The sequence below is a fragment of the Flavobacterium chilense genome (genome assembly GCF_001602525.1).
Taxonomy (GTDB): Bacteria; Bacteroidota; Bacteroidia; order Flavobacteriales; family Flavobacteriaceae; genus Flavobacterium; species Flavobacterium chilense.
Map to the genome: position 1 here is coordinate 1 of NZ_LSYT01000015.1, position 57,671 is coordinate 57,671.

The 57,671-nt window shown below is 34.0% G+C and carries 36 protein-coding genes; 17 read left to right on the forward strand and 19 right to left on the reverse strand.

Translation table 11 applies throughout. The features are described from left to right. Positions 1-384: 384 nt before the first annotated feature. Positions 385-1,407, reverse strand: a complete 1,023-nt coding sequence (locus tag A4F88_RS24120; protein ID WP_068845598.1) for an LLM class flavin-dependent oxidoreductase — start codon at positions 1,405-1,407, stop codon at positions 385-387. A gap of 289 nt (positions 1,408-1,696) precedes the next feature. On the opposite strand from A4F88_RS24120, the gene A4F88_RS24125 reads away from it, so the two are divergent. Both A4F88_RS24125 and A4F88_RS24130 read left to right on the forward strand, forming a co-directional pair. Then, the gene (locus A4F88_RS24125) at positions 1,697-1,990 is read left to right on the forward strand and encodes a hypothetical protein (RefSeq protein ID WP_068845599.1); all 294 of its coding nucleotides are present in this window, start codon (positions 1,697-1,699) and stop codon (positions 1,988-1,990) included. A 200-nt stretch (positions 1,991-2,190) separates the two neighbouring features. Beyond that, positions 2,191-2,655 carry a hypothetical protein gene (locus tag A4F88_RS24130; RefSeq protein ID WP_068845600.1) on the forward strand — a complete coding sequence of 155 codons (465 nt, stop codon included), beginning with the start codon at positions 2,191-2,193 and terminating at the stop codon, positions 2,653-2,655. Between the two features lie 83 nt (positions 2,656-2,738). Here the strand turns inward: A4F88_RS24130 and A4F88_RS24135 are convergent, their stop codons facing one another. The 3 genes from A4F88_RS24135 to A4F88_RS24145 form a co-directional block, all read right to left on the reverse strand. Then, positions 2,739-3,701: a CorA family divalent cation transporter gene (locus A4F88_RS24135; protein WP_082815845.1), complete on the reverse strand. Its 963-nt coding sequence runs from the start codon at positions 3,699-3,701 to the stop codon at positions 2,739-2,741. Positions 3,702-3,828: 127 nt separating this feature from the next. Next, positions 3,829-4,815: a YheT family hydrolase gene (locus A4F88_RS24140; RefSeq protein WP_068845605.1), complete on the reverse strand. Its 987-nt coding sequence runs from the start codon at positions 4,813-4,815 to the stop codon at positions 3,829-3,831. 165 nt (positions 4,816-4,980) lie between these two features. Continuing rightward, the gene (locus A4F88_RS24145) at positions 4,981-6,162 is read right to left on the reverse strand and encodes an aspartyl protease family protein (protein ID WP_068845607.1); all 1,182 of its coding nucleotides are present in this window, start codon (positions 6,160-6,162) and stop codon (positions 4,981-4,983) included. A 379-nt stretch (positions 6,163-6,541) separates the two neighbouring features. On the opposite strand from A4F88_RS24145, the gene A4F88_RS24150 reads away from it, so the two are divergent. Both A4F88_RS24150 and A4F88_RS24155 read left to right on the forward strand, forming a co-directional pair. Next, positions 6,542-9,859: a TonB-dependent receptor gene (locus A4F88_RS24150; protein ID WP_068845609.1), complete on the forward strand. Its 3,318-nt coding sequence runs from the start codon at positions 6,542-6,544 to the stop codon at positions 9,857-9,859. Between the two features lie 165 nt (positions 9,860-10,024). Beyond that, entirely contained in the window at positions 10,025-10,927 is a 903-nt protein-coding gene (locus tag A4F88_RS24155; protein WP_068845611.1) for an AraC family transcriptional regulator, read from the forward strand. Positions 10,928-11,182: 255 nt separating this feature from the next. Here the strand turns inward: A4F88_RS24155 and A4F88_RS24165 are convergent, their stop codons facing one another. The 9 genes from A4F88_RS24165 to A4F88_RS24210 all read right to left on the reverse strand — a co-directional run bounded on the left by A4F88_RS24165 (position 11,183) and on the right by A4F88_RS24210 (position 28,200). Next, positions 11,183-12,532 carry a S41 family peptidase gene (locus tag A4F88_RS24165; protein ID WP_068845617.1) on the reverse strand — a complete coding sequence of 450 codons (1,350 nt, stop codon included), beginning with the start codon at positions 12,530-12,532 and terminating at the stop codon, positions 11,183-11,185. 44 nt (positions 12,533-12,576) lie between these two features. Then, positions 12,577-13,347, reverse strand: coding sequence for a hypothetical protein (locus A4F88_RS24170; protein ID WP_068845619.1), 771 nt, complete (start codon positions 13,345-13,347; stop codon positions 12,577-12,579). A 58-nt stretch (positions 13,348-13,405) separates the two neighbouring features. After that, entirely contained in the window at positions 13,406-14,257 is an 852-nt protein-coding gene (locus tag A4F88_RS24175; protein ID WP_068845621.1) for a T9SS type A sorting domain-containing protein, read from the reverse strand. Positions 14,258-14,435: 178 nt separating this feature from the next. Further along, the gene (locus A4F88_RS24180; RefSeq protein ID WP_068845622.1) at positions 14,436-15,737 is read right to left on the reverse strand and encodes a hypothetical protein; all 1,302 of its coding nucleotides are present in this window, start codon (positions 15,735-15,737) and stop codon (positions 14,436-14,438) included. A 488-nt stretch (positions 15,738-16,225) separates the two neighbouring features. Beyond that, positions 16,226-19,459, reverse strand: a complete 3,234-nt coding sequence (locus tag A4F88_RS24190) for a carboxypeptidase regulatory-like domain-containing protein (protein ID WP_082815846.1) — start codon at positions 19,457-19,459, stop codon at positions 16,226-16,228. Between the two features lie 86 nt (positions 19,460-19,545). Further along, on the reverse strand, positions 19,546-20,391 hold the full coding sequence (locus A4F88_RS24195; RefSeq protein ID WP_068845628.1) for a FecR family protein: 846 nt from the start codon (positions 20,389-20,391) through the stop codon (positions 19,546-19,548). Between the two features lie 243 nt (positions 20,392-20,634). Further along, a complete protein-coding gene (locus A4F88_RS24200; protein WP_068845630.1) occupies positions 20,635-21,228 on the reverse strand; it encodes an RNA polymerase sigma factor in 594 nt (197 codons plus the stop codon). 252 nt (positions 21,229-21,480) lie between these two features. Next, on the reverse strand, positions 21,481-22,503 hold the full coding sequence (locus tag A4F88_RS24205; RefSeq protein ID WP_068845718.1) for an META domain-containing protein: 1,023 nt from the start codon (positions 22,501-22,503) through the stop codon (positions 21,481-21,483). 393 nt (positions 22,504-22,896) lie between these two features. Continuing rightward, positions 22,897-28,200, reverse strand: a complete 5,304-nt coding sequence (locus A4F88_RS24210; protein WP_082815847.1) for a zinc-dependent metalloprotease — start codon at positions 28,198-28,200, stop codon at positions 22,897-22,899. 649 nt (positions 28,201-28,849) lie between these two features. Between A4F88_RS24210 and A4F88_RS24215 the strand changes: the two genes are divergently transcribed. The 3 genes from A4F88_RS24215 (at position 28,850) to A4F88_RS24225 (ending at position 33,421) form a co-directional block, all read left to right on the forward strand. After that, complete coding sequence (locus A4F88_RS24215) at positions 28,850-30,037, forward strand: FAD-dependent oxidoreductase (protein WP_068845720.1); 1,188 nt, start codon at positions 28,850-28,852, stop codon at positions 30,035-30,037. A gap of 13 nt (positions 30,038-30,050) precedes the next feature. Further along, entirely contained in the window at positions 30,051-31,808 is a 1,758-nt protein-coding gene (locus A4F88_RS24220) for a flavin monoamine oxidase family protein (RefSeq protein ID WP_068845637.1), read from the forward strand. A gap of 71 nt (positions 31,809-31,879) precedes the next feature. Beyond that, positions 31,880-33,421 carry a peroxidase, FMP-type gene (locus A4F88_RS24225; RefSeq protein WP_068845638.1) on the forward strand — a complete coding sequence of 514 codons (1,542 nt, stop codon included), beginning with the start codon at positions 31,880-31,882 and terminating at the stop codon, positions 33,419-33,421. 87 nt (positions 33,422-33,508) lie between these two features. On the opposite strand, the gene A4F88_RS24230 is transcribed toward A4F88_RS24225, so the two are convergent. Together A4F88_RS24230 and A4F88_RS24235 are read right to left on the reverse strand one after the other, a co-directional pair. Then, a complete protein-coding gene (locus A4F88_RS24230) occupies positions 33,509-34,198 on the reverse strand; it encodes an SIMPL domain-containing protein (RefSeq protein ID WP_068845721.1) in 690 nt (229 codons plus the stop codon). 52 nt (positions 34,199-34,250) lie between these two features. Next, positions 34,251-34,889: a rhomboid family intramembrane serine protease gene (locus A4F88_RS24235; protein WP_068845639.1), complete on the reverse strand. Its 639-nt coding sequence runs from the start codon at positions 34,887-34,889 to the stop codon at positions 34,251-34,253. Between the two features lie 112 nt (positions 34,890-35,001). Between A4F88_RS24235 and A4F88_RS24240 the strand changes: the two genes are divergently transcribed. Continuing rightward, positions 35,002-35,886 (forward strand): lysophospholipid acyltransferase family protein, encoded by an 885-nt coding sequence (locus tag A4F88_RS24240; protein WP_068845643.1) that lies wholly within the window; start codon positions 35,002-35,004, stop codon positions 35,884-35,886. 63 nt (positions 35,887-35,949) lie between these two features. Here A4F88_RS24240 and glmM read toward each other — a convergent pair whose 3' ends face one another. Continuing rightward, positions 35,950-37,338, reverse strand: coding sequence for a phosphoglucosamine mutase (gene glmM, locus A4F88_RS24245; RefSeq protein ID WP_068845645.1), 1,389 nt, complete (start codon positions 37,336-37,338; stop codon positions 35,950-35,952). 206 nt (positions 37,339-37,544) lie between these two features. Between glmM and A4F88_RS24250 the strand changes: the two genes are divergently transcribed. The 8 genes from A4F88_RS24250 to A4F88_RS24285 all read left to right on the forward strand — a co-directional run bounded on the left by A4F88_RS24250 (position 37,545) and on the right by A4F88_RS24285 (position 52,598). After that, a complete protein-coding gene (locus tag A4F88_RS24250; RefSeq protein WP_068845647.1) occupies positions 37,545-38,129 on the forward strand; it encodes an acyl carrier protein phosphodiesterase in 585 nt (194 codons plus the stop codon). Positions 38,130-38,171: 42 nt separating this feature from the next. Next, positions 38,172-39,857 carry a gamma-glutamyltransferase gene (ggt, locus tag A4F88_RS24255; protein WP_068845649.1) on the forward strand — a complete coding sequence of 562 codons (1,686 nt, stop codon included), beginning with the start codon at positions 38,172-38,174 and terminating at the stop codon, positions 39,855-39,857. Positions 39,858-39,944: 87 nt separating this feature from the next. Further along, a complete protein-coding gene (locus A4F88_RS24260; protein ID WP_068845650.1) occupies positions 39,945-41,729 on the forward strand; it encodes a chloride channel protein in 1,785 nt (594 codons plus the stop codon). Positions 41,730-41,792: 63 nt separating this feature from the next. Next, the gene (locus tag A4F88_RS24265; RefSeq protein ID WP_068845652.1) at positions 41,793-42,746 is read left to right on the forward strand and encodes a Fic family protein; all 954 of its coding nucleotides are present in this window, start codon (positions 41,793-41,795) and stop codon (positions 42,744-42,746) included. A 101-nt stretch (positions 42,747-42,847) separates the two neighbouring features. Continuing rightward, positions 42,848-45,679 carry an excinuclease ABC subunit UvrA gene (gene uvrA, locus A4F88_RS24270; protein ID WP_068845658.1) on the forward strand — a complete coding sequence of 944 codons (2,832 nt, stop codon included), beginning with the start codon at positions 42,848-42,850 and terminating at the stop codon, positions 45,677-45,679. A 537-nt stretch (positions 45,680-46,216) separates the two neighbouring features. Beyond that, positions 46,217-46,945: an LOG family protein gene (locus A4F88_RS24275; RefSeq protein WP_068845660.1), complete on the forward strand. Its 729-nt coding sequence runs from the start codon at positions 46,217-46,219 to the stop codon at positions 46,943-46,945. A gap of 302 nt (positions 46,946-47,247) precedes the next feature. After that, the gene (locus tag A4F88_RS24280) at positions 47,248-49,998 is read left to right on the forward strand and encodes a gluzincin family metallopeptidase (protein ID WP_068845723.1); all 2,751 of its coding nucleotides are present in this window, start codon (positions 47,248-47,250) and stop codon (positions 49,996-49,998) included. Between the two features lie 188 nt (positions 49,999-50,186). After that, positions 50,187-52,598 (forward strand): alpha-ketoacid dehydrogenase subunit alpha/beta, encoded by a 2,412-nt coding sequence (locus tag A4F88_RS24285; protein WP_068845662.1) that lies wholly within the window; start codon positions 50,187-50,189, stop codon positions 52,596-52,598. Positions 52,599-52,769: 171 nt separating this feature from the next. Here A4F88_RS24285 and kdsB read toward each other — a convergent pair whose 3' ends face one another. Further along, complete coding sequence (gene kdsB / locus A4F88_RS24290) at positions 52,770-53,504, reverse strand: 3-deoxy-manno-octulosonate cytidylyltransferase (RefSeq protein ID WP_068845664.1); 735 nt, start codon at positions 53,502-53,504, stop codon at positions 52,770-52,772. A gap of 132 nt (positions 53,505-53,636) precedes the next feature. Here kdsB and A4F88_RS24295 point away from each other — a divergent pair, with 132 nt between their 5' ends. Beyond that, positions 53,637-54,977, forward strand: a complete 1,341-nt coding sequence (locus A4F88_RS24295) for an outer membrane protein assembly factor BamB family protein (protein WP_068845666.1) — start codon at positions 53,637-53,639, stop codon at positions 54,975-54,977. 113 nt (positions 54,978-55,090) lie between these two features. Here A4F88_RS24295 and ygiD read toward each other — a convergent pair whose 3' ends face one another. Both ygiD and A4F88_RS24305 read right to left on the reverse strand, forming a co-directional pair. Continuing rightward, on the reverse strand, positions 55,091-55,921 hold the full coding sequence (gene ygiD / locus A4F88_RS24300; protein ID WP_068845667.1) for a 4,5-DOPA-extradiol-dioxygenase: 831 nt from the start codon (positions 55,919-55,921) through the stop codon (positions 55,091-55,093). A 104-nt stretch (positions 55,922-56,025) separates the two neighbouring features. Continuing rightward, positions 56,026-57,435, reverse strand: a complete 1,410-nt coding sequence (locus A4F88_RS24305) for an ATP-dependent DNA helicase (RefSeq protein WP_068845668.1) — start codon at positions 57,433-57,435, stop codon at positions 56,026-56,028. Positions 57,436-57,671 lie beyond the last annotated feature (236 nt).

Here is a 57,671-nt window from a genome sequence, read left to right on the forward strand (position 1 = left end):
GATTTACTCTAATTTCATCACAGTAAAACCTGCCAGTTTTAGCAACTTTGCATCTTTTTAGCACTCTTTATCCAGATCTTTATACCTTACATAAGGAAGACTCGTCACCCTTTTTAGATGATTGAAAGAATAAAGCAACCACAGAGGGTGCTTTTCGCTATTTCTACTCGTTTAAATTAAACATCTAAGTCCGTTTGTTCATTTATACTCCTTATATATAGTGATTATAAAAACCTATAACTTAAGTCCGATAGCTGTAAAAATCTTTTTAGCCTCTGGTTCAGTATTAAAAACCCAAGAAAGGTAAAAAAATAAACATACTTATTAAAAAAGAATAAAGCCAGCAAAAATTTATACTGGCTTTATTCTTTGTTTTGAAAAAATTTAACGCCAGCCTAATTCCGGGGCGATGTATTTTAGTATAGACGATAGTATATGTACATTATAGTCTACGCCCAATGTGTTAGGTATTGTTAACAGCAAGGTATCTGCTTCCTGAATTGCTTCATCCTGGGCTAACTCTGCGATGAGCTTATCCGGTTCGGCGGCATAACTCTTTCCGAAGATTGCCCGTTTATCACTTTCTATATTACCAAAGCTATCAGAACCTTTACCCTGATCTCCAAAATAATATTTATCCTGATCTGTGATGAGTGCAAAAATTGAACGGCTAACAGAAACTCTTGGCTCGCGCTGATGTCCGGCTTTTTTCCAGGCTTCTTTATATAACCTGATCTGTTCGGCTTGTTGAATATGAAAAGGTTTTCCATTTTCATCATACTTCAGGGTAGAACTTTGCAGGTGCATTCCGTTTTCGGCCGCCCAAACAGCAGTAGCATTAGATGCCGCTCCCCACCAGATTCGTTCTCTTAGTCCTTCAGAATGTGGTTCCAGACGTAATAAGCCCGGTGGATTTGGAAACATAGGATATGGATTAGGCTCTGCAAATCCAACGCCATTTAACTTATCCAGAAATTCTAAAGCTTTTTTACGTCCCATATCAGCATCTGTTTCACCTTCTTTAGGTTCATACCCAAAAGAGCGCCAGCCGTCAATAACCTGCTCCGGTGATCCTCTGCTGATACCTAATTGTAAACGTCCTCCCGAAATTAAATCCGCAGAACTGGCATCTTCCACCATATACAATGGGTTTTCATACCGCATATCGATAACACCTGTCCCAATTTCTATCTGGCTCGTTTTTGCACCAATCGCCGAGAGTAAAGGAAAAGGCGATGCCAGCTGTCTTGCAAAATGATGAACTCTGAAATAAGCACCATCCAAGCCAATTTCCTCTGCAGCAACAGCCAAATCAATAGACTGAAGCAATGTATCGCTTGCTGTACGAGCTTTATAGGAAGGATGATCGGCCCAGTGTCCAAACGATAAAAATCCTATTTTCTTCATAGATAGCATTGTTAATATTTACAATTTCAAATATACGCATCATTATCGAGTGGGTTTATACTCTTTATTATAGAAAGTGTTAATCATTTGCTAAGTTTTATCTTTTCAGGTTTGCTTATAAGCTAAGTTTTCATAATCTAAATAAAATTAATTTAACTTACTGTAATATGGCAATTTAACAATGCTCGGCTAAAATTATATAACTTATCTCATCACCTAAAGTGTAATTTTAAGATAACCTAATTATAACATTAGGCATCGTTAATTTATTAATTTAATTTGATTAAATATGAGATCCGAAAATTACTTATACACACCTGAGGAATCTGTAGATGGTTTAACTTCTTACGAGGAGCAACTTTCATTAAATTATGATGATTATCTGGATGGCAGTTTTCAGGCTGCATTAAAAGCGAGCAGACATTATGACTTAGAACTTGGAGGACTGGAAGATGATCTTGAGGATGATTTCGAATCAGAGTACGATGAAAATGATTGGGAAGAAGAGTCTTCACACAAAGACTATGCAGGAGAATATGATAAAAATGAAGAGCAACCAGGTGCTTTTATAATACTTGACTAAAACTACACAAGCAAATCTTTTTAAAGCCAATGAGATATTCTTTGGCTTTTTACTTTAATATATGTACTTTTTAGGTGAAAGCTTTTCTTGAAAAGAATGAAACAGAAAAAAATTGTAACTAATTATATGTAGCCAAAACTGATCTGTAACTAATATCCTCAAAAATGAACTAAATTTGAGATACCTTTAAAAATACATTTATGAAAAATTTTTTAATGCTTTTAATATCCGTTTTCTTTTTTGCATGTCTACAAAAAGAAAATAGGAATACTTCGCCTGAAGGGTCAAAACCGATTCTCGCAAATAAAGACAAAGAAGAAAACAAACAAACCGGAGATACTATTTATATGAATGCAACAGATAAAAATGGTGTCTTTACAGCTGAAGGTGTTTTAGATTCTATTCATCCAAAAATATATGTCAAATTTAGAAATGAAAATTTAGGTGAATTAAAAGCAGTAATTCTACCTGTTGGTGGCAAAGGAAATATTCGCTTTAACCAAATTATTTTTCCCGATAAAACCTCTGATGGGCCTTTTGGAATGGATTTAAAAATTCAACTAACACAAAAAGGAGATCATATTATTGTAATTGGACATTCGCTAATGGCTGATAATCCTTTTTGGGGTAAATTTAAAGTGCAGTTTGAGAATAAAAAAGATTAATTTATAATGTAACAGAATTATTCTCTTAAAATTCTATTCTGATTTAAGAAAGTTACTAGCAGTCCTAATTCTTTACACCTGTTTTAATTCAGCCATTTTTTACGCTTAAACCAAATTAACGGAGCAACGAAACAGATTAATATTAATACTATTGCGTAAAAATATCCATACTCCCACTCTAATTCAGGCATATTCTTAAAGTTCATGCCATAAATTCCTGCAACCAGCATTGGTAGTGAAATGCACATTGTTATAATAGTTAATGTTTTAAAAATACGATTCTGCTCCAGGTCAATTTTTGTAGAGATATAATCTTTTAAATCATCTAAGCGTTCAAAATTATTTTGAACATATTCATTAATCACGGTTAAATCGCTTAATTCTAATAAAATCGTCTCTTTAATTTCAGCACTAAGTTTTGTGCTTTTTCTAAGCAAATGTAAAATCCTCCTAAATTCGTTCAGAGATTCCTTTACAAGAAGGTTGTTAAACTTGAGGGCTGTTATTTCATTTAAACCATGTTCAGAAAAATTGTTTTCTTTCTGTAAACCGGAGTAAATTGTTTTAATATTCTTTGCGATAACTTCTGTTAAGTCTGCAAAATAATCAGGGACTATTCCAATCATCATTAAAAGAAAAGTATCAATCGTAAATGGCAGGTTTTTAATTTTATCAAAATGTTCCTGTTTTTTATTTTCAGGTATGAACTTTTCAAAATTAATATCCATGAAAGAAAACATGATTTTCTCTTTTAAAATAAATGAAACAATTACTTCTTCAATTTTATTCTGAGTTGTAAAATATGGAAATGAAAAATTAAATGCTAATTGATTTTCTTTCTCCAGATAATGAGAACTCAATTCTATATCCTCGCTATTATTTAATATTGTTGTATCAATATCAAAAAGCCTTTCAAAAGTTGTAACATCTTCTTTTTTATAATTGATAATCTGTACACTGTTAATGTAGCTCAAATCTTTAGGAATCTGGTCAATACTTTTTACTTTAACGATGTTTTTATCTTTATCTAAAAGTTCGATTATCATGAATTGTTATTTTGTTTTCGGTTGTACTTTCCTGCCAACTTAACCTTATTATACATTTAATAAATACAGCAGTTACCTCTAAGATAACTCCATTCTCTGAAACTAACAAAATAACCTTCTTAATTTATTATTCAGCCTTGATAATCTTCTCTAAAGTGTTGCAGGATTTAAAAAACTCATAAGCTCTTTTCTCTGCGTAGGAATATGTTGAATTACGGAGAGGAAAAGCACAATGTCCTCCATATTTTGGAGTTTCGAGATAAACATATGCACTGTCTTTTGCTATAGCTCTGGGATAACATCTTTCTCCCAAAAAAGGATCATCGAGAGAATTAATAATTAAAACCGGGGTGGTAATATTTTTAAGGGAAAATTCCGGGGAAACACGTTGATAATAGTCATCACGACTCGCGAATCCGTGTAGTGGAGCTGTAAAATAATGGTCAACTTCATCAAAAGAAGAAATTTTATCAATCTGATCACGGTTTATAAAATCAGGAAACTGTGCCGCTTTGTATTTGAGTTTTCTTTTAATATCAATTGTAAAATTCTTTAAGTAAACTCTGTTAAAACCTTGTTTGAGTACAGCTGCACTTGTTGCAATATGTGTGGGTACTGAAATCGAAACTGCTCCTTTTATACGCTCATCGATTTTGGTCCAGCCAAAATAATTGAGAAGCTGAACACCTCCCATGGAATATCCGATTAAATAAACTTCTTCGAATCCTTTTTGTAAAACAAACTGTACTACCTCGTCAAGGTCATCGACTGCACCATGGTGATAAAGTCTCGGAAGTCGGTTCATTTCTCCTCCACAGGTACGATTGTTCCAGGCAAAAACTGAAAAACCTTTCTGCTGAAAATAGGCTGCACAACTATTATTGTACGTTCTGCGGGAATCTCCTTCTAAACCATGACATAAAATAACTGCTTTTTTAGAGTCATTTATTATAAAATCGATATTGATAAAATCTCCATCATTCAATTCACGTTTTTCCCTTGTATATCCGGGCGCGTCAAATTTTTTAAACAAAGCAGCATAAATGGTAGAAATATGCCTATTGCGATGAATAATAGAAGGAAAATTATATTCTGATTGTTCAATTATCGGCATGACAAAAAGTTTTTACGGTGCGTACTACAAATCTAAGAAATCAATCAATAGATTACTTAAAACCGGCTTTTTATTTCATTTTCAGGAATAACGACTTAAAAGAGGTATGCTGAAAAGTTAAGCCCTCTTATCTTAAAACGATTTGTAACTGTAGTAACAACGCTATTATTGTGCTTTTATTTCGACAGTCTTATTACTTCCTAAATTGTCTGTAAAGCTTATTTTTACAATGTCACCCTGAAGATAATCAGACAAGAATAGCTTGCACAATAAATCCATTTGGTTATTTGACAAATCAAAATCGTTAATTTTCGTGATCAAATATCCGTTTTGTAAACCTAATTTTTCGGCATCAGTATTTTTGTAAACTGCGGAAATGGTGTAAGCTCCATTAATCAATTGTGTGTCAAAACCAAAAAATGGAGGTGACTGATAGGTTTGAGATGCTGAATAAGGCTTAAAGTAAAAACTTTGCTCTAAATAATCTATAGTAATAATTCCGTATTTTGCCAATCCCATACCCATCGCATTTTTATTTTTATGCTCTGATACAGATGTTACAATATCTTTGATAACGGCATTGCCAAAAAGAACAATTTTTACTTCAACCCTGTTTTCTGTACCTGTTTTTCCGGCTCCATGCAATCCGGAAGATGTAGAGCCATAACCTTCGTTTATTACCTTCGCAATACCTTTTGAATTTAATTTTTTATATCCCTCTGCTGATAACAAAAGAAACTTATCTGAACCACTGTCAAATAAAGCCGTTAGATCATCATACTGACCAAAATCCGGTTTTATAAACGGCCTGCTGTTTTCATCCAGTTTTATTTTAGATTTAAAAGCAGTATTCAAATCTAATTTTGATGCTTTGTCAGTCAGAATAATAATCTTTTTGTTAAGATCAATTTGAACAACACAATGTTTTAATATCGTACTGCCAATTATGCCATCAATATTAAAACAATCTAACATTCCTGTTTTTTTACTATCAAAAACAATGGCAACACCATCCTTAAAAGAAACCTTTCCTATACTCAAAGCCGGAACCTTTACGATCTCCTGCTGTACAGTTTTCCCTCCAACATCTGTAACGTTAACAGATCCAAATGTAGTAGCATTTATAGCTTGCTTTAAGTTATTAGAAATAAGAAACGGAGCTCCTGTATCGAACAGGAAACGTTTTGGTTCATTGTTTATTACAACTTTCACAATTACTTTTCCGCGGATATATTCAAAAGGAATCGTATCACAAAAATTACTAACTGTTATTTCACTCTTATTTATGTTTTGACTAAATACCCCAAAAGGAATTAATAAAAAAACCAGAAAATAGAATTTTATCATTGTAACTTATTTATAAATTGAATGTTACACAAACTTACACAATAACAATGTTACGCTATTATTAAATATATTTTATTTGAATCCGCATTCAAATAACGAACAATCCAGTTTTACCATTTATCTATAAAAGCTTACAAATAAAATTGATGCTTGAAAATAGATCAAATTAATTTGCTTTTTATAAAATAACCATATCAAAAAAGTTACTGTGCAAAATCATTTTTAATTAACCAGAGTTATAAGCTATTTATTATTTTAACTGAAAGTGAAAACGTCGCAACCCAACGTAAACTTGACTTAAGGCCTGTCTTTATTAACACTTCCTTAACACTATCGCTTCTGAATGTTATAGTTTTGCCAAAAACAAAAAACTATATAAATGAAAAAAATTATTTTTATTTTGATTATTTTTCTATCAGCCTTAGGCCATGCTCAGGTTACGAGCTCAGCTATGTCAGGAACTGTTAGATCAAACAAGGGAGAAGCGCTTCCGGGAGCAACTGTGGAAATCGTTCACAAACCAACCGGAACAAAGTATTTCTCTACTACAGATTTCGACGGTGGATATGCTGCGCAAGGATTAAGACCAGGAGGTCCTTATACTTTAAAAGTAACTTATGTTGGCTTTAAAACAACTGAAATTACTGACATTAACGTTGGTTTAGGAAACAACCTTACTGTAAACGTTAAAATCGAGGAAGAATCAAATGCTCTTCAGGAAGTTGTGGTTACAACAAAATCAAACGGAAATTTCAACAAAGGGAAAACTGGTGCATCACAGCAGTTTACAAATAGAGAAATTTCAGCAGTTCCGGTATTAGGAGCCCGTTCTGTAAACTCTATTACAAAGTACAATGCTAATGCTGGAGCAAATGGAACTTTTGGTGGTCAGGATTCAAGATTAAACAATTTTACAATTGACGGTTCTGTTTTCAACAACGGATTTGGTCTTGGAAATGAGTCTCAGGCTGGAGGAAGAACCGGATCAACGGCTATTTCATTGGATGCAATTGAGCAATTACAAGTAAGTATAGCTCCTTATGATATTCGTCAGTCCGGATTTTTAGGATCTGGAATTAATGCGGTTACAAGAAGTGGAACAAACGAAATCGAAGGTTCTGTTTATAACTCTTTCAGAAGTAATAAATCAAGTTTTATAGGAACTCATGCTGGTGCTGTAGATATCGTACCTGGAAAATTTAACGAAAAAGTATGGGGAGCCCGTGTTGGAGCACCAATCATAAAAGATAAATTATTCTTCTTTGGTAACTTTGAGACTATCGATAACGTAAGCCCTGCTACGACCTGGACTTCTACAGGATCTCCGCAAGGAGGAGCACAAATTTCTGCACCAACTTATACTGAAATGCAAACGCTTTCTAACTATATGAAAGATAAGTTTGGATACATTACAGGTCCCTGGGAAAATTATGATGCTACTAAAACATCTAAAAAATTCTTAACCAGAATTGACTGGAATATTAACGACAATCACAAACTTACTGCTCGTTATGTATTTCACAATTCATCTTCAGACGAGTTAACTTCTAACTCAAACTCATTAGGTTTTGGTAACAGAAGAACCAGTTCTTTGGCAATGTCTTTCAAAAATAGTGGTTATACGATCTTAGATAATACAAGATCTATCGTTGTTGAATTGAACAGTAAACTGAGCAACTCATGGTATAATAACTTTATTGCTGGTTACGACAAACAAATTGAAGACAGAGGTTTACAAGGTGGTGGATTATTCCCAACTATTGATATCAAAAATGGTTCAGCTACTTACATTTCTGTTGGTTTGGATCCTTTTACACAAGGTAACAAGCTTTCGTATTCTACATTACACTTTACAGATAACTTAACTAAAACTATCGGAAAACATTCTCTTGTTTTAGGTGCTAACTTTGAATATTTCAAATCAAGCAACTTGTTCTTCTCAGGATCAAACGGAGTTTATGTATTCAACTCTTTAGCAGATTTTTATGCTGCTGCAGATCAGTCAGTAGCTAATGGTGGTAAACCATCAACTGCAACTGCTACTTCTCCGGCTCGTTTTCAATATAGATATTCAGCTTTGCCGGGTGGTGAAGAACCATTACAGGTTTTAAAGTCTAACAAACTTGATTTATACGCTCAGGACGAATTAAAACTAAGCGACAACTTTAAACTTACAGTGGGTCTTAGAGCATCAAGAGTATGGTTTGCTGATACTGCTTTAGAAAACCCAACTGTTACTGCTATGACTTTTGCTAACGGCGAAAAATTCAATACTGGTAAAATGCCGGATGCACAATATTTATTTGAACCTAGAGTTGGTTTCAATTTAGATTTGAACGGAAATGCTTCAACAATTTTACGTGGAGGTTCTGGTATCTTTACAGGTAGAGCTCCGTCTGTATTTTTATCAAACCAAATTGGAAACAATGGTGTATTAACTGGTTTCGTAGATGTAAGTGGGGCTGCTTTGGCTGCCGGAGGATATGGTTTTACACCTAAACCTGCAGATTATTTTACTCCTGCAACACCAACTTTACCTACTACTTTTGACTTAGCTTTTACAGATCAAAAATTCAAATATCCGCAAGTATGGAAAACGACTATGGCAGTTGATCAAAAACTTCCATTTGGTTTCACCGGTACAGTTGAAGGGATAATTCAAAAGAACATCAATGCAATAAGCTATTATAATGCGAACTTTGCCAATCCTGTTGGAACTTTTGCAGGAACTGATAACAGACCAAGATATTCTCGTACTGACGTAGGAACAAGAGTAAACAATAACGTTTCAAATGCAATTGTTTTAACAAATTCTGACAAAGGATACTTCTACTCTACTACATTTAAATTAGAATATCCTTACCAAAACGGTCTTTGGGGATCATTTGCTTATACGCACTCTGAGGCTGCTGATTTAATTTCTGCAGGTTCTATTGCTTCAGGATCATGGACAGGTGCAAGATCTGTAAACGGAAACAATGATTTGGATGTTTCTATCTCAAACAACAATACACCTCATCGTTTAGTGGGAGTTATTGGATACAAAATCGAATACGGAAAAGGTTTGTTAGGTGGTTCAACATCTATCAACTTAGGATATATTGGAGAAGTTGCAAATCCTTTTACTTACGCTTATAGCGGAGATATGAATGGAGACAGAGTAAGTGGTAATGATTTAATTTATGTACCAAAAAGTGCAAGTGAACTTCGTTTTACACCTCTTGTTGTTTCCAGTACTGTTGGTGGTGTTACAACATCAAGAACTTATACTGAAGCTGAGCAAAGAACTGCATTTGATGCTTATATCGATCAGGATAAATATCTTCGTACAAGAAGAGGTCAGTATGCTGAAAGAAATGGTGCTATTTTACCAATGTTACACAGATTAGATTTATCTATCTCACAAGATCTTAACATTAAAATTGGTGGTAAAAAGAACAGTTTCCAATTTAGAGCTGATATCTTAAACTTTACAAACATGTTAAACAAAAATTGGGGAGTTACACAAAGAGCAACTAATCCAAATGTCTTGGCATTCTCTTCGGCATCGACAGGTAATGTTCCTTTTTACACTTTGGCAACACAAACAGATGCGGTTGGAAACAGATTCTTAATTAAAGATACTTTCCAGAAAAACGCTTCTACATTTGATGTTTGGCAGGCACAATTTACAATTAGATACATCTTTGGTAAATAATTTAGTTTCTGGCTAAAACCAAATAAATAATTAAAAACGGCATTGACTTTTAAGTTTAATGCCGTTTTTTTATTTTTTAATTTTACAGCTAATTTACAGTTGCTCTAAGCATAAGTCTTATTATATTGAGCCTCTTAAATACCAATACTCTGATGTCTGAAAAATATGAAAGAAGATTACATTAAACGAATTAACAACATATTACTATATATTGATGAGAATTTAGATCAGGAACTGAATCTGGAAACCATTGCCAAAATTGGATATTATTCTCCATTTCATTTACATCGGATTTTTAAAGCAATTACCAACGAAACTTTAAATGAATACATTACCCGTAAAAGAATTGAAAAAACAGCATTAATACTTTTGCACAAAAGAGAAATAACAATCTCTGAGCTTTCTTTACAATATGGATTTAATAGTAATTCTTCCTTTACCCGAACTTTTAATAAATTTTACGGCATAAGCCCTACTGAATTCAGAAAGAATAATCCAAACAAGTTTAGCAAGATTAGTAAAGCAGATAGCAAGAATGGACAAGGCTCTGCATCCTTTGACGAATATATTTGCAACATCAATAATCATAAAAACTGGATTAAAATGAAAGCAAAAATTGAAATCAAAGAAATGCCAAAATTAGATCTCGCTTATATAACCCAAATTGGCCACAAGGGAATGCAAAATGCTTATGAGAAATTAATTAAATGGGCAGTGACTAAAAGACTTTTAGAAAATAAAGACTTAAAAGTAGTTACCATTTATCATGACAGTTTTAAAGTTACAGAACCTGACAAAGTTAGAATGAGTGCCTGTATTTCACTAAAGGAAAAAGTCGACATAAGCGGTGAAATTGGGTTAACAACAATTGAAAAGGGCAAATGTATTGTGGGACATTTTGAAATTGGAATACATGAATTTGAGAAATCATGGAGTGGCCTTTTTATTTGGATGAATGAAAACGGGTATACAAAAGCTGACCGAAATCCTTATGAAATTTATTATAACAATTTTAATGAACATCCGGAAAAAATTTGCATTGTAGATTTATGTATTCCAATAGAATAACAAGAAACTCTATGATATTTAAAGAAATAATAGTGTCAATAATTGCTGCTGCAATACTTTCAATATTAATGACAGGGCTAACATTTACGATCACTAGAAAGTATAACTATAAAGAAAAACCGGAAATTAATTCAACCCAAACAACAACGTATACAATAAGATTCTAAGAGTGATTTGTAGACATAAAAAAAGAGTACAATTAAGCACATCGTGTTTAATTATACTCTTTTTATCCAAAAAACAGTCTGAACCAGACTATAGATCAATTAGTAAAAAAGGATCGGTATCAATATAATTTTTGTTTAAAACCAGTTTTTTAATAGTCGGAATATCTTTTTGTTTAGAGCTAATATTTCCATTCAACGCCTGACTCAGCAACATTTCTCTTGCATCTCCTAAAGGAAAAATCTCCATTTCCTGCAGCTCATTCGATTCAACAGTTGGTTTTATACCTGCGGCATAATTTCCTTCATCATGAACATTAAAGAGTTTATAAATAACCGGATACAAAACCCAGCCCTGTTCACCTGAAATTCTATCATCTTCTATGGCAAAACCAGCAACATCTTTACCAACTGTTTTGTCGCCAATAACGATAACTTTCATATAAGGCTTCAAATTATTTATGATTATTTCAGAGGCTGATGCGGTATGATTGCCACTTAAAACATATAATTCCTGGATTGGTGGATGAACTGTTCGTAATGCATCAAAATTGGTCTGAGTTTCATTCATTTCCAAAGCCTCTTTAAACGTCTTCGTTACCAGTCCGCCATTTTTATTTCCTTTAAATTTAATAAAGACATCATTTGGTTTAATATTCGGGGCCAGAATAATACTTAAAGCTGCCGCAGAGGATACATCTCCTCCTCCATTGTACCGTAAATCAACAATTACTTTGGCAACCGACTGATTTTGAAATTCTTTAAAAACAGAAAGAAAAGAAGCTGCCAGACCAATATCAAAATGAGGAATTTCGATATAGCCCACTTTTTGATTATTGTATGAAATGATATTATGTTTTATTGATTTCGAAAAGGTGAAACCACGTGACACTTCTGTTTCTTTAAAAGCTGAGAATCCTGAAACTGAAGAATATTGTGCTAATTGTAATCGTATTTTATCTGAATTATTAAGATTAGCATATAGGTTTTCAAAATTTTGACTGTTTAACAATACACCGTTTATGGCCTTGATAAACTTTCCTCTTTTTAAACCGGAACGTTCTGCTGGCGAATCAGACAAAACATATAAAACAACACCGTAAGTTTGATTTTCAAATTCAACAAAAGAAATATCAAAGCCATAATTACTCCTTATGCTTTTAGGAAATGTTTCGGGTAATGCTACATTCACTGCATATGAAAAACGATCTTCTTTTTGCAATAATGTTTTAAAATAATCTTTAGCATTCAAGGACAAATCAGTATCCTCTGGCAAATTTTCATTCCAGAGATAATACTTTTTCATTTGCTCCAATATCCAGCTGTTTGCATATTGATTTGTTCCTTTTTCATACACTACCGGAGTATCTTCAGTCTGGCAGGATTGAAAAAAAAGAATACTGAGAAAAAAAACAGTAAAGAAAAAGTGGTGTTTTTTCATTTTTTGTATTTACACATTAAAAAACTAATTCCGGATAAGACTTTTTAAAAAGTAAAATAATCGGTCAAATTAATATTACCTTCTACACCTGAAAAAACATTTCCAGTTGCTTTTTCATCCAGAACAATAAGCTTTGATTTGTTATTTTGTAAAACCATTTGAAAGGTCACTTTTTTATCAGAAACGTACGAATCAGTAGTTCCGTGTTTTACAATTTCTACATTGACAATAGGCGGTGAACTAAACGGAAGTTCTAAATAAGAACTAAAAGTACGATTCGTAATGTTTTGAGATATTCCCAATACATCTCCGTTTGTTTTTTTAATTATAGCATCCAGAGATCCTGTGTAACCGCTTTTTGAATATAAATTGACTGATGGAAATATAAACCTGAATCCTACACGGTTGGTTGCTGATAATTTTCCGGGTTTCGATGATAATACATTCCCAATCCATACATTTTCTTTTGTGTAAAAGGAAAGTGTGTCAAGCGGTTTAGCATTTGTAAAATTATAGGATTGCAGCACCTCTTTGGTCTTTTTATTAATAACATCTATTTTTTTTGAACTGTTATCATAAAATACAAACTCGTAATTGTTCTCTATTTTTTTCACAAAAGCATTACGCTTGTCTATAACAAGTAATTTGCCATTTAATGAAATCTGGATTGAATCCTGTAATGCATTGTATCCTTTTATCACAACTTTACCTGCCTTTTGTGGTTGATAAACCGGAATTAAATCATCATTGGCACAGGCTGTAGAAATAACAGCAATAATCAAAAAAAGAATTCCTATTTTAATTGTCTTTGACATGGATTGTAAATACTAAATTATTTAAAATGGTTTTGACGTTTATATCCTGACCGATATATTATTTTTTAATGAATTTTATTTTTTCTGTCAATTTTCCATTTTCTATGACAAGAAAATAAACTCCTGACTGTAAATTATCAACAGCAATACCAGCCTCATTGTATTTTGATTCTTTAACTAATAATCCTACTGTATTGTATACTTTTAGCTTTAGATCTTCAGCGATTACCGCATCACTTAATTGCAGGTTTAAATAATTTTCGACCGGATTTTGTTTTAAAAATGTTTTGTTTTTTCCTGCAATATCATCAATACCTAAGGATGTAGCTGTAATTGAAACTTTATCTATTTCGTACCCTACATTGAGTGTATTAGAATTTAAAAAAGCAAAATATACTTTAGATTTTCCTGCAAACTGAGAAATATCCAGCACATAATCCTTAAACAAAACATCCAGAAGATTATCATTTGTTCTAATCATATTTAAGGCTCCAATCTGGGTAAAAGAAGCTATATCTGTATTCGTTGTAGAGGCATATACATATAAATTATCAGTTTCATCAAATATTGCTTTTTGCGCATTTACAATTAGTTGTATGCTTCCTCCGTAAAATGACAAATCCATTTCTGGCGTGATAGCCCAGTTTTTTTGTTCAACTCCAAGAGGTGAACCACTCGCCATATCAATATTGTAAGTTCCTAAAATTTTGTAAGTTCCATCAGCTACTGCTCCATTTCCGTCGATCTGAATGTTGGTACGTGTAATCCAGTTTACGGCATCGCCATCTGCATCAACCAAGGTCCAGTCTGATACATCTGCGTCATCAAAATCATCTTCCCAAATTGTAAATTGTGCTGATGCAATTCCGGAAATAAGCATAAATGCCAATACAAGTAATTTTTTTTTCATTTTTTAATGTTTAAAAGAGACTGTCTAAAGAGTGAGAACAGAAGCATACTTTGTTATCATAATGGTGAGCCACAACAGAGCAGATAAAAAGTATACAGAGCTGTTCTACTCTTCAAAAAAAAAACATATAAACACACTCTTTAGACAGTCTTTGTTATTTATTTAATTTATAATGCTATTAGAAATTATTAAATTTTGTCCAAGTATTTGTCCAGTTAGCTTCTGTTTTGAATGCTCCTGTAGCTCCTGTAAAATCTAATGTTCCGTTGTTAAAGAATGGCTGAGCCAAACTCCATGGTGTTGCAGGGTTTGCAGTAGATGTTCCGTTTCCGAAACCTAAAGCTGTACCAGCTGGCAATACTGTATTTGTAAATCCGTGAACAGAGATTGCACTCCATGTAGAATTAGCAGGTAATGAAGGGCTTTCCCATCTAATTCCTGTTACGTATCCTGTTACTGTTACATTGTTAAGGCTAATTTGACCTAATCTGCGTACGTGGATCGCATTTTCGTAAAGAGCAGCATCTGTAGGAGAACTATTTCCAATGATTGATAATTGAGAAATTACCGGTCTTGTAATAATTGCTGTACTTGTTCCTGTAGCGTTGTTGTCTAATTCGATACCATTTGAGTCAGGGCTTGTTCCGCTTAAACTGTGTGAAGAGTTTCTGTCAGCTATCGCAATTGCTTTAGTGATAGAACCTGTGTAACCAAAGTCAAAATCAAAATTATCATCGTCTGGTGCAAAAGAAACTAAGTGACTTGCGTTTACAGTTCCTCCAAAAAATTCAAATGAATCGTCTCTTCCGTAAGAAACCTGTACGTGATCGATTGTAGTACCACTACCAACTCCACCTAATGTTAAACCATTGATTTCAACACCTGTATCAGCATCTAAAATACGTCCTGCAAACTCGATACGAACATAATTCAAAGAACCTCCGTTGTGTAGATTGTTTGTACCTCCGTAATAAAAATCAGAAACATTAGGCTGATCTCCCAAACCTTCAATAACGTTTGTAACAAGACCTGTATTAACCTGTGCGTCTCCCAAGATTACTAAACCTCCAAAATCCCCAGGTGTAGCACCAGTTGCGCTGTTTCCGTCTAAAAGGTTGTAACTTGTAAAAATAATAGGAGATTCTGCAGTTCCTTGAGCATCAATCTGACCTGTTTTAGTAATTACTAATACTCCTGTAGCAACTCCAGGAGCTAAAGGTTTTGCTTTAATAAATGTACCTGGTTCGATTGTTAATTTAGCACCAATTACACGTACTACACCACTAATTTCCCAAACTCTGTCGTTTGTCCAGGTCGTATTAGTTGTAATGTTTCCGCTTACTGTTTGTACCGGGGTTGGGTAACCAGCATAGTCTGCACTCGCAGATTTCATTGCAAAAGATGAATCCGCTACAGCGTCATCATTTTGGCATGAGTTAAAGAACATAATTGCAATCGCTAACAAAAAAACTTTTTTCATGATTATTGAATTTTGATTACCTTTGCTGCTAATTTTCACATTAAGAGGTCGTTGGGAGGAGCAGCAAATTTTCTTCCCTCTGACCTTTCCTTTTGGTAAATCTTTTAATAAGCTTTCCGTTTTTACCTCCGGAAGACTATCCCTATCAATTTATCTTTCACTTTTAGGGGCATTGGTGAAAGCATCATTTTCTTTTAAAATCCAAACAAACAAAGCCGAAATTATTTTGGAACGTGAAAATCATTTTTACCATTTTAGTCTTTATATACCTGGATTTTTTTTGCAGATTTCTGACGTGTTAATTCTTTCAGTTTATGTGCTTCAGTTTTTCAAAGAATGAGTTTTAAACAGATCTGTTTAAGAGCAAGAATATTCTCTTATTTATATACATTAGATTTCAGAAGACAGAAAAATCACTTTGTTTTTTATTCTTAACAGTTTCTTAATTTTCATAACATCTTTTGTTAAAACAAAGCGGGAATATGAGGTTAGAATGAATAATTCAGGGACAAATTAATGCTTCTGCCATTCCATGCTTTAAAGATATTGCGGTCAATATCTTCATCGTATTTTTTTGTTGCTCCTGCTCCAAGCGCTTTTTGATCTCTTGGATTGGAACCGTATACATAATCTACATCTTTAGAGTAGCTATTGGCATTATTGTAGGTTTCCATGGCAGTATCAAAAAGGTTTTTTAATCCTAGTTTTACTTCCAGATTTTTTTCTTTAAAAAATTTATAACTAACCTGTGCATCGGTTACGGCATAAGGCTTGCGGATTTCTTCGGCCTGATAATCAAATCCTACCAAAATATACTGGTCTCCTGTAGCATTGTGCCTAATACTAAAACCAAGTCTTTCTCCAATATAATCTAAACCTAAGTTGTAATTATAAGGTGCCTGACCATACAAAGGTCTATTGGCCTCATAAAGTCCTCCGGTACCGTCAATATTGACATAACCTGTAACTTTGGTTTTGTTGAATGCGGCATTTGCGCATAAAAAAATTTGTTTTAAAATATCGCCTTCACCCAAAAAGGATAAGTTTTTATACAACTCCATTTCGACTCCAAAAAGTTTAGCACTATCAGAGTTCATGTTATAAATGGTACGGGAACCTCCGTCGTTTCCAATTTGTGTAACTCCTTCAATAGGATGTTTTATATCTTTGTGGTAAACTCCAAACGAAATAATCTCACCTTGTGACGGAAACCATTCTGTTTTAAAATCATAACTATCTACTAAAGTTGAGACAATTCCGCCTGTATAATTCAGCACTTTTGCATTTCGGACAGGATCATAATAAGGCATGTTTATTCGCTCTGCAAACTGAGGCCTTAAAACTGATTTATTATATCCCAATCTGATATTCATACTATTTACAGGACTTACAGTTAAGTTTACTGAAGGAAGATATTGCCAGATATCATCGTCTTTTTGTACAGTTTCAAAATCTGCTGCATTATCAGACTGACTTGCAATTTGAGTGTATACATAGCTTTCTGCACGAAGTCCCCATACCAGTCTTACATATTGGGTAATTTTGTTATCAAGCATTAAAAAAGGAGAATGAATTTTTACATCTCCAATATATTCATTTCCATATGTTGTAATTCTGTTCCAGCCAAAGCCTCCCCATTTATAATAACTTCCGTCCAGTAACTGAGAAATGGGAAAATCAATAATGGCTCGTTCTGTTCCTTGTCCTACAACTACCAAAGCAGATGTTTCCTGTTGATTGGTTGCTTTTTTATATGTACCAAAATATCCTGCCTTTACATTATTTTTAAATGATTCTCCAAAATTAAAAGCATAATTAAAATTGATTCCTACGTTATAATCTTTTTCGCTGTTGGTAAAATTTGATCTCTTGAATGCATCAGGACTGGCATTGTATATTTGCTGATAAAGTTGTGTATCCTCTCCTACTTTTCTTCTAAAACTGGTTAAGAAAGTAGCATCTTTTGTATCTTTTGAAGTATTGTTGTAAGCTCCAAACCAATTGATTTCGAAGTTTTCAAAACGGTGGTTTCCTTCTATTTTATTTTGAATGAAATTCTGGTAAACAGGATAATCTGTTTCTTTGGTAAATGGCAATAAAGTTCCGTTTACAATTCCCTCAACATCGCCTGCATAAAAATCCCAACCTGTAGTAGTGGTTAGCTGATTATCGTACATGTGCATATAAGTATTGCGAATGGTGATTTTATGTTTTCCTAATTGTATACCTGCATTGAACATTCCTCCCAAAGTAGAATTAAAATCATAAGAAGCCCCGGAATTTTTAAATCCATATTTTTTAAAAGTAGAATAACCTCCTTGTTTTTCAGGTAAAAACTCAGAATTGTGCATGTAATTTCCTCTTTCAGTATGGTCAATCTGTAATTGATCCTGCGTATTTTTGAAAATTGCTGAACCAACGAAACCAAATTTGTTGTTATTTTTTAACTCATATACTTGTCCTATAGCAAATTGCAAAGAAGTACCGGGAGCGGCATAAGTTTTATAGGTAGTAAAATTATCCTGTGTAAATCTTTTTGATTGTTCTAAAAATGGTCCTGATTCTGCCTGAGTAGTTGGTATGGCAATATTTACTAAACCTGAAGGATAATCTCTTGTTCCATCATCAAAACCTATATAATCGTTTGAGCCTTCCTGTTTTGTCAGCCGGTCTTTAAAGGTAGATCTGCTGTTGTATGATGTTCCAATAGAAAACGTCATGAAATTTTTCTTTGGAATGTCTTTCGTTTTTATTTCAACATAACCTCCGGCAAAATTAGCATTCATATCCGGTGTGGCATTTTTGCTTACTACGACACTTTCAACCATTGCAGTAGGGATAATATCAAAATTAAACTGCTGTTGATTGGGATCTGTACTTGGCAGATTAATACCGTCCATTACGGCCTGGTTCCACCTCTCACCCATAGAACGTACTACTACATATTTGTCGTCAATTGTGGTAACTCCTGTAATACGTTTTAGTGTACTTCCTACGTCTTTGTCCGGAGTTCTGGCGATTTGTTCTGCTGAGATACCATCTGAAAACTGAGCTGCTTTTTTTTGCTGTAATAACATTCCTTCTGTAGAAGCGGTTGCTTTTTGATAAGTTTGTGTGACTACAACTTCATTCAAAGATTCTGCATCATCTTTTAGCACCACATTCAGTACAACATCAGCGGCATCTGACAGTTTTATGTCTGTAATTTTTTGGGTTTGAAAAGACACATAACTCACTTCAAGAGAATATGTTCCTGTTTCCAGACTAAAGGAGTAATTTCCATCAAAATCTGAAACACCTGTACTCGCTGTTTCTAGTACCTTAACTGAAGCTCCGGGAAGTGCAAGACCATTTTTATCTACTACTTTTCCCGAAATACTCCCCAATTTTTTTGTCGCAGAAGTTTTTTTATTGACGGCAATATTAGTGTTGTTTCTTCTGAAATTTAAGTTTGTAATTGCCTGAAGTTCTTTTAAAACCTCATCTATCGTACTATTTTCTTTTTTTAGAGTAATCAGCGGCTTACTTAAATCCATATCTTTTTGATAGATAAACCGATACGGGGTTCTGGATTCTAAATTATCAAAAACTTCTTGTGGAGATGCATTTCTAAAATCTACAGATACAGTGCCGGACTGGGCATAAGTACTGGTAATTCCGAAGAAAATGCTAAAAAACAGAATTTGTACGGCAATAGGAAATTGCCTAAAATAATCATTCATAATAAATAATTTGTTTTTGGTTGTATGTATTTATATTTCACTGGATTATTATGGATATCAGGTTTAACAGACCTATTTCTCCAAACCTATCTGCTTACTACATAGGTATCGTTACCAATAGGCTTTATGGTAATTTCTAAAGCAAAAGCAATAGTTTGTAATATTTCTGAGATACTTTGTCTGGTATCCAGTGTGCCTTGTACCTGAAGTAGTTTTAAATCTTCCTGACTGTATTGCAGTGTAAAAGCGTGATCTGTTTTGAGTTTCCCAATAACCGCCTCAAATGTGAGGCCGTCAACATCAATAAGTGCTTTTTTCCATTCCGGTTCAAGGATTTGTGTTTTACGTTTTACAACTATATCCTGTCTTGGCACAAATACTGCAGCAAATCCTCTTTCTAAAAAAACAGCATTTTGTTTACTCTCTACTTTTACTTTACCGGTTCTCACATTTACCTCAGCAATATTACCATACGCTTTAACATCAAATGAGGTTCCTAAAACTGTGGTTTTTATATTTCCGGAATGAATAACAAAAGGACGTGTGGTATCTCTGGCTACTTCAAAAAAAGCTTCTCCTTTTAATTTTACAATTCGTTCCTTAGAACCAAACTTTTCAGGATATTCAATTTGGGTATTTTCGTTTACCCATACCCGGGTTCCGTCAGACAAACGAAGTAAGCGGATGTCCTGTGGAAATGTCTGTGTGATCATTTCCGGTATTTTAGGAGAATTAAATTCAGAATAAAGTTGATATCCGCCAAGAGAAATAAGAAGCACGGCACAGGCAGCAATTAATCTTCTGTAAATATTTTTGCGTTTATTAATTGTAGCCGAAGAAATAGTATTCCACATTCTTAACTTTACTTCTTCAGGAAAAATTCCTTTTTGTGGCAACGCATCCCATTCTTCTTTTAATTTATTCAATTTCATTTTATAAGAGTAAAAATTAATATTTCAAGAAAATTCTAAAAATATCCTATCTGCCTACATTAGACAGCCTTACTCCAAAAAATCACGGGCAATTTCACTCTTAATAATTTAGTAATATAAAAGAAGATCAATATTTTTATTAAGCCTTTATAATTCAGTGTTTTATAAAATAACACCTAAAATCAGGTTACATTTATTTTACATTGAAGACACATTCATCCCCAAAAGCATTTTTATGAATTATTAAAATTCATGAAAAGAATTTATGGATTGATAATGATTAATAAAAACCAATGCAAACCAATATAGTTCATGATTTTTGACTGAATTTTTCTTGAGATACTGCAATGTTTTTGAAATTTGATTGGCTACAGCAGTCTGAGACATTCCCATCTCTTCAGCGATTTCTTTGTAGCTCATTTCGTCAAATTTATGAAGTGTAAAAATCTTTCTTCTTCTCTCGGGAATTTGTTGTAATAAATGCTCTATTTTCTCCAGCTTTGAAGAGATATTTATTTCTGTTTCTTCCGGACTATCCAGTTCTTTGATTAATTGTGAATCTTCAATCGAAAAAATCCTGTTTTGCTTTTTATACCATTTAGAGATTTCCTGTTTGCAGCTTTTAAATAAAACAGAATCGAGTTCTACCGAAGGGTCAATTTTTTTACGATATTTCCAAAGATGTATAAAAACATTTTGTGTTATATCTTCGGCATCTGTTTGTTGTGCTGCATACTTTTTTACAAAACAAAATACTTTAAAATGATATAATTCGTAGATATCCTTAAAACATGAATCATCACCATCCCTTAATCTTGTAATTAAAATAGTACTCATAGTGTAATTTTACATTGGAAAAGAATACTTACAAAATTACCTTAAACCAAGTTCCTTTATTTTACTGCTATGTTCATTTAATGATTTATTAATATTGTGAATGCAGCTCATTACTTAAAAATAAATTTAAATGATCATTATTATTAAATGAATAATTATTACTAATTGTTTACAGATCAATTAACAGACATTCCTAAATACAAAAAGCCCGACAATTATTGCCGGGCTTTGTTATTATCCTCTATCAAAGATTTACTTTGTAATTCCAAACATCATTACCAGTTTATCATTAAGATAAAAATTCAGGGTTTGATCTGCTACATCAAAACGCAGGTCTTTGTTGTTCAAAAATGATACTATTTTTTGCTCTGTTTTATTCGCTTCTTCGCCAATACATGCCATTGCTGTTGTTCTTATGTTACTAAAACTAATATGGTCATTACTACTTTCATAAGTTCCTGAAAAACCATTACAACCTGTATTTCCGCTCACTAGTTTTTTTGCCGGATCAAATTTAATAGCTGCACGCCCATAATCCTGTCCAACATTTTCAAGCATAATTAGTTTCCAGTTATTCTTGGCTATATAACTCCAAAGTTGATTTTGTGTTGGTATAGCAAATTCCATAACAACTTTGTTCTTTAAATTTTTAAACTGTACTTTATTGTTTTTCTTTACAATTTTAAATTTTTTATTTTTTATTGCATCGGTAAAATCCTGTTCTAATTTCATACTCGCAGGATCACAAGCCATTAAAGTTCCAAAAGGAGAATCGGTTTTGATCTGATTTTTTGCAGAAAGCTTTGTATATTTTACATTAAAGTTATTACAGCCATTTTTACCGCTTATAGTATTGTTTTCTTCATTTATTGTAATGTATACTTTACCTGTACTTATTTTTTTGCCGTTTAACTGAGTTAAAACCATTTTTGTATTGTAAAGTCCTTTTTCTTCTTTTACGGCTGTTTTTGAAATAATACTTTTCAATTTATACTCGTATGAAGAAGCATCCGCAGGAATATTTCCTTGTCTTTTTGTTCTGACAACCATGATTTCATATCGGTTTCCTTTTTCAAAATTAAAACCCTGGATGTGATCGTAAAAAAGCTGCCACTCTTTATCATTGCCATATTTTACCTGCAAACATTCCATAGGTCCAACACCCTGGCATGGCACTTTATTTTCTTTTACAAACATTTTTAAATTTTCCTGACCATATGTAAATGTTGATAATAATACTACCACAAAAACATACATACTTTTAAATCTTTTCATTATTTTAATTTTTAGAATACTTATATGCATTCTGATTATTCATGATTTTTTGCAGGCATTAATTGTGCCATTTTAAAAAAAAGTACCTTTTTAACTTTTTTTTATTATCCGTCAATTGTTATTTTTTAATAGTAAAATTAATCAAAACAAAGAACATAAAACAATAACATACAACAAGTTAATACTTTTTATTTTATTTCATTATTGAATACTTTTTAATTTTTTGTCTTAACTTTTTCTTAGGGATGTTCTCAATATTCATTTCGCCTTGTCCCTGTCATGTTGATTCGATTCGAAACACTATAATACTTATCAGAAAATCTCTAGTTGATAAACTAAAAAGAGGCTGTTAATTAAAACAGCCTCTCAAAGAAATAGTTTACTATTTAAGATTTATTTTTTCACAATCTTTTTAATAACCTGCTCTTTACCATCTACAGTTATTTTTAGGAAGTACAACCCTGATGCAAAATTACTGCCATCAACAGTTATTGTATCGTTACTATTATCATATAACTTAGCAAAAACATTTTGTCCCAGACTGTTATAAATTAAAACAGCTACTTTATTTCCTGAAAATGAATCTGATTGAATATTTATTATCTCACCAAACGGATTTGGATAATTGGTATAGGTTACTGCTGTTCCAAAATCGATTCTACCCAAATTCGAAAACGTAAAAGGATTAACAGTATCAGGTGTTGTAATTAAAACTTCGGGTTCTGTATTATAAGCATATCTGATTACGGCAAAACTTTTTCCATCAGTACTTACTGCTGCTTCAAAATAGCCATAATATACCTGCCCGTTTTTAGCAAACTTAAATCCAATGAATCCCGTTTTTCCATTCCAGTTACTGTAAGCAGCATTACTCATAATGGCCGCTCCTGACAGATCCCAATTATTGGTTCCTCCAATCATTTGGCTGGTTCCGATATAACTAATGACGCTTTTTCCGGTTTCACTAACTAAACCATTATTGCTTAAAAATTTCACCCCATTTGCATCATGAGACAATGTAAACTCAGTATCATTTCCATCTACATCTGCAGTAATGTTGAATGAACCTGAAGGATTAGTTGCTGATACTATAATCGGACTTGGTAAATCAACTTTAACTACATTATAAACATTTATAAAAGTAAAATCAGTTGTAAATGATTTGTTTTCTAAAACTGCTGTACCTCCAGTAATAGCAGGGTTTAAAAAGGTAATTGTTGCAGTAGTCGCATTTACTGCTTCGTTAGCAATAGCTTTACCAATGTAACTTACCTGAGCAGTTGTATTGTTTAGAATACTAATATTCGCTGTTAAACCTGCCGGTAAACCTGTTACTGTAAAATCTGTACCTTCAACCAGACTTCCTGCACTTTTTGAAAAAGTTCCGCCATTTGTGGTCAATTGTACCGCAATAGTAGTGCTAAAAGTTCCATCATTAGTAAGCTTATCTTCGGTAATTCCAGCTGGTGTATTGGTCATTTTAACTAAACTTAACTGAGCTGGTGTTGTAATAGAAGCATTAGGAGCGGTATTGTAAGCATATTTTGCTATCGAATAACTCTGACCATCTGTACTTACAACTGCCTCAAAATAACCATAATAAGGAGCTCCGTTTTTAATATATTTAAAACCTATAAAACCGGTTTTTCCATCCCAAACGGTATAAGAACTACTTCTTAAAGTAGGCACTCTTGTTCCGTCCCAATTATTTGATCCGTTAATTGTCACGTTGTACCCCAGATAAGAAATATTGTTGATTCCAGGCTCGCAAACCAACTCCTTATTATAGGTTTCTAATTTTAAGTCACTGCCTGCAACATACAATCCGTAATCAGCATTGTCTGCATCTGCCGTAGTTCTGAAAAAATTCCATGTAGTACCTGTAACAGATACTGTTAAGGGAGCAGGTAAATCAACATAAATAATTTTGTAACTATCTATAAAAGTAAAGTCAGTCGTAAAATGGTCTACATCCAATTTGGCAATTCCGCCAGTAATAGCAGGATTTAGGAACGTAACTGTTGCTGTAACTGCATTTGCTGCTTCATTTAATGCTGCTTTACCGGAATATCTTACTTCGGCCGTTGTACTGCTTAATATATTTATGCCTGCAGTTAAACCTGCCGGTAATCCTGTCACTGTAAAATCTGTACCTTCGATAAGGCTTCCTGTGCTTTTTGCAAAAGTTCCGCCATTGATTTTTAGTTGTACAGCCGTACTAAACGTTCCGTCATTACTCACAGCATCTTCTGAAATACTGGCTGGCGTATTAGAAATATGGGCAAATAAAGCCGGAGTAGTAATAGCCCCTTCGGGCGCCGTATTATAAGCATATTTTGCTATCGAATAACTTTGACCATCTGCACTTACAACTGCTTCAAAATAACCATAATAAGTATGTCCGCCTTTTGTGTATTTAAAACCTATATAACCGGTTTTTCCATCCCAGGCGGTATAAGAACTGCTTCTTAAAGTAGGAACTCTTGTTCCGTCCCAATTACTTGTTCCATCAATTGTAGTATTATAACCAAGGTAGGAAATGTTATTAATTCCGGATTCGCAAACTAAATCTTTACCATAGTTTTCTAATTTTAACTCACTGCCTGAAACAAACAATCCGTAACTGGTATGATCTGCATCTGCTGTAATATTAAACGGACTCCATGTAGCACCTGTCGTAGAAACGGTTAAAGGAGCAGGTAAATCAACATAAATAATTTTGTAAGCATTTTTGAAAACAAATTTCGTCGTAAAATAATCTGTATCCAGAATAGCTGTTCCTCCTGTAATAGCAGGATTCAGAAAAGTAATTGTTGCTGTACTTGTATTTGCAGCCTCATTTGCAGTTGCTTTACCTGTATAACTTAGCTCAGCGGTTGTATTGTTTAATACGGCAATATTAGCTGCTAAACCTGCCGGTAATCCTGTTATTTTAAAATCTGTTCCTTCTGTTAAATTCCCTGAACTTTTTGTAAAAGTACCTCCGTTTGTAGTCAGCTGGATTGTAATTTTGGTATCAAAACTTCCGTCATTACTTAGTTCATTTTCATTGATTTCATCTGGTGTATTCGCTAAATGTACTGAAAGATCTACCGGAATATCTTCAGTATTTATACCTGCATTAGGTTCTGTATTATAAGCATACTCCAATAAAGTATATGCTGTTCCTTTGGCATTTACTTTTACTTTAAACCAGCCATAACATGGTTCATCAGCAATTGTAAATTTAAAACCAATATATCCTGTTTTTCCATCCCAGGATTTATAATTTGTATCTCTTAAATTGTGCAGATTAGGATAACTACCTCCTGCAATAAAATTACTATTACCATCAATAAGCTGGTTTGCTCCAATTAAAGAAATATTTAAAGAATTCCCCTCGCACACAATAGATTTAGTATATGTTTCTAATTTAAGGTCACCTTTATCTACAAAAACTCCATAATCCTGCTGGTCTGCATCTGCAGTAATTCTGAAAAATTTCCAGGTATTTGTGGCATCTGCTGTATAATTTAAATCTTTTACATGCACAATTGCATAAGGATCTCTGAAATTAATTTTAATAACAGCACCTGAACCGGATAAACCTGCTATTCCACCTGTAATGGCCGGATCTAAAAATGTAACCACTACTGAAGTACTTTGATCTTTTGAATGTGCTGTCGCATTTCCTGTAAAAGCTAATTGCACCTCGGTATTACTAATTACATTTAATTTAGCAGCTAGTCCTGCCGGAACACCTGTAATGGTATAATCTGTTCCCGGAGTCAATGTGCCTGAACTTTTAACAAAAGTTCCATTGTTAGTCGTTAGTTTAAAAGAAGAAGACTGAGTGATGCTTCCGTTATTCGCAGCTGCTTCTGAAAGGGCAACAGGAGAAACGCTTAACGCAATTTTATCTGTCATTACTGTATAGATTGCAGCTCCGGGCTGGGTATTATAAGCATATTCTACAATGCTATATCCTGCACCATCTGCATCAACAACTGCTTTGAACCAACCATAACATTTTTCTTCATCAATAGTATATTCAAAACCAAAATAATCGGTTTTGCCATCCCAGGCAGTATAAGACGGAGTTCTAAGATCTAATTGATTAGGATATGCACCCGGTGCCGTAAAATTGCTGCTTGCATTAATTGCAGTATTAAAACCAAGCGGCGTAATATTATTTGTACCGGCATTGGTAATCAATCTTTTTCCGTAAGTTTCTACTTTTAAATGATTGGCTGCAAAACGCCATGCGCCATATTTTGCATCGTCTCCTTTTTCAATCGCAAGATATTTCCAGGTAGAAGTTGGCGTAACTGTTGCGTCAGCAAGATCAACAAAGAAAATTCCGTAAGGGTCTCTAAATTTAAAATTCCAGCTCAAACCATCACAAAGCATACTGCTTACTCCACCTGTTATTGCAGGAGCTAACAAGGTAATTCCGCCAACAGAGTTATTACTTGCATTATGGTTTGTGGCTGTTCCGTTTATAGTAACAGTAGCCTGAGTGCTGGAATTAACTACAATTGCTGCATTTAAACCCGCTGGCAAATTAGCACTAAAATCAACTCCTGATGTTAATGTTCCTGTCGAATTAGCAAAAGTTGCCCCGTTTAATGTAATGATGGTACTACCCGATATCGTTCCGTTATTCGCAATGCCTTCTTTAAAACTGGTAACATCTGAGGTTAAACTGCTTCCTGTAGAATTTACTCCGGTATTAATTAAATTTTGCGCTGCCCAGAGTGTTTTTCTTGCAGGATGCTGTAAAGCAGCAAGCATTCTTAATACTTGCCCTTGTGTAAACATTTTACTGCATCCTTGTGCAGCATTGTACCCCATGTAGTTTTCTATATTTACTTTGTCGCCATCACAGTTGGTTCCCGGAGTACAGCCCAGAGAATGTTTTCCATCTTCAATTGGGGTATCATCGACCTCATCTGTTCCTGTACAGCCACCATCAAAAGTATGAATCAGGTTCAGGAAATGCCCAAATTCATGAGTAAGTACTGAGGCAAATTCTTTATCTGTATTTTCTCCCAGATAAGCTCCATTGTAAACACATCTCGCCAAATTATTGTCAGACATCCATGAATCCGGATACCAGCAAACACCTGAATTATTTGTTACTCCATCTGCATACAATTCATTTTGAATGTATACGTTCATGTATTTGTAATTGTCCCATGCATCTTCCTGAATTTGAGAATCGTAACCACTTCCGTTACCATATCCGTTTTTTTTCTTTTCAAAAATTACTCCAGTCGTACATTTTCCATTAGGATCTATCTGTGCCAGTTTAAATTCAATATTTAAAGTTCCTCTTCTTGCCTGAAAAAAAGGTTCTACAGTATTAAAGTCATCATTTAAACCCTGAAAATCTTCATTGAGATGCATTAATGCTTTTTGTATTTTCTCCAGAGTGACCGTTTTACCATTAAACGATGTTCCATAAACGTGAAAAACAACAGGAATTACATAAGTGGTATTGGCAGTTGTCTTTTTTGATTTGAGTTTTTTGGCATATTCTTTACTAAAAAGATTAAACTCTTTTTGTTCTTTTAAAGAATTTGGATGATTCTTTAATTGCAATTCATTGACCTCTCTTGTCCTGCAACTATGCGAAGGCTCAATTAAGTCTTGTGCTCTAATTCCCTGAAGAGTCCAAAGACAGCACAATACTAGTAATAGTAATTGTTTTTTCATTAATAATTGTTTTGGTTAATTTTTTGGTTAATTCTCAGTATTTGCTAGAAATCAGATAGTTGTTGTTTTGTAAATTAAGTTTTACAATTATTTTTTCCTCTTCAATTTCTAACTCAACTTTTCAAATCTAACTTTAACCCAATTATTATTTTTATCTTATATTATTACTAAATGATACTATATTGATGCTTTTTGAGGTGATTTTACATTTTAACACGACTTCTCTTCGATTTGATAATTGATAATAAAAAAACAATTCGTTTTTTTATTCAAAAAACAAATAAAATTCTTAAAAAATTAAATTATAGTAAATTGTTTAACTATTTTTAAATATTATACATTTTTTATTCGCTAATTATTACAAGTTTCCTAAACTGCATAAGTACATCTGAGCTTGTTCATCACTTGTAAAAATTCTTATTCTGAAACAGCCTGAAAAGGATTATAAAAATGTGCAAATGCCACTGGGTTTTGCACATTCTTTTTGCCTCAATTATTTCGTCCTGTATATCATTTGTCTTATGACCAATAATCTCCGCTTTGTGTCATTTTTTTATAATTGATTTTCTATCTCCAGTAATTTAGACTCATGGCAAAGCTTCTGTATTGCTATAAATACATGTCCAAAATCTACTATAAAAACAAAACTATGCACACAGAAAACTACGATGTAATTGTTATTGGCGGAGGACCAATAGGTCTGGCAACTGCCTATCATCTTGGCAAACGAAAAGCAAAAACTTTAGTATTGGAGCAATATACGTTTGTGAATCAGCTAGGAAGTTCTGCCGGAGTTTCACGACAGTTTAGAATTCCATATCCACAGGAATATATGGTACAAATGGCATTAGATGCACAGCCTTATTGGGATGCACTGGAAAAAGAAACGGATACTGCCTTGCTCGACAAAGTAGGTACGCTCTGGTTTGGAGATCCGGCTGTACATTCTACCGAAGGAAATATTGCCGAAGCCGAACAAGCCCTGAAGGAATTAGGAGTTCCTTATACCACACTGATAGCAAAAGAAATCGAAGAAAAATACCATTTTAAAAACTTACCCGAAACCTACACCGGATTATTTCAGGCAGATGGTGCCAGTATCAATTTTAAAGCAACAAATGAAACGCTTTTAAATTTGTGCCAAAAAGAAGAAACCGTTCAGTTAGAAGAGAATTCTCCTGTAATTGCAATCAATCAGGTGGGAGAACTTTTTGAACTTACTACTCCAAACGGAATTTATATCGCTAAAAAACTGGCTATTATTCCTGGTCCTTATATCAATAGTGTTATCAACCTGCTGGATTTTAAAATAGAAGCTACGTATTGGAATATGTCTTCAGCATATTTCAAAAAAACCGATCCTACAATTCAATACCCAACCTGGTTTGTATTTCAAAATGCAATAGGCGAAAATGGAAATCAGTTTTATGGTTTCCCTTCAGTTGATTGGGATCATCCGGAATACATTCGGGTAGCACCTGATTTTGTTATAAGTCCTTTAGAAGAACCAAGTGACCGAACCTTGATTCCTAATTCGCAAGAACTGGGCTATACTTCTGATTGGGTAAAAGACCACATGACAGGATTGAGTACAGAACCAGAATATACTTCTACATGTTTGATTGCTTTGAGTAAAATTGCGAATAAAGAACTACTAATTGATTTTGCTCCAAGCTATGTACCCAATCATAAAAACATTGTGTTATACGCAACCGGATGGGCAGCAAAATTTACTCCGTTTTTAGGAAAAGTTATGTCTGATCTTGCTTTAGACGGACATACTGATTTTGATATTACTCCTTTTCAATTAGGATACAAATACTTTAAAGCAATTTAAAAACCCCAATGTTATGAATAAAGATACTCCATTAAATTCAGGAATGAAACCTGATTTAAAAATCGAAACCGCCATTATTGGTGCCGGAACTTCCGGATTATATACTGCTTATCGTCTGGTAACCGATAAAAGATACACCGCTGATCAGGTACAAATTTTTGACATGAGCAATAAATTAGGCGGAAGACTTGAATCCGTTATTATGCCGGGAATGGATTTCTGGGGCGAATTAGGAGGCATGCGCTATCTTACCTCTCAGGAAATTGTAACCACATTAATTGAAGGATATGTATCTCCGGAAGATCCAAAGAAACGTATTCCTATTTTAAAGGATGTGATGACACCTGTACCTTTTCCAATGGGCGAATCGTCAAAATTATTAATGTACCTTCGAAAAGAACGCTTTAAACAAGATGCCTGGAACGAAGCTCAAAAAGTAAATAAAAAACTGCCCACCCGATATTACCTGAACGATAATGATTTTGGCTTTAGTTCTGATCAGCTTTTTAATAAAATTATTTACGATGTTTTAATGGCAGATTCCTGGGTGGCTAAAACATATAGCAAAAAAATCAAGAAAGGACCTTCTATTTATGATTATTCTTTTGAGTTAGACAGCAGAGACTGGGATGATATCAAACCTAAACTAATCTACAATTTCCCTCATTCTCCTTACCACAATCGTAAAGTAAATGATTTAGGTTTCTGGAACTTAATCAAAGATCAGGTTTCTCAGGAAGGATATGAATTTTTGGCAAATGCCGGAGGTTATTATTCAAATACAATCAATTGGAATTCAGCCGAAGCATTTCCATACATGGTAGGCGATTTTTCTGCCGGAACAATTTATAAAACGATCGAAGAAGGGTACGACAGTATTGCTTATGCTGTTGCCAATTCTTATATGGAACATGAAGGCGCCTGTATCTGGTCCGAAAATAAACTGGTGACTTTTACAAAAGAACATTCTGTAAAAACACATAAATACCAACTGACTTTTCTAAACCTGAAAACCAACAGTAAATGGCATGTATATACAAATTCAATTGTGTTGGCTATGCCGAGAAAATCTTTGGAACTTTTAGATCAGAACAATTTCTTTTTCGACATTAATGAAAATTCAGTTCTAAATGAAAACATCCGTTCAGTCATTATGGAACCTGCTTTTAAGATCTTAATGGGCTTTACTTATCCTTGGTGGAAAGAATTAGGAATTGACTCTGGACATTCTATTACGGATTTACCAATGAGACAATGTTACTACTTTGGAACAGATGAAAAAACTAAAAACTCCATGTTATTAGGAAGCTATGGCGATATGGAAACAGAAACATTCTGGAAAGCCCTTTCTGATGACAAAATACTTTTTGAAGTAAAAGCAGCCAATTCAGCCTCCCTAAAAGAACTCCACGAGTTAAATGATGTTCAGGCTACTAAACTGATGGTAGGCGAATTAATGAATCAGCTTCGTGAATTGCACGGCCCTGATGTAACAATACCGGAACCTTATGTAACTTATTTTAAAGACTGGACAGATGAACCTTTTGGCGCAGGTTATCATGCCTGGAAAGCCGGATTTTCAGTTAAACATGTGATGCCTTATATGAGAAAACCGGTACACGGGGAACAAATTCATATTTGTGGCGAAGCTTATTCTGACCAGCAAGGATGGGTTGAAGGCGCTTTTTGTGAAGCAGAAAAAATGCTTCAGGAATATTTTGGACTCGACCGTCCGTTCTGGCTGCCTGAAGATTATTATTTAGGATGGTAAATCCAGATCCTGTCAAAAAAGAACAAATCAACCCTTTTAATACAAAGATTAATTAACTACAAAAAACGATCATGTTAAAACGTAACAACCCCGATGAGATCAGTTTATCTCAAATCGCCGAAAATTTCAATGCAGGTAACAAAGAATTCTCACTTGAAACTACAGAAGATAACAAAGGTATATTAGAGAATTTGATGTCAGGCTATTCAAAAGTTCTAATCGAAAGCCCAATCAGACCCTTTAATGAAGATAATCTGCAAAGCATTGTAAACAATGTAGATTATGGTATTTTAAGAGCGTTAGAAGGAACCTGGGTTAGCTACAATCATAACGGGCAAAATAATCGGGAATTAATTGGTAGCGGTGTGCATACCACTATTATGCCATCGCCAGGTACAAATGCAGGGAGCATTCCAGGAAAGTATAGTTTTGAATGTGAAGAGTACATAGAAAAACTAACCTTCAATTTAGTACCCGGTGGAGTTCGCAATCGCGGTGGTGCAAACGAACAATTTTGTGGTGCGATTAAATACGATCAAAGTATTAAAAGTGTAAATACGATTACAGGTGAATCTACTTTAAAATACACCCCAATTCACGAAGAAAACGGAATGTACTTATGGCTAAGTGATGTATTTAATTATGCCGCCACTAAAAAAACAATAGAAGAAGATCGTGGTATACATGCTATCTCACCAACTGATCCTAATAAAGATTTATACAAAAGCGGATATCAGGATGAAACTCTTTTTTTGATCGTAAACGATCAGGGACAAAAAGAATATGTAACACTCGAAAATTTAAATGGCAGACCCTATTCTGAAATTATTGCTTCTAAAGAACTTAAACCCGGAGCCGGCCAAACAGGACCTTATTTTATTCCGGATTACTCTATCTCACGAAGCGGTGTAATTCCGCATGGAAGTACTATAACCTTATTAGGAGATCTGAAACCAAGTGGTAGAAATTATTTAATTCCGGGTGCTCCGCAATTTCCTGAAGGTAATGCTGCCTGGGAATATGATCATCTTTCGATTTCGAAAACTATGGGAGGAGCCGGTGCCAGCGAAGATGATCCTATAAATCTGGATCAGGCGCCACCTGACTGGGTATTCGAAAAACTTAATGGTGAAAATGATCGTCAGGAAAATAAAATCTATACTCAACGTATACTGGCTCATCCGCTGTATCCTTATTCTGTAAGACCTGATTTACGTCTTCGTGATTCCATCAAAGGAGAAATAATAAAAAATTATGTACTTATTGAGATGTCGTCTAAAAATAAAACGGGTGCTCAGGGAGGTATATTAAATGTGCCGTTTGTGAATCGTTTTGTTCCTACGGTTGAGATGAATATGAAAATGTGGATTGAAACTGTTGTCGAAGACGAAAAAGAAATTCTTCAGCTGCAATACGAACAAATTATATTTTTCGAATTTGATTTTGGCGATGATGGAGGTACTACAAGCTGGCCACACATACAGGTCAATACACTTCGCAAAATCGAAGATGTTTCTCCTGATCAGAAACGTTTATTTGAAGAGCAATTTCCAGGTTCCAATAAATTTGAAAATTCAGCGTCGGCTTCAGGATGTCCTTATCATAAAGAATAATTTTTAAGTCGCTACAGAACAAAAAAAAGCAAATCCCAATTTTAAAATTGGGATTTGCTTTTTATAATTTGATATTTGATATCTCGTTTATTCTAAAATAAAACTCACGCTAACGTTTGCAGTAATTTCGATTTCTCCAATTGCCAAAGTTTCATTTGTTGCTCCGGCGTTGCTATCCATTGCCATAGATTTCATAGCATACATTGGTTGTGGACGATAAACCTGAGTGTTATCAGAAATAGTATAAGCTTTACCAACTTTTTGTCCTAAAACTGAAACATAATCTTCTGCTTTTAATTTAGCATCTTTAATGGCTAATTTTCGAGCGTCTGATTCCAGTTGCGCTAATTTAGATGTTTCAAAAGAAACTCTGTCTATGCGGTTAATTCCTTGTTGAACCAAACCTTCCATCAATTCGTCGTATTTAGTTAAATCTCTTAATACGATTTCTACTGTTTGAGTAGCGTTATAGCTAGTTTTCTTTTTTTCGTAATCGTATTGCGGATTCAAAGCTACTTGTTTGGTTTTGTAATCAGCAGTTGGAACATTTGATTTTTTGATGAATTTTAAAATGGCATCGATCTTTTCGTCATTTTGCTTTTTGACATCTTTAGCATTATTCCCTTTTGTTTCAACCGTAGCTGAAATACAAACCTGATCAGGTGCTACTTTTACTTTTCCTTCCCCATTTACATTGATTTGAGGTATTTGCTTGTTTTCCTGGCCGTAAGACATAGTCATAAACATGATTGTTAAAAATAATACTACTTTCTTCATTTTTGTTATATTTAAGTTATTCGGTAAAGGTCTTCCAAAAGTTGTGCCACTGTTACAATTTGCCCAATTTAGCCATAATAAAAAGTACAAAAATTGGAATTGCCAGCAAAATAACCATCAAACTATGATCTACAAATAAGGATGGATCTTTTATTAAAGTTATCAAATATCCGCCTATAGCGCCTCCAAAATGTGCTGTATGCCCAATATTATCATTTTTGGCTTTCATACCGTAAATTGAATACAGTAAATATAAAATTCCGAATAAATATGCCGGCATCGGAATGACAAAAAAGATTCCCAATGTCATGTCCGGCTGCAATAATATTGCCGAATATAAAACTCCCGTTACAGCACCCGAAGCTCCCACGGCTCTATAACTATAATCGTTCTTATGAAAAACCATTGTAAGTAAACTTCCAAAAATCAAACTTCCAAAGTAAATCAAACCAAAAGAAATACTGCCCAGCCATTGTATTACTACTGGTCCAAAAAACCATAGTGTAAGCATATTAAATGCCAGGTGCATCATATCGGCATGTAAAAAACCTGACGAAAGCATTCTGATTTGCTCTCCCGAACGAATACTTCCAACATGAAATTCGTATTTTCTAAAAAAAGAAAGATCGTTAAAACCTTTGTAACTAATCAATACATTCGCAACTATAATCCCGATTAAAATGGTATTCATAAAAAACTTTTAATTTGAATTGTAAATATAGTCATTCTTAAACATATGTTAGCGTAAGACCAAAATATCCATGGCTAATCATTTTTACTTTATATTTGCATAAAAAAATTACATGCAATTTCTTGTTTATATATTGGCCTACCCTTTACTCTGGCTGATCTCTATACTTCCTTTTCGATTATTTTACATGTTATCTGATTTTGTATATTTTATTGTATACTACATTATCAGATACAGAAGAAAAGTAGTTCGTGACAATCTTACTCTTACTTTACCGCATTTAAGTAAAGAAGAACTAAAAAAAATCGAGAAAAAGTTTTACAGCCATATGTGCGATATGTTTCTGGAAACCATCAAAACGATGAGTATTTCGCCTGAAGAAATGGACAAAAGATTTCGCATTACCAATCTTGAACTTGTTAATGATTATGCTAAAAAAGGCAAAAGCGTTATTCTTGTAGCATCACATTATGCAAGTTACGAATGGCTTCTGACAATTAATCCAAAACTGGCTTTTAAAGGAATTGCTGTTTACAAAAAGGTGGCAAATCCTTATTTTGACAAACTGGTACGTAAAATACGTTCAAAGTACAATACTGAAATGATCGAAACCAGACTGGCAATTCCAACTATGGCAAAAAACCAACGTAACGGCATATTAAGTATGTATGGCTTAGCAAGCGATCAGTCGCCTAAACTGGACCGAATTTTTCATTCGCTAAAATTTATGGGAGTTGAAGTTCCTGTACATACTGGTGCCGAAATGCTGGCTAAAAAATACGACTTAAGCGTTATTTTTGTAAAAGTAGAAAAAGTAGCAAGAGGATATTATGAAGCAACCTTTATTTCTCTTGCAGATAATCCGAAAGATTACGAAAACTTTGATATTACAGAAAAGTACCTGAGAGAAGTTGAAAAACAAATTTACAAAGCTCCTGAATACTATTTATGGACACATAAAAGATGGAAACATCGTGTTGAAAATGTGCCTTCATAAATAAAAAATACCTCTTTCAAAATTCAATGAAAGAGGTATTTTTTTATGCTTTAATTACTAAAATTAAATTCCGGCAATTGCTTTTATTTCATCAATAATTCGAAGAGCCAAAACATCTGCTTTTTCCTGAGAAGGTGCTTCAGTATAAATTCTGATAATTGGTTCTGTATTTGATTTTCTTAAATGTACCCATTCTGTAGCAAAATCAATTTTTACACCATCGATTGTTGTAATATCTTCATTTTTATATTTTTCTGTCATCGCAACCAAAATCGCATCAACATCAATTTGAGGTGTCAATTCGATTTTATTTTTACTCATATAATATTCCGGATAAGAAGCTCTCAATGCCGAAACAGATACTTTTTTATTCGCTAAATGAGTCAGGAATAAAGCTACACCAACCAAACTATCTCTTCCGTAGTGAGATTCCGGATAAATGATTCCTCCATTACCTTCACCACCAATAATAGCGTTGTTTTTTTTCATTAACTCTACTACATTCACTTCTCCTACTGCACTGGCTTCATATTTTCCGCCGTGAGCAACTGTTACATCACGTAAAGCACGAGAAGATGACATATTAGAAACTGTATTTCCGGGAGTTTTGCTTAAAACATAATCAGCACAAGCTACCAATGTATACTCTTCACCAAACATTTCTCCGTCTTCGCTGATAAAAGCCAGACGATCAACATCCGGATCAACCACAACGCCCAAATGCGCTTTTTCTTTTACTACTAATTCTGAAATATCAGTTAAGTGTTCTTTTAAAGGTTCCGGGTTGTGAGGGAAATGTCCGTTTGGTTCGCAATACAATTTCACTACTTCAACACCCATTAATTCTAATAATTTCGGAATAATAACGCCTCCAGAAGAGTTTACACCATCAACCACTACTTTAAATTTTGCCGCTTTTACTGCTTCAACATCCACTAAAGGTAAATTTAAAACCTCGTCAATATGAATATCCATATAAGCATCATTTACTGTGATTTCGCCTAAGTTATCCACATTAGAGAAATCGAAAGCTTCAGCCTCGGCAATTTCAAGAATTTTCGCCCCTTCGTCTCCACTTAAAAATTCTCCTTTTGCATTTAGTAATTTTAAAGCATTCCATTGTTTTGGATTATGAGAAGCAGTCAAAATAATTCCACCATCAGCTTTTTCTAACGGAACTGCCACTTCTACAGTTGGTGTTGTCGAAAGTCCAAGATCAATTACATTAATTCCAAGACCTATTAAAGTATTTACAACCAAATTATGAATCATTGGTCCTGAAATTCTCGCGTCACGGCCAATTACAACTGTTAGTTTTTCTTTTGAAGTATTGTTTTTCAGAAAAGTACCATATGCTGATGCGAATTTTACAGCATCAACAGGAGTCAGGTTATCTCCTACTTTTCCACCAATTGTTCCTCGGATACCTGAAATCGATTTTATTAAAGTCATTTTTGTGAGTTATGGTTATTTTTATTACAAATATAAAAAAGTTGATGAGTTACTAAGAGCCTAAGTTGCTAAGATTTCAAAATAATCTTAAATTTTAGGAGATTACTATAAAGTAAATCACAAAAATGATTTAAAAAGTTTTTATACATTTACAAGAACAAACTTAGTTTACAGGCATCTGAGAACCTTAGTAACTCCAAAAACAAATGAATTTCCTAGCCCACATATATCTTTCCGGCGAAAATGATTTGATCAAAATTGGCAATTTTATGGCCGATGGAATTCGCGGAAAACAATTTCAGCATTTTCCTGAGGACGTTCAAAAAGGCATTCTTTTGCATCGTTCCATAGACACCTACACAGACTCGCATGATATTTTTAGACAAAGCACCAAACGATTGCATGAAAAATACCATCACTATTCCGGTGTTATTGTAGATATTGTTTATGATCATTTTTTAGCCAAAAACTGGACAAAATATTCAGATGAAAAACTGGAAGATTTTATCAATAGATTTTATAATTCATTACATGAAAATTACGACATCCTAACTGAAAAAACACAAGGTTTAATGCCTTATATGATCGAAAGAAACTGGCTTTTGAGTTATCAGACTGTTGAAGGAATTCATCAAATCCTGACACAAATGGACAGAAGATCAAAAAATCAGTCGAAAATGCAATTTGCCAGCGAAGAGCTAAAAGAATTCTATTCAGAATTTGAACAGGAATTCACTCTGTTTTTTGAGGATATTAAAACACATTCAAAGCAAAAATTACTTTCACTTTAATAATATAAAAAAAAGTATTACACTAAAAAACTATTACGACATATGAAAAAAACAGCACTTTTATTCACCTTCATATACATTACCTGCACCGCGCAACAACAACCTGTTACACCAACAGGATTAGTTGCCACAAAAGCTATGGTCGTTTCGGCACGTGCAGAAGCTTCAAAAATTGGAGTCGAGATCATGAAAAAAGGCGGAAATGCTTTTGATGCTATGGTGGGTACTGAATTAGCATTGGCAGTTGCATATCCATATGCAGGGAATATTGGTGGTGGAGGTTTTATGGTGTACCGAAAAGCCAATGGCGAAGTAGGCTCATTAGATTATCGCGAAAAGGCTCCATTGGCAGCAACAAAAAATATGTTTCTGGATAAAGACGGAAATGTAATAAAAGGTAAAAGTACCGAAACTGCTTTAGCAATTGGTGTTCCGGGAACTGTTGCCGGGGTTTTTGCTGTTCATAAAAAATTAGGCTCTTTGCCAATGTCGGAAATTTTAAAACCTGTAATTGCACTTGCCGAAAAAGGTGTGATTGTAACTCAAAAACAACAAAAACAGCTGGAAGCTTACCATGATGCTATTGTAAAGGTAAACGGTCCGAATACTTTAATGGCTGGAAAGTTTAAAGAAAATGATACGATTAAATATACAGCTTTGGCCAGTACTTTAAAACGCATTTTAAAGAACGGAAAAGATGAGTTTTATAAAGGTAAAACAGCTAAAGTTCTGGTAGAATATCTTCAGAAAAAGGGCGGTATTATTACTCTTAAAGATCTCTCAAGTTACGAAGCACAATGGAGAAAACCGTTACAGTTTAATTATAAAGAATTAAAAATCACCTCTATGACACCTCCAAGCAGTGGCGGAATTTGTCTGGCTCAGATCATGAAGATGATTTCTCCTTTTTATTTATCAAAAATGGGACACAATTCTGAACAATCTATTCAGGTTATTGTAGAGGCTGAAAGAAGAGCATATGCAGACAGAAGCCAGTTTTTAGGCGATCCTGATTTTGTTAAAATTCCAATTAACGGACTTTTATCTGATTCGTATTTAAAAGACCGAATGTCAACTTTTAATCCGGAGAAAGCCAGTTTATCATCTGAAATAAAAGAAGGAAAAGTAACGTACAATGAAAGTACCGAAACCACACATTATTCTATCGTAGATGCTCAAGGAAATGCTGTTGCAGCAACCACAACCATAAATGATGGTTTTGGATCCAAGTATTACTGTGATGAATTAGGTTTCTTTTTAAACAATGAAATGGATGATTTTAGTGCCAAACCGGGATCACCAAACATGTTTGGTTTAGTTGGAAACGAGGCAAATAGTATTGCTCCTCAAAAAAGAATGCTGAGTTCTATGACTCCAACAATTGTAGAAAAAAACGGAAACCTGTTTATGGTTGTTGGATCGCCAGGCGGATCAACTATCATTACCTCAGTTTTACAGGCTATTTTAAATGTTTATGAATATAACCTGAGCATGCAGGAAGCTGTAAATGCGCCACGTTTTCATCATCAATGGCTTCCGGATTTAATCACATTTGAACCTGATGCCTTTAGCGCTGCAACAATCGATAAGCTAAAAGCAAAAGGATATTTGATTAACGAAAAAACAACACCTGTAATTGGCAAATTAGACTGTATTTTAGTACTGCCAAACAAAAGTCTGGAAGGCGGAGCAGATTATCGCGGGGATGATACTGCTGTTGGTTTTTAAATTAAATTTAAAGATTTGCAGTAAATATTATACGAATTTGATTGTTATAGGCTAAATTTGCATTATCCCTAACTTTTTACAAACAGAATGCTAAAAAAATACTTTAGAAAACTAGAAAGCATAATTGCTTTGGCTCAATCATTAATGACTCCAAAGCAGTTTATTTTTTTATCAAGTGTTTTAATCGGGATTTCATGTTCTCTGGCTGTAATCGTTCTAAAAACTTTTGCCCATAGTGTATTTTCGTTTGCCACTTATATCAACGGAATTTTAAAATTAAGTTTCATTAACAGTATCCTTCCAATTATTGGAATTGTACTGACTGTTTTTGTGGTTAAAAGGGTTTTAAACGGAAGTATCGAAAAAGGTACTTCGCAAATTTTATATGCGGTTGCCAAAAAAGCAAGTATAATTCCCAGAAAGCAAATGTATGCCCAAATTGTAACCAGTTCCTTAACAGTTGGCTTAGGAGGATCTGCCGGTCTTGAAAGCCCAATTGTAATTACAGGAGCAGCATTTGGATCTAATTTTGCCCAAAATTACAGATTACCTTATAAAGACAGGACCTTACTTATTGGCTGTGGTGTTGCGGCAGGAATTTCAGCTGCTTTTAACGCTCCAATAGCCGGAGTTCTATTTGCTATTGAAGTTTTACTGGTCGATGTGAGTATCTCTGCCTTTACACCCATCATGATTTCGGCGGCAACAGGTGCATTAGTTTCGGCAATTGTATTAGACGAAACTATTTTACTCTCTTTCAAAAAACAAGAAGTTTTTAACTTTCATAATATTCCGTTTTATGTCCTTTTAGGATTATTAACCGGTTTTATAGCCGTTTACTATGCAAGAAATTTTCAAAGAGTAGAACATTATTTTGCCAAACAAAAAATTGGTCCATACAAAAAAGCACTAATTGGTTCTTCTTGTCTGGCGTTACTTATTTTTATATTTCCTACTCTTTTTGGTGAAGGATATGAAAGCATTAAAACTTTATCTGAAACTGATCCGGGACAATTATTAGACAATACTTTATTTGCAGATTTCAGAAACAATCAATGGGTTTTATTATTGTTTGTTGGCTGTACCATGATGGTCAAAGTTTTTGCCTCGGGATTAACCATAGGAAGTGGAGGAAACGGAGGAAACTTTGCTCCTTCCTTATTTCTGGGATCTTACTTAGGATATTTTTTCTCTAAATTTATAAGTTTAATTGGACTATCAAAACTGCCTATAAGCAACTTTACAATGGTTGGAATGGCTGGTATCCTGAGCGGATTATTTCATGCTCCGCTTACTGCAATTTTCCTGATTGCTGAAATTACAGGAGGTTACGGACTAATGATTCCGCTTATGATTGTTTCTTCGATAAGCTTTGCCATTTCTAAACGTTTTGAAAAATATTCGCTTGACGTAAAAAATCTGGCTAAAAAAGGACATGCATTTACCAGTAATAAAGATTCTAATATCTTATCTACTTTAGATATTGATACTATTATTCAGTGTGATTATTTAACGGTACATCCAGAAGATCATTTAAGCAAATTAGTAGATCTTATATCACATTCAAATCAAGTAGTTTTTGCTGTAGTAAACAACGAAAAAGAATTAGTCGGGATAGTTCATTTTAATGATATACGCGAAATCATCTTTAATGCCTATCGTGTTAAGTACACTTTGATTAAAGATGTAATGAAAACGCCGCCCGCTATTATTACCTCTGTGGACAGCATGGAAATCGTAATGAGTAAATTTGAACAATCAAAATCAGCATTTCTTCCTGTTATCCGAAATGAAAAATACTACGGATTCATCTCCAAATCTATAGCCCTTGAAGCCTATAGAACCAAACTGCGTTCTATGACAATTGAATAAGCTTAATATCGGATGGACTTAAAATTTGTTTTATCCGATATTAAGAAGTACTTTTGTAGGATTATGTGGAATATAGACCTGACATACAGAGAAGAATTTCAATCAACTTTTGATCGATTGTACCAAAAAAGGCTTGATTTGCAAAACAGCAGACCATTGCCCAATATTGCTTTGCACAAAATTCGTGAAAGCTTATCTCTCGAATGGACCTACAATTCTAATAGTATCGAAGGTAATACTATGAGTTTACGCGAAACCCAAATGGTTATTCAGGAAGGAATTACTATAAAAGGAAAATCACTTAGGGAACACTTTGAAACCCATAATCACGACAAAGCAATTGATTATCTATATGCTATTGTTGATGAAAATTACAAACTGAGAAGTATTGACATTTTATCGATTCATGGTTTGGTATTACGCTCTATCGAAGATGATTTTGCAGGACGCATACGAAATGGTGGTGTTCGAATTTCAGGAGCTAATTTTATGCCTCCAAATGCCAATAAGGTTTCAGATTATCTGGATGAATTAATTGATTTTATCAATACAAATCCGTTAGGATTAAATGATATAGAACTGGCAACTATTTACCATCATAAATTAGTCTGGATTCATCCTTTCTTTGATGGAAATGGCCGTACAGTTCGTTTAAGCATGAATTTGTTATTGATGCGTTGTGGCTTTCCTCCTGCCATTATACTTAAAAATGACAGGAAAAAATATTATGAGGCGCTTAATCAGGCTAATAATGGCAATTATCAAAAACTCACGCTTTTGATGTGTCAGGCACTTGAGAGAACGCTAAACATATATTTAAACGCCATGCCCGGAAGCACTTATGATTACCAGCCAATAACAAATATTGTGAGTGAACCCGGAACTCCATATGGTCAGGAATATGTTAGTCTACTTGCCAGAACAGGAAAAATAGATGCTTACAAAGAAGGTCGAAACTGGTATACTACCAAAGAAGCCATCGAAGAATATATGGCCACCAGAAAAAGAAAACGCTAACTTAGGCTGGCGTTTTTTTGTTACTATTTGTAACATAAAGTTTTGCTATCGAGCACAAAAAGAACAAATCAAAGTGGTAACTTTGCGTTTTGCTCAAAATTATGTTAGAAAAAGACAATACTATTGAAGTTCTTGGTGCAAGAGTTCATAATCTAAAAAATATAGACATTTCAATTCCGCGTGAAAAACTGGTTGTTATTACCGGTTTATCAGGTTCAGGAAAATCGTCATTGGCATTTGACACTATTTATGCTGAAGGACAGCGTCGTTATGTAGAAACTTTCTCTGCTTATGCCAGACAGTTTCTTGGCGGATTAGAACGTCCTGATGTTGATAAAATCGACGGACTTTCGCCGGTAATTGCGATTGAACAAAAAACAACAAGTAAAAGTCCGCGTTCAACCGTAGGAACCATTACTGAAATATACGATTTCCTTCGACTTCTTTATGCTCGTGGTGCAGATGCTTACAGTTATAATACAGGCGAAAAAATGGTTTCGTATTCTGATGACCAGATTAAAGATTTGATTATTCAGAATTTTAACGGAAAGCGCATTAATATTCTCGCTCCGGTTATCAGGGCAAGAAAAGGACATTACGCCGAGTTATTTCAACAAATTACCAAACAGGGATTTCTTAAAGTTCGTGTAAATGGCGAAGTTCAGGATTTGGTTTCCGGAATGAAACTGGATCGTTACAAAACACACGATATCGAAATTGTCGTTGACAGAATGCTGATCGAAAATACCGAAGACAATCAAAAACGATTGGCAGAAAGCATCAATACAGCCATGCATCATGGTGAAAATGTATTAATGATTTTAGATCAGGACACGAATGAAGTACGTTATTTTAGTAGAAATTTAATGTGTCCGACAACAGGAATTTCTTATCAGAACCCGGAGCCGAATTTATTTTCATTTAACTCTCCTAAAGGAGCTTGTCCGCATTGTAACGGATTGGGAACTGTGCATGAAATCAATGTAAAAAAGATTATTCCAAATCCTAAACTATCAATTAAAAGTGGTGGTTTTGCTCCGCTTGGCGAATATAAATCATCCTGGATTTTTAAGCAACTGGAAGTCATTGGAGAAAAATTCGGATTTAAATTAACCGATCCAATCGAGAAGATTCCGGAAGAAGCCATGAATATGATTTTACATGGCGGAAAAGAAAAATTCACTGTAAATTCTAAAGATTTAGGTGTAACCCGAGATTATAAAATAGATTTTGAAGGAATTTCACATTTCATCAAAAATCAATATGATGAAAGCGCTTCAACAACTATAAAACGTTGGGCAAAAGATTTCATGGACGAAATTAACTGCCCGGTTTGTGAAGGTTCCCGTCTTAAAAAAGAAGCTCAGTTTTTCAGGGTTAACGATAAAAACATCACTGAATTATGCGATATGGACATCTCAGATCTGACAGCATGGTTTCAGGATTTAAATAATCATCTAACAGATAAACAACTTTTGATTGCATCAGAAGTTGTTAAAGAAATAAAAGATCGTTTGAACTTTTTGATGAATGTTGGTTTGAATTATCTGGCTTTAAGCCGAAGCTCAAAATCACTTTCGGGTGGTGAAGCACAGCGTATTCGTCTGGCAACACAAATTGGTTCACAATTGGTTGGTGTTTTATACATTCTGGATGAGCCAAGTATTGGTTTACACCAAAGAGATAATGAGAAACTGATTAAATCCCTGGAACAATTACGTGATATTGGAAACTCAGTTATCGTAGTAGAACACGATAAAGACATGATCGAAACTGCTGATTATGTAATTGATATTGGACCAAAAGCAGGAAAATATGGTGGAGAAATTATTAGCATTGGAACTCCGGCAGAAACCCTAAAATCAAATACGATTACCGCTCAATATCTGAACGGTAAAATGAAATTAGAAATTCCAAAAGAGAGAAGAAAAGGAAACGGTAAATTTTTAAAACTAACCGGAGCAACAGGAAATAACCTGAAAAATGTTTCGATCGAAATACCTTTAGGTCAGCTAATTTGTGTGACAGGAGTTTCTGGTAGCGGAAAATCGACTTTGATTAACGAAACGCTCTACCCTATCCTGAATGCTTATTATTTTAATGGTGTAAAAAAACCACAGCCTTATAAAAAAATCGAAGGTTTAGAACATATTGACAAAGTAATTGATATTGACCAAAGTCCGATTGGAAGAACACCACGTTCAAATCCCGCAACTTATACCGAAGTTTTTACCGAAATCAGAAACTTATTCACCATGACTTCTGAGAGTATGATTCGTGGTTATAAAGCCGGACGTTTTAGCTTTAACGTAAAAGGCGGTCGCTGTGAAACTTGTGAAGGCTCAGGAGTTAGAACTATCGAAATGAACTTTTTACCGGATGTATATGTAGAATGTGAAACTTGTCAGGGAAAACGTTTTAACAGAGAAACTTTAGAGATTCGATACAAAGGAAAATCTATTTCGGATGTACTGAATATGACTGTTGATGAAGCAGTTCCGTTCTTTGAGAACATTCCGAAGATTTATAGGAAAGTAAAAACAATTCAGGATGTTGGTTTAGGCTATATTACACTTGGACAACAAAGCACAACACTTTCGGGTGGTGAGGCGCAACGTATTAAACTTGCAGGAGAATTATCGAAAAAAGATACCGGAAATACTTTCTATATTCTGGATGAACCCACTACAGGTTTACACTTTGAAGATATTCGTGTGTTGATGGAAGTCATTAACAAACTGGTTGACAAAGGAAATACGATTCTGGTTATTGAGCATAATATGGATGTTATTAAACTTGCAGATTATATTATAGATATTGGTCCAGAAGGCGGAAAAGGCGGCGGACAACTAATCGCCAAAGGAACTCCGGAAGAAGTTGCAAAAAATAAAAAAAGCTATACAGCTAAGTTTTTGAAAAAAGAACTGGAATAAAATATTGTTATAAAATGGACGGATTAAAATCCGTCCATACAATATAAATGAAACCTTAAGCACTTTGTTATAAGCTGAAAAAGTTTTAAGCAAACGATCTATTTTCTAACAACAGATTTTTGATCTGTTGATCTTTGATCTGTTTTAAAATATAATTTCGAGAAAACAAATGACATTTCAACTCAATTGTTTAATCTATTGATAATGAATCCTCCATCAAAATCAATGTAGAATAAACGTTACATTTAAATTAATAAACCTTGATTTTTGTAACAATTCTCGAAAAAAGCACTAATTTAGTACGCCCTTTTTGTCAAAGCATTTGATTTTGGCAATTTTTTTATGGGTTAAAAACAAAATTTCAATTAAAAATAAATGTCCTAGCCCTGATGGGAGCGGCATCCTTTTGTGGCGGGGTTCGCCGCAAAAGATATAGCGGACAGCAGGAAATAGCTCCTTAATTTGACTACAGGTTAGGATGACAATTAAAAAAAAGACACAACTGAAATAACAATATAAATAATTAAAATACCTAAAATGAGATTAGAAGATTTTGATAATGATGAGGACAAAGTAATTCAGGATCGTTTAAAACAAAAAACGTGGAATGAAATTAGAACCAATGACAGCTGGGCAATTTTTAAAATTATGGCTGAGTTTGTAAACGGTTACGAAAGCATGGGACGCATTGGTCCATGTGTATCTATTTTTGGATCGGCGAGAACAAAGCCAGACGATAAATACTATTTACTGGCAGAAAAAATTGCATATAAAATCAGTAAAGCTGGTTACGGTGTGATCACAGGAGGTGGTCCCGGAATCATGGAAGCTGGTAATAAAGGTGCACATTTAGGTGGCGGAACTTCGGTTGGTTTAAACATCGAATTGCCATTTGAACAACACTTTAACCCTTATATTGATCACGATAAAAACCTGAATTTCGATTATTTCTTTGTGAGAAAAGTAATGTTCGTTAAATATTCGCAAGGTTTTGTGGTTATGCCTGGAGGATTTGGAACTCTTGATGAAATGTTTGAAGCGATCACATTAATCCAAACTAAGAAAATTGGAAAATTCCCAATTATTTTAGTTGGTGTTGAATTCTGGTCTGGATTGATCGAATGGGTAAAAACAGTTCTGGTAGAAAAAATGCATACCGTTAGCCCGGAAGATTTAAACTTATTTAAGATTGTAGATACTGAGGATGAAGTAGTTGATGTATTAGATAAATTCTATAAAAAATACGATTTAAGTCCAAATTTCTAAATATTTTTAAATCCTGATAAGTTCTGTAAATCCATTTAAAAATGATGTATAAAGCATTAAACTTGAATTCCCTCACCTAACTTATATGGTAAAAAGACATTAAATCTTACAAAAAATGAAAGCTGTTTTTTAAAACAGCTTTTTTTATGCTATTTTTACAGAAAAGCGAATCATTTTTATGCTCGAAAATTAAGATCAATTAATCATTTTTACGCCAATCATTGAGATCAATTTATAAAATCATTATCGTTGTTTTTGTTTTATTCAGTTCGGCAAAACAGTACGCACAACATCAGTCTAAGATGGAGGTTGCGGTTAATCTTGAGCTTAAAACGCTGAATGTAAAACAGGATATTACCTATTATAACACTTCAAACGATTCTTTGATTTCGATTGTTCTGAATGACTGGAACAATGCTTTTTCTGATAAAAATACTCCATTGGCAAGACGTTTTTCTGATGAATTTTATCGAGGTTTTCATTTGGCAAAAGCTGCCGAAAGAGGAAACACAACCATTTTAAGCCTGACTGACTCCGATTATGCGGCTCTGGAATGGCAAAGAACGGCTAAAAATCCGGATTATATTGTGGTTAAATTAAACCGAAAATTACGTCCGGGGGAAAAAATTGATTTGCATTTAACTTATATTTCTAAAATTCCGAGTGACAAATTTACTCATTATGGTTTTGACCAAAATGGCGGTATGAACCTCAAAAACTGGTTTTTAAGCCCTGCCCGTTTTGAGAATCATCGCTTTATGAAATACAACAATTTCAACCTCGATGATATTGCCAATGCCGGCACAGATTATGAAATTGAAATCAAAATCCCAAATCAATACAGTATTACTTCTGATTTGAATATAACATCAGAAGATATCACCAATACTTCTTTTAAAACCTTGTTTTTATCCGGAAAAAACAGAACCGATTTTAACTTGTTTATCGAGAAACAAAACAGTTTTAGAAGTTATGAAAATGGCTCATTAGAAGTACTTACAAATCTTAAAAATAAAAAAATAAGCGAAATACAAAAAGCTATTATCATCAACAGAGTTGTGAGCTTTGCTAATAGTTTTATTGGAAAATATCCGCATCAGAAAATAACGGTTTCACAAGTAGATTATGACCGAAATCCGTTTTATGGTTTAAATCAGCTGCCTTCGTTTATTAGCCCGTTTTCGGATGATTTTGTATTCGAAATTACGTTCTTGAAGACGTATCTGAACAATTATCTAAAAAACAGTTTGCACTTAGATCCCCGAAAAGACAATTGGGTTTATGACGGAATCCAGATTTATGCGATGATGCATTTTATGGAAGAAAATCATCTGGATCAAAAAATGCTGGGAAAACTTTCGGACATGAAACTTTTAAAAAGTTACAACATTACAAGTCTGACTTTTAATGAACAATACAGCTATTATTATATGCTGATGGCCCGAAAAAATCTCGATCAGCCTCTTGGTGACCCGAAAAATACCTTAATAAAATTCAACGAGCAAATTGCCAGTAAATATCGCGCAGGTTTAAGTTTGAGTTATTTAGATGATTATTTAAACCATAATATTGTTCCGGAGAGTATACAGGAATTTTATGACCTGAATAAAAGCAAACAAACAAATCGATATGATCTTGAAAAAATCCTGATAAAAAATAGTCCTAAAAATATCAATTGGTTTTTTAAAACGATTATAGAATCCAGAGATATTATCGATTATAAATTTACAAATGTTTCCAGAACCAAAGACAGTGTACAGTTCTCTATAAAAAACAAAACAGGCATTTATGCTCCGATTCCGGTTTACGGAATTAAGAAAAATGAAGTTGTATTTAAAGAATGGATCGAACCTAAAAAAGCTGATTCAGTTTATGAATTTGACCGAAAAAATGCTGATAAAATAGTATTGAACTATGACAATGAGGTTCCGGAATATAACCAAAGAAACAACTGGAAATCATTAAAAAGCCTGGTCATTACCAATCGTCCGATAAAATTTAATTTTGCCAAAGATCTGGAAGATCCGTATTACAATCAGATTTTATATATTCCAACATTAACCTACAACTTATATGATGGTTTTACGCCCGGAATACGTTTTCACAATAAAACGATTCTGGACAAACCTTTTACATTTGACATTACTCCTGCTTATTCGCTTAATGCCCGAACAATTTCCGGTTCATCTGTTTTTTCATGGAGTGAGTATTATCGCAATAGCACACTTTACAACGTACGCTATTCTATTAGCCAAAACTATTTTCACTACGCACCGGATGCCACTTATCTAAGACTGAATCCGATGGTGCAGTTTAGAATTCGTGAAGAAAATTTCAGGGACAACAGAAAACAATTAATTATGTTTCGTCAGGTTATTGTAAATCGTGAAGCAAGTCAGTATATTACTGATAATTCGAAACCAAATTATTCGATTTTTAATGCACGCTACATGAATACTAAAACAGAATTAATTGACCATTTTAACTTTATGACAGATGTTCAGTTTTCGGGAAATTTTGGAAAATTGGCCGCAGAAGTCGAATACAGACGTTTGTTTGAAAACAATCATAAGTTAAATTTAAGAGTATACGCCGGAAGCTTTTTGTACAACACAACAAATTCAGATTATTTTAGTTTTGGTTTAGACAGACCAACTGATTATATGTTTGACTATAACTTTTATGGAAGATCTGAAAGTAGCGGATTTTTTAGTCAGCAGTTCATTATGGCCGAAGGAGGATTTAAGTCTAAAATAGAGCCATCCTACGCCAATCAATGGATGACAACACTGAACGCCAGTTATTCTATCTGGAACTGGATTGAAGTTTATGGTGATGTTGGTTTCATGAAAAACAAACACCAGAGTGACAATTTTGTTTACGATAGTGGTATCCGGTTAAATCTGGTTCCGGATTATTTTGAGCTTTATTTTCCGGTTTATTCTAATAATGGCTGGGAGGTTTCTCAAAATAAATATGATGAAAAAATACGTTTTGTAATGACTTTGTCTCCAAAAACATTAGTCAATCTTTTCACCAGAAAATGGTTTTAATTGAATAAATTTTAAACAAAAACATGCATAATTATCACAAAAATCATTTTTTTAGTGTAAATAACATAAATAAAACACCTGATTTTTTGAGTTTAAATACAAATAATTAAATTATATTTATTTTAAAGAATTATGATTATTGATTGTTTTTAAGTAATTTCGCAGTCTAAACATGTCCCTACAAGATTATGATAAAAGAAAAAAACAATACTACATTAACATTTGAAGATTTCAAAACTGAGGTATTGAACGACTACAGAATTGCAGTTATCAGCCGCGAATGTAGTCTTTTAGGTCGTAAGGAAGTATTAACAGGAAAAGCCAAATTTGGAATTTTTGGTGACGGAAAAGAAGTGCCACAGCTTGCTATGGCAAAAGCCTTTAAAAACGGAGATTTCCGTTCCGGATATTATCGCGATCAAACTTTTATGATGGCTATAGGCGAACTAACTCCAAAACAATTTTTCGCTGGTTTATACGGTCATACTGATTTAGATTTTGATCCAATGTCTGCCGGAAGACAAATGGGCGGACACTTTGTAACGCACAGTTTAAACGAAGACGGTTCCTGGAAAGATCTTACCAAACAAAAAAATTCAAGCTCAGATATATCGCCTACTGCAGGACAAATGCCAAGATTATTGGGATTGGCGCAGGCTTCTAAAATTTACAGAAACGTTGACGGAATTACCATTAAAGACAAATTCTCTGTAAACGGTAACGAAGTAGCATGGGGAACTATTGGAAACGCAAGTACATCTGAAGGTTTATTTTTTGAAACCATCAATGCTGCAGGAGTTTTACAAGTACCAATGGTAATGAGTGTGTGGGATGATGAATACGGAATTTCTGTTCATGCAAAACATCAGACTACTAAAGAAAATATTTCTGAAATTCTAAAAGGATACCAACGCGACGAAGACTCAAAAGGGTATGAAATTTTTAGAGTTAAAGGCTGGGATTATGCCGAGTTGGTTTCTACTTACGAAAGAGCCGGAGCTATTGCCCGCGAAGAACATATTCCTGTTTTAATTCATGTAAACGAATTAACACAACCTCAGGGTCACTCTACTTCAGGCTCACACGAACGTTACAAAAGCAGTGAAAGACTTGCCTGGGAAAGAGATTTTGATTGTATCCGTCAGATGCGTTTATGGATGATCGCCATCAATATTGCATCTCCTGAAGAACTTTCAGAACTTGATTTTGAATTGAAAAAAGAAGTCCTGGAAGCTAAAAAAGAGGCCTGGAATTCTTTTATCAACCCAATTATTGAAGATCAAAAAAATCTGTTGGCTTTATTGGAGCAAATTGCCGAAGCAAGCATCAACCATAAAGACAGAATCAGAAAATATATTTCAGAATTAAGTGCTATTAAGGCACCATTGAAAAAAGAAATACTGGTTTACGCCAGAAAAATATTGCGCTTTATTGAAGTTCCAAATAGTAAAGTTCTGTTATCTCAATGGATCACAAACTTTATTGCTGTAACACAACCAAAATTCAGCAGTAACCTGCATTCAGATTCAGATCAAAATGTATTTTCAGTAAAAAAGGTATTTCCTGAATATGCTGATAATGCAAAAGCTGATTTAGACGGACGTATGATTTTACGTGACAACTTTGATGCTTTATTTTCTAAATATCCTGAAACTTTAATTTTTGGTGAGGATGTTGGAAACATTGGTGATGTAAACCAAGGTTTAGAAGGTATGCAGGAAAAATACGGAGAACTTCGTGTTGCCGATGTTGGAATTCGTGAAGCTACTATTCTTGGACAAGGAATTGGAATGGCTTTAAGAGGTTTACGTCCAATTGCTGAAATTCAATATTTAGATTATTTACTATATGCCATCCAGATCATGAGTGATGATTTGGCAACTTTACAATACAGAACTGTAGGAAAACAAAAAGCACCATTAATCATCAGAACCCGCGGACACCGTTTAGAAGGTATCTGGCATTCTGGTTCTCCTATGGGAATGATTATTAATGCGATTCGCGGAATTCATGTTTTAGTTCCAAGAGACATGACACAAGCTGCCGGATTCTACAATACTCTTTTAGAATGTGATGAGCCTGCATTAGTAATCGAATGTTTAAATGGCTACCGTTTAAAAGAAAAAACACCTTTGAATTTTGGAGAATTCAAAACACCAATTGGTGTAGTTGAAACACTAAAAGAAGGTTCAGATATTACATTAGTTTCTTACGGATCAACATTGAGACTCGTACAGCAAGCTGCAACTGAGTTGTTAGATTTAGGCATTGATTGTGAAGTAATCGATATTCAGTCTTTACTTCCGTTTGACATCAATAAAGATATTGTAAAAAGTATTGCTAAAACAAACCGTTTGTTGGTAATTGATGAGGATGTTCCTGGTGGAGCTTCGGCTTTTATTTTACAGCAAATTCTGGAAGAACAAGACGCTTATCGTTATTTAGACAGCAAACCTCAGACTCTTGCCGCAAAAGCACACAGACCTGCTTACGGAACTGATGGTGATTATTTCTCTAAACCTTCTGCCGAAGATATTTTCGAAAAGGTTTACAGCATGATGAATGAAGTTAATCCTTCTAAATTCCCTGGTTTATACTAAGATTTTAGAATTTTAGATAAAAGAAAAGCTCCAAAATTATTGGAGCTTTTTTATTTTATACACAAAGTAACCATGCAGTTTGTCATTTCTCCTTCGTCGAAATGAAAAGATTGTGGATAATGCTCAAATCAATTATCAATTATCAATTATCAATTATCAATTATCAATTAATTAAATATCCTTCAGCATAATTCTAGCCTTCTCTAAATCTTCAGCAGTATCAATTCCAATTCCAACATGAGTTGTTTCAACCATTTTAATGCGTTTTCCAAACTCTAAATATCGTAATTGCTCCAGTTTCTCAGAAGCTTCTAAAGACTTCATTGGAAGGCTGTAAAAGTCTAATAACGCCTGTTTTCTAAAAGCATAAATCCCGATATGCTGAAAATAACGCACACCAACATCCTTATCTCTTGGATACGGAATAACAGAACGGGAAAAATACAATGCAAACTCCGATTGATCTACCACTACTTTTACATTATTAGGATTATTGATTTCATCTTCGTTTGTAATCTCACGCATTAGCGAAGCCAAATCAATCTTTTTATCTGTATCATTTTTAAATACTGACAAAACCTGTTCTAAAGGTCCGGCTTCTGTAAAAGGCTCGTCGCCTTGTACATTTACCACAATATCAACATCAAGATTAGCAACAGCTTCAGCAATTCGGTCGCTTCCGGATTCATGTTCTTTAATACTCATAATCGCTTTTCCGCCATGATTTACGATTTCATCAAATATCAAATCAGAATCTGTTACTACAAAAACATCATCGAATAATTGGGTCGAAACTGCAGCTTCATACGTTCTTAAAATTACTGTTTTGCCTCCCAAATCCTGCATTAATTTTGCAGGAAAACGTGTTGAGGCATATCGTGCCGGAATTACCGCTATTATTTTCATTTTAAATCTATATTTTAAGTAAAACAAATGTAGCTAATCAAAATTGAGATAAAAAACATAATTGTAATAGATAGTTACAAAACTGATTGACAACAATTTAAAAAATGCATTATATTTATCAGAAAAAATACCATGAAAAAACCTTCAATTCTGATCCTGCTTTTATTGAATTTAGTCATTTGTAATTCGGCTTTAAGCCAAAAAACCGATCCTAAAACAATGAATGCTTTTTCGAATAGAATTTTTGATGGAAAAGAGTATCAGCCACTTTCAGGCCTAAAATGGAAGTTTAAAACAGACGGAAAAATTTTCTCTTCTCCAATTGTTAAAAATGGAATGGTTTACATTGGCAGCGAAGATGGCTTTCTATATGCTATTGATGAAAAATCAGGAAATTTAAAATGGAATTTCAAAACGAACGGTGCAATTCATAGTTCTCCTGCTATTTTTGAAAACATGATTTATTTCGGAAGTTTCGATGGCAATTATTACGCTGTAAATACTGAAAATGGAAAACTTATCTGGAAATTTAAAACCGGAGGTGAACACTGGCTGGGAGAAACAGGAATGTGGGGCATGAAGCCGGAAACGCAATACATGGAGGATCTTTGGGATTTTTATTTATCGTCGCCTGTGGTGTATCAGAATAAAAATACTGCATCTGTTTTGTTTGGAAGCAGTGACGGAAATGTTTATTCGCTGGATGCAAAAACCGGAAGTTTAAAATGGAAATTTAAAACAAATGAACCTGTTCACGGAACTCCTGTAATCGATCAGAACAAAATTTATATTGGCGGCTGGGATGCGACTTTGTATGCATTAAACGCCGAAACAGGTAAAGCAATATGGCATTTTGCTACAGGAACTAAAATGGGTTTTAAAGGAATTCAATCATCAGTTGCTGTTGCAGGTGACAAAGTTTATTTTGGAGCACGGGAACCTTTCTTTTTTGCTTTAGATAAAGAAACAGGGAAACTGATTTGGAAATACGATGCCGAAAATTCCTGGATTTTGAGCTCAGCAGTAATTAAAGATAATACAGTGTATGTTGGAACTTCTGATACTTATGCTTTACTCGCTCTGGATGCTAAAACCGGTGCTGAAAAATACAGACTTAAAGTTAATGGTTATGTTTACACTTCGCCGGCAATAGCAGGAAACACGATTTATTTTGGAGATTTTACGGGTAATTTCTTTAGTCTGGATTTACTTTCTAATGGTAAAAAATCAAATTTTGTAAGTACCGAAAACCGCAAACAATTCGCAGCTTCTACTTTAAAAAATGATCTTTTAGATTTTGGATATGCGGCTCAAAATCTAGATTTGTCTGTTTATGACAACAACAAAAAGGTAATGGATAAGTTTTATCAATTAGGACCAATTGTTTCGTCGCCTTTTATCAGTAACAACACGATTTATTTTGGAAGTGCTGATGGTTATCTGTATGCTTACAACCTGCAGAAAGCTCAATAAATACAATATACTTTGCGAATCTCTGTGAAATTTTCGTGATTCTCTGTTGAAGAATTATTACACAAAGTTGCGCTAAAATTTCAAAGAGATTCGCAAAGATTTATAAAGCTATATTACATAATTTTTACTGAGGTCATACTCAAAGAACCAGCCAATAACTTATCATTGAACAAACTCAGTTCTTCTGATTTTTCCTTTAAGCCTAAAGTATACAACAAAGGCAAATAATGATCCGGAGTTGGAATCGCCAATTGAATCGCTTTATTCATTTTTTCAAAGTCTATTAAAGGCTGAAAATTACCATCGAGCAAATAATGATTAATGGTTTCGCGGGCTTCAATTGCCCAGTCGTAACCGTAATTGTCTTTATCAAAATTTCTAAAATCGACCAAACGCAGGTTATGAACAATATTTCCGCTTCCGATAATTAAAACACCTTTATGACGCAGGGATTGTAATTTCTGAGCCAGCTCAAAATGATATTGCCCCGATTTGGTATAATCAATACTCAACTGAATTACAGGAACATTTGCTTCCGGATATAAGTGCTTGATTACGCTCCAGGCGCCGTGATCTAATCCCCAGTGTTCATCTAAATCGATCTGAACAGGATCTAATAGTTTTTGAGTTTCTACCGCCAGTTCCGGACTTCCTTTTACAGGGTATTGTACATCAAAAAGCGCTTGCGGAAAACCTCCAAAATCATGAATCGTTCTTGGCATTTCCATCGAAGTTACTTTGGTTCCCTTTGTAAACCAGTGTGCCGAAATGCACAAAATAGCATTGGGCTGTGGTAATGTTTTTGCCAGATTACGAAAACCGGTTACAAACTGATTTTCTTCAATAGCATTCATTGGGCTGCCGTGTCCTAAAAATAAAACCGGCATTTTATCTGTATTCGAAAACGTAGACGAAATCGAATGTAAGTCGTTTAGTGTTGTCATTTTTTCGTATTTAAAACAGTAAAATTTTCCGCCACGAATTCACGAATTTATTTTTTAAAATCTATACGCAAAGTATTTGAATTAATTCGTGGCTATCAAAAAAACTATTCCTCAAAACTCTCGTCCTTAAATCCTATCAAATATAACTTATTTTTAGCTCGTGTCATAGCAGTATAAAGCCATCTGATATAATCACGATCAATTCCGTTTGGCAAATAAGGCTGCTCAATAAAAACTGTGTCCCACTGCCCTCCCTGCGATTTATGACAGGTAATAGCGTAAGAGAATTTTACCTGCAATCCGTTAAAATACTCATTCTCTTTGACCTTTTGAAACTTCTTATATTTTGTACTTTCACTTTCATAATCTTTCATCACTTCTTCATACAAACGATTTGATTCTTCGTAGGTTAACGATGGAGATTCACTTTTAATCGTATCTAAAATCAGTACAGTTTCAAAAGGTTTCTGATTGGGATAATCGACCATTCTGATTTTTACTTTCGCAAAATTGAATCCGTATAATTCCTTGATTCCAAAAAGTTCAAGCACTTCAATAATGTCACCGTTGGCAATAAACCCGGCTTCGTCTGTTTCTTTCAGCCAGAAGTAATTATTCTTAACGACCATTAAAAAATCACCAGCCGAAAGTTCACTTTCCTTAAACAGAATTCTGGTTCTGATCTGTTCATTGTACTGATTGGCTCTTTTATTTGAACGTACAATAAATGCGGTATCCTCGATACTGTAATTACTATAGGCAGAATTTATTGCATCCTGAATATCATAACCATCTGTTAAACGAACAATATCTTTAAATTTGCGGACATTGAATCTAAACTCTGTTATAAAACTTTCTTTCAGCAATTCACGTAATTCGGTTGCATTGTATAAAATCCCTGAACTTTCTTCCTGACGCATCACCTCATCCAGTTCGATATGCTCAATCTCTTTATCATAATGAACACCTAAAGTCTGAATATCAAGCGCCGGACTTATATCTAAATTTACCGGTGGCAACTGAGCTGTGTCTCCCAGTAAAATCATTTTGCAATTAACTCCGGAATAAACATAATTAATCAGATCGTCGAGAAGCGAACCACTGTCTAAAGTACTATCTGAAATCATCGAAGCCTCATCGACTATAAAAATGGTATTTTTATGTTTATTAACCTGTTTGGTAAAAGCAACTCCTCCTCCAGCCGATTTTTTAGGAAAATATATTTTTTTATGAATGGTAAATGCAGCTGTATTGGAGTAATTAGAAATAACTTTTGCAGCACGTCCGGTTGGGGCAAGCAAAACAAACTTTTTATTAATGTCGCCTAAATTGTTTACAATCGTCGAAATAACAGTCGTTTTTCCTGTTCCGGCATATCCTTTCAGCACAAAAATGGTATCATTATGTGTATCTGTTAGGAAAATGGCGATTTTCTGAAAAAAAATATCCTGTTTATATGTAGGTGCAAATGGAAATCGTTTTTGCAAAACGCTGTAAAACAATGCTGAAGTCATAGGGTAAAATTGAATCACAAAGTTCGGCTTTTTAAATGGTAATGTCAAATTTCAAGAATCAATGACAATGGCAAGAATCAATACAGTGACAAAAGCAATCTTCAATAATTTAAACCATATCAGTAATGTAAGTATATTTAAGCTTTGCTTCGAATTTTTATATCATATGAATTTATGGAGATTAAATCGTTTATAAAAAACAATGATAATACTTTGGTAACCTTGTTTTAATATTA

Excerpts from the sequence above, each read along its gene's own strand:
- A4F88_RS24120 (WP_068845598.1), bottom strand. The coding sequence starts at position 1,407 with ATGAAGAAAATAGGATTTTTATCGTTTGGACACTGGGCCGATCATCCT.
- A4F88_RS24125 (WP_068845599.1), top strand. The coding sequence starts at position 1,697 with ATGAGATCCGAAAATTACTTATACACACCTGAGGAATCTGTAGATGGT.
- A4F88_RS24130 (WP_068845600.1), top strand. The coding sequence starts at position 2,191 with ATGAAAAATTTTTTAATGCTTTTAATATCCGTTTTCTTTTTTGCATGT.
- A4F88_RS24135 (WP_082815845.1), bottom strand. The coding sequence starts at position 3,701 with ATGATAATCGAACTTTTAGATAAAGATAAAAACATCGTTAAAGTAAAA.
- A4F88_RS24140 (WP_068845605.1), bottom strand. The coding sequence starts at position 4,815 with ATGCCGATAATTGAACAATCAGAATATAATTTTCCTTCTATTATTCAT.
- A4F88_RS24145 (WP_068845607.1), bottom strand. The coding sequence starts at position 6,162 with ATGATAAAATTCTATTTTCTGGTTTTTTTATTAATTCCTTTTGGGGTA.
- A4F88_RS24150 (WP_068845609.1), top strand. The coding sequence starts at position 6,542 with ATGAAAAAAATTATTTTTATTTTGATTATTTTTCTATCAGCCTTAGGC.
- A4F88_RS24155 (WP_068845611.1), top strand. The coding sequence starts at position 10,025 with ATGAAAGAAGATTACATTAAACGAATTAACAACATATTACTATATATT.
- A4F88_RS24165 (WP_068845617.1), bottom strand. The coding sequence starts at position 12,532 with ATGAAAAAACACCACTTTTTCTTTACTGTTTTTTTTCTCAGTATTCTT.
- A4F88_RS24170 (WP_068845619.1), bottom strand. The coding sequence starts at position 13,347 with ATGTCAAAGACAATTAAAATAGGAATTCTTTTTTTGATTATTGCTGTT.
- A4F88_RS24175 (WP_068845621.1), bottom strand. The coding sequence starts at position 14,257 with ATGAAAAAAAAATTACTTGTATTGGCATTTATGCTTATTTCCGGAATT.
- A4F88_RS24180 (WP_068845622.1), bottom strand. The coding sequence starts at position 15,737 with ATGAAAAAAGTTTTTTTGTTAGCGATTGCAATTATGTTCTTTAACTCA.
- A4F88_RS24190 (WP_082815846.1), bottom strand. The coding sequence starts at position 19,459 with ATGAATGATTATTTTAGGCAATTTCCTATTGCCGTACAAATTCTGTTT.
- A4F88_RS24195 (WP_068845628.1), bottom strand. The coding sequence starts at position 20,391 with ATGAAATTGAATAAATTAAAAGAAGAATGGGATGCGTTGCCACAAAAA.
- A4F88_RS24200 (WP_068845630.1), bottom strand. The coding sequence starts at position 21,228 with ATGAGTACTATTTTAATTACAAGATTAAGGGATGGTGATGATTCATGT.
- A4F88_RS24205 (WP_068845718.1), bottom strand. The coding sequence starts at position 22,503 with ATGAAAAGATTTAAAAGTATGTATGTTTTTGTGGTAGTATTATTATCA.
- A4F88_RS24210 (WP_082815847.1), bottom strand. The coding sequence starts at position 28,200 with ATGAAAAAACAATTACTATTACTAGTATTGTGCTGTCTTTGGACTCTT.
- A4F88_RS24215 (WP_068845720.1), top strand. The coding sequence starts at position 28,850 with ATGCACACAGAAAACTACGATGTAATTGTTATTGGCGGAGGACCAATA.
- A4F88_RS24220 (WP_068845637.1), top strand. The coding sequence starts at position 30,051 with ATGAATAAAGATACTCCATTAAATTCAGGAATGAAACCTGATTTAAAA.
- A4F88_RS24225 (WP_068845638.1), top strand. The coding sequence starts at position 31,880 with ATGTTAAAACGTAACAACCCCGATGAGATCAGTTTATCTCAAATCGCC.
- A4F88_RS24230 (WP_068845721.1), bottom strand. The coding sequence starts at position 34,198 with ATGAAGAAAGTAGTATTATTTTTAACAATCATGTTTATGACTATGTCT.
- A4F88_RS24235 (WP_068845639.1), bottom strand. The coding sequence starts at position 34,889 with ATGAATACCATTTTAATCGGGATTATAGTTGCGAATGTATTGATTAGT.
- A4F88_RS24240 (WP_068845643.1), top strand. The coding sequence starts at position 35,002 with ATGCAATTTCTTGTTTATATATTGGCCTACCCTTTACTCTGGCTGATC.
- glmM (WP_068845645.1), bottom strand. The coding sequence starts at position 37,338 with ATGACTTTAATAAAATCGATTTCAGGTATCCGAGGAACAATTGGTGGA.
- A4F88_RS24250 (WP_068845647.1), top strand. The coding sequence starts at position 37,545 with ATGAATTTCCTAGCCCACATATATCTTTCCGGCGAAAATGATTTGATC.
- ggt (WP_068845649.1), top strand. The coding sequence starts at position 38,172 with ATGAAAAAAACAGCACTTTTATTCACCTTCATATACATTACCTGCACC.
- A4F88_RS24260 (WP_068845650.1), top strand. The coding sequence starts at position 39,945 with ATGCTAAAAAAATACTTTAGAAAACTAGAAAGCATAATTGCTTTGGCT.
- A4F88_RS24265 (WP_068845652.1), top strand. The coding sequence starts at position 41,793 with ATGTGGAATATAGACCTGACATACAGAGAAGAATTTCAATCAACTTTT.
- uvrA (WP_068845658.1), top strand. The coding sequence starts at position 42,848 with ATGTTAGAAAAAGACAATACTATTGAAGTTCTTGGTGCAAGAGTTCAT.
- A4F88_RS24275 (WP_068845660.1), top strand. The coding sequence starts at position 46,217 with ATGAGATTAGAAGATTTTGATAATGATGAGGACAAAGTAATTCAGGAT.
- A4F88_RS24280 (WP_068845723.1), top strand. The coding sequence starts at position 47,248 with ATGGAGGTTGCGGTTAATCTTGAGCTTAAAACGCTGAATGTAAAACAG.
- A4F88_RS24285 (WP_068845662.1), top strand. The coding sequence starts at position 50,187 with ATGATAAAAGAAAAAAACAATACTACATTAACATTTGAAGATTTCAAA.
- kdsB (WP_068845664.1), bottom strand. The coding sequence starts at position 53,504 with ATGAAAATAATAGCGGTAATTCCGGCACGATATGCCTCAACACGTTTT.
- A4F88_RS24295 (WP_068845666.1), top strand. The coding sequence starts at position 53,637 with ATGAAAAAACCTTCAATTCTGATCCTGCTTTTATTGAATTTAGTCATT.
- ygiD (WP_068845667.1), bottom strand. The coding sequence starts at position 55,921 with ATGACAACACTAAACGACTTACATTCGATTTCGTCTACGTTTTCGAAT.
- A4F88_RS24305 (WP_068845668.1), bottom strand. The coding sequence starts at position 57,435 with ATGACTTCAGCATTGTTTTACAGCGTTTTGCAAAAACGATTTCCATTT.